Below are 55,485 nucleotides of genomic sequence, written 5' to 3'. Positions count from 1 at the left end.
GCTTTTTTCATTGTATAAGAAAGATAAATTGTACGTTGATGCTGTCCAGCTGCGAAAGCTACATCCTACGGTCATTTCACTCCTTCCTTCAGAAGCAAAAAGCGCTTCTTTGTCAGGAGTTCCAATGCCCTATGGATGGCGAGGGTTACAGCGTTGCTCACAGGACGTGAGCAACGCTGTAACTTGACTTGCTTCACTTTTCTTATTAGCGTACAACAATTTCGCCGTCTTCAACGGTAACAGTAACTTTTTTCACTTCACCTTGATCTAAAATCAAATCGGTAATGCGATCTTCAAGCTGTTCTTGGATAACGCGGCGAAGCGGACGAGCACCGAATGCCGGATGATACCCAAGCTCGGCCAATTTTTCTTTCGCTTCTTGTGAAACTGTCATCGTGATGTTTTGTTCTGCTAATGTTTCTCGTAAATCATTTAGCATTAAGTCGACAATTTTCACAAGGTTTTCTTTCTCCAAGTGATTGAATTCGATGATCGCATCAAAGCGGTTTAAGAATTCCGGCTTGAAGTATGAAGATAGTGAATCAAGCACAGATGTTTGTTTTACGGCATCATTTGCTTTTTCGAATCCAACCGTGATTTTCTTCGCACCGACACCTGCGTTACTTGTCATAATGATGACGGTATCCTTAAAGCTTACAGTGCGTCCCTGGCTGTCTGTTAAGCGTCCGTCCTCTAAAATTTGCAAGAACATGTGCTGAACGTCAGGGTGCGCTTTTTCAATTTCGTCCAGTAAGATGATAGAATACGGGTTGCGTCGTACTTTTTCGGTTAATTGTCCTGCTTCATCATGACCGACATAACCAGGAGGAGAACCGATTAATTTAGATACAGAGTGTTTCTCCATATATTCACTCATATCGAGGCGAACCATCGCATCTTTTGAACCGAATAATTCTTCAGCCAATGTTTTTGTTAATTCCGTCTTACCGACACCTGTTGGTCCGACAAATAAGAATGAACCAATTGGGCGGTGTTTCGCTTTTAATCCGGCACGAGAACGACGAATCGCTTTTGCCACTTTTTCCACTGCTTCACCTTGACCAATGACTTTATTGGCTAGGTTTTCAGCTAAGTTTTTCATTTTAGTCGTTTCATTTGCTTGAAGTTTACCAACAGGAATACCTGTTTTCTTCTCGATAATAGCCTGGATGTTTTCCACATCGACTACGGCTTTTTTCTCCTCTTTGTTTTGCAGGCGTTTTTCTAATGAAGCTTCTTCATCACGAAGTTTGGCTGCGGCTTCGTAGTTTTCCGCTTTTAATGCTTTTTCTTTTTCAGCCGCAATTTCTTTTAATCGTTTTTCGATATCATCTGTGTTTGTTACACCGGCTTGTAAGTTCATTTTTGAGCCAGCTTCATCTAATAAGTCAATGGCCTTATCCGGTAAGAAGCGGTCTTGAATGTAGCGGTGTGATAATGTGACACACGCTTTAATGGCTTCTTCTGTGTAACTTACACTATGATAATCTTCATATTTACCTTGGATGCCTTTTAAAATCTCGATTGCTTGTTCAACGGTTGGTTCATGTACCATGACAGGCTGGAAGCGGCGCTCCAATGCAGCGTCTTTCTCGATGGCGCGGTACTCTTTTAATGTTGTGGCACCGACCACTTGCAATTCACCACGTGCTAACGCCGGTTTTAAAATATTGCCTGCATCCATTGAACCTTCTGCAGAACCTGCACCGACTAATAAGTGAATTTCATCGATAAATAAAATGATATTTTTGCGTTGCTGCAATTCAGCGATCAGTTGTTTCATGCGTTCCTCGAATTGACCGCGAATACCAGTATTCGCAACTAATGAAGCGACATCCAATAAATACACTTCTTTATTTAACAGCTTAGAAGGGACATCGCCTTCGGCAATTTTCAATGCCAATCCTTCTACAATTGCTGTTTTACCGACACCTGGCTCACCGATCAATACAGGATTGTTTTTATTGCGACGGTTTAAAATTTCAATGACACGTTCCACTTCTTCGTCGCGGCCGATTACCGGATCAATCAAACCGGCTTTCGCTGCTTGTGTTAAGTTGCGGCCAAATTGATCTAAAAAGCCACCGCCGCGGATTCCGCCGCCTTGTTTTGGTTGAATTGCTTGCGCACCTTGATGCTGCGCTGACATATGTTGACCAGCCAGCTGCTTGAATAAATCGTCAAATGACATATTCATAAATCCACCTCCAAATCCAGACGGAATTTTATTTTCAGCTTTTAATGTTTGATAGCATGTATGACATAAATGATATTGTTGTTTCTCGTTGTTTAATTGAAGATTTAAGTGAACAGTTGCTTGTCGTTCTTGACAGTTTTGACAAATCATAAATAACGACCCCCTTAACGTTTCAATATCTTTTTAGTGTTTGACTTTGACTTTCTTTGACCTTTGTGACTTTATTATACTTTGACCTTTTTTGACTTTCAAGTATTTTAGGTAGGTAATTTATGGTAATTCAAAATAATGATTGACAATCATCAATTAGGTAAGAATATTCTTCTATTTAGATATGTTAAAGAACAGTGATGATGTTTGGTTTATGTGGATTTATATAGAGGAATATTGATATGGAAAATCTACCATGTTCATTTCACTATAAAACATGGAAACTTCATTGACGGAAGGAGGGAGTACTATTATACTAAAAATATATTTATCACTTAACTGCATAAAAGCATAAAAGCTAAAAAGCGTTTAAGTGAAAAAGTGCGGGAAGAAAATTCATTAGATGAAAAAGCAACTTTCGTTTCAACAGTCTTTCACTATTGTTTTACTTATTCTTTCTAGTATGTTTAGTTTGGTTTTGTAACACAATCATCATTTATATTGGCAACAGGAAGGCAGGAGCAACATGGAAAAAAGTCATCAAGATTTAAAGAAGGGTTTATTACCGAGACACGTCCAGTTTATTGCTTTAGCGGGCATGATTGGAACGGGTATTTTTAAAGGAAGTGCAGATACGTTAAATATAGCGGGGCCAAGTGTTGCTTTGGCTTACTTATTAGGAGGTCTACTATTATTTATTGTGATGATGGCATTGGCTGAGATGGCCATTGTCTATCCAAACCACAATGTTCAGCATCTTGTATATAAAGCTTTTGGATTTCGTATATCCTTTATTGTAGGATGGCTTTATTGGATTAATTGGATTATTGTCACTATTGTCGAAATTTTAGCGGCAGGAAGCTTCTTGCAATATTGGTTTCCATCTGTACCGTTATGGCTTTTAAGCTTCCTTTGTGCCGTCTTGATAATCGGAATTAACTTGTTTCAAGTGAAGTACTATGGAGAGATTGAATTTTGGTTTGCAGGAATTAAAATTATCGCATTAACCGCTTTTATTATTTTAGGTATTTGTATTTTATTAGGAATCATTCCTAGTTCTATTGATGATCCTTTGTCTAATTACACTGCACATGGCGGGTTCTTTCCTCATGGAATTGGAGGAATGTTCAGTGCCTTTTTAGTCGTCATGTTTTCATATGGCGGGGCAGAGTTAATCGGTGTCGCTGTTACAGAAACAAAAGATGCCCAGAAGGTATTGCCCAAAGTCATTAAAGGAACTGTATGGAGAGTCATTATTTTTTATATCCTTCCTATTCTTATTATATGCGGTTTAATGCCATGGAATAAAGTTTCGGGGGAAGAAAGCCCATTTGTTCAAGTATTCGGCATCACAGGGCTGCCTGGAGCAGCTCATATCATGAATTTTGTTCTTTTAACAGCCGTTTTATCAGCGGCAAACTCTGGTATATATGCGACTTCCAGAACGTTATATTCAATGGCTCAAAGCGGTGAAGCTCCAAAACGGCTATTAAAGATTTCTAAACAAGGAATACCGATAAACGGCCTCATGATAACGGCCATTTGTATATTGGTTGGAGTATTTTTAGCTTATATGACTCCAGATCAAGTCATCAGCTATTTGATGACGATACCTGGTTTTACGATTCTATTAATATGGACGAGTATTTGTTTAGCTCAACTAAAGCTCCGTTCCCATTATAAGGAGAAACCCTTCTTCCAGGTAAAATGGTTCCCATACACAACTATATTAGCAATCGTATCTTTATTGATTATCTTCATCTCTTTTATCTTTAATAAAGAAAATATCATCGGTTCTACAGTTTGCCTTGTCATATTATTGTTACTCACTACGCTTTCTTTCGTGAATAGAAACCAAAGAGAAAAAAACGGCGAAATATAACAGGAAAGAACGTGTTGCAAATGAATCAGGATTAATGCGCAATGGATATTAACAAGCTGTTTAACCACTATCTTTCTATCAAGGGGACTTTTTAAGTAAATAACATTAAATGGGGATTTTTTAGAATTCTGTTAAAGAACAATGTAAACTGCAGCTAATTGAAAGAACCGTCCTTGAAATCTTTGTTTTATCAGATTTCATAGGACGGTTCTTTTCATCATTATGTTCTTTTTAATCAGGGAAGTTAGACCGATGTCCCAAAAAAGGGAAAGTATTAATATAGGGAACAGACTGTTTTTTCACATGGAGGAAAATTTTTAAAAGATAGGGCACAATGGAATCAACATAAAATATAAAAGCAAGATGTTTATTCATCATTGGGGGAACATAGAATGAAGAAGTTCAGCTTGGTCATTGCAGTAGTAGCCGTGGTGGTAGCCTTAGCTGCTTTTTTTGCAAAACCCGAGGATTTTATTAGAGAAAAGGTACATTTTCAATCCCCATATGCTCGTAATGTGGACATCCATAAAATTACATATATGAGCGATGGGCTAAAGATAAAGGGATTTTTGCTTAAACCAAAAGAGATAGATGGAAAACTTCCATTACTTGTGTATAGTCGCGGCGGAATGCATGATTACGGTGCTGTCAATCGTAACAAGCTGGTGTATCTATCGTCGTGGGCAAAAAAAGGATATGTAGTGGTGACAACCCAATATCGCGGAAACGGCGGAAGTGAAGGAGTCGAAACATATGGAGGAGATGATATTCATGATGTCATCAATTTGATTCGCCTGGCAGAAAAGCTTCCTTATGTTAATCCTAACCAAAAAGTGGCCATCGGGTATTCACGAGGCGGGATGATGACTTATTTGTTAATGAAGAACGGTATTCAGTTTGATGCGGTAGCAATTGTCTCTGGCATAACAGATATGTTTCAATTTTATGATCAGCGCCGTCCGAAAATACAGAAAGAACTGCGCAAGATGGTAGGGAGCCCAAAAGAAGAACAGGATAAATACAAAAGTCGTTCAGCCGTCTATTGGAGCGATAAGATTCATTCACCGTTACTCATTTTGCACGGAACAGGAGACAAAAAAGTTCACTACACACAGGCTGAAAAGTTAGTAAAACAATTAAAGCAACAGAAGAAAGAACATAAATATGTATTGTATGAAGGAGCGAACCACCCATTACAGGAATATTTTAATGAATACAATCAGGAAATCGATCGGTGGTTTGCTTCCCATTTACAAAAAGCTTTGTGAAAAATGATGCCGACTCAAAAGCCTCCAGAGGATAACAATCATCCATTTTTCTGTAATGAACTGTCACTAAAATCCTTGATCTTCCTGGATTTTTAATGATGGTTCATCGCAGGAGGGTGTCCCAAAAGTACGTTTTTTTGTACTTCGGGACACCCTCATTTTTATTCCATATCAATCGTCATGTGTTCCAGTCGGTTTTTCTCATGCTTCCATAGTTTGTATTTGTCTAAGTCTTTTTGAATTTGTTTCACGGCATATGCAATGACAGCCGCATCATCAACAAGGCCGATTCCAATCAGAAAATCCGGAATAAAATCAACAACGGACACGAAATAAAGAAGTGTCACAACGATCGTCACAAGAGAGCGGGTCGGTACATCTCGGTAGTCGCCCTTTAACCAATCGCGAAACATATCAAATGTTAGTTCCAGGTTCCGTACGGATTCTCCTATGATTCCATCATTTTTCTTTGCTTTATCGATGGCCTGCTGAAGCAGATGCTTCACTTTATCAGTATTTTGAAGCAGTTTTTCTGCCTGTGGTTTATATTTGATAAATACTTTTTCTAGATCTTGTTTTGTCCACATAACTTCTCCGTCCTTTGCTATGTTGTTTAAAAGTAGTATACCTAAAGAACGGAAAAGATTTCAATCAATGTGACAATTCAATGGTTTTAGCCATTGCAAGGAAATGAGCGACAGAATGGAGTTGATTTGTGGAACGAATCGTTAATTTCATCGGTACTTCATGGTGAGGCAGCAAGATGATTTGCACCCATTCCCTTTCATTGTCTGCATGAAGCATAACAGCTCCTTCCAGCATTGGGTCAGGCTGTCCCCAGATATGGCGATGAACCTTTTCATTTACAGATTTTAATTGTTGAATCGACGTCTTTTCAATCATTTTCCAATCCGCTTGAGTGTTCATGAGTTCAATTCTCATGTTGACACTTGGACTTTTTTGATGGTAGACAAGGTCTTTTCCAGGCTCTTCAGGATCTGCTTTGAAATCTTTCATCACATACATGGAGAAAGGTTGATTCGTACTGTTGTATAAAGAAGCGGGCTGTTTGTATTCTTTTCCATTTTCCATGAAAGATAAGGTAGTTTGGACAGGTCGTACAAATACAGGATGTTCATCAATGGTTTTGGCCATTTCAAGAAACGCTGATGAGTGATTGTTATGAAGGATATGGTGAGTGTGAACCATCAATTTCAGAGGCACATTGCCGGATTTAATGAGATAAACGGTGGTAGCCATATGCTTACGTTTTGTTTGATAAATGACTGCATCTTCTAAAAACGGAGAAGATGTTTTAGGCTTTATAAGTTTTACGCGCTGTCCGTAAGACTTCAGCTCTTTTTTCGCCGATTCCTCCACTTTCTTCCAGTCGGTTTTGGGAGATAGAGGTTCCATCTTCATCCAGTGGTTTTTATTTTCTTTATAAAAAATAGTGTCCGTTTTCCCTTTCTCACTGTTAAATACATAGTCGGGAAGTAGATAGAATGAATAGGGATGCTGTTGACTATAAGTAAGAAAAGCTGTTTTCTCTGCCTTTTTTCCATTGAACTGATACGTTAAATTTCGTTCAAAGAGACGGATAAGTTGATCGTTTGCGGTCACAGTAGATTGTTGGGCATGGACGGGTTCGAATGCAGCAGCAGGTGACAAAATCATAGCTGTTAAACAGGAAGCGGACAAAAAGCGAACCAATTTGTTCATACAAATTCCTCCAATAGTTAAAATGTCGTTTCCGTAATGTTAAACGCTGCCTTCGAAAAAAAGTTGCGCAAAATTCATTTTTTTAGGCTGGAAAGGGACAAAAGGGCTGACCCATGAGCTTGATGGTGGCAGCCGGAACCGCTTTTACTCAAACGGGAGAATATATAAAAGAAATAGGTCAAACACAAGATGTGACACGATGGAAACATATATGTTGTTTGTTTTTTCATGCAACCATCCCCAGTAGATACCGCCTGTGATGGCGGCCATGATAAGTAAAGGATTGAAGGAGTACAGGTGAACGCTTGTATATAGAGCCGTTGCCCGTAGAATTCGCTTTGTCATATCTCCCCCACCCAGTAGCCGTTTTTGGACAAAAAGACGCCAAAATAGCTCTTCTCCTGCAATGACGAGCAATAAAAGCCCATGCTGCCACCCTTCCCTAGGGCCGATGGATTCGTATAAGCCATGTACATAGCCTTCTATTGGGAAGGGAAGAAACAACAGCACCCAATGGCCAAAAGCAAAGATACCATATAGGATAAGTCCCGATAATGTCCCTGCTGCCAATTCTTTGGAGGAAAGTTTTCGCGGCATCCCCGCTTTCATCGCTATACTAATAAGTAGTAGATATAAAACGGGAAAGAAAAACCAAAACCATTTCTTTTCGGTAAAACTGATAAAAAAGCCAAGATGGATCATCAAAAACAATAAGTACACGTATTTTCTCGAAATCATTCACGGAAATCCTTTCAAGGATGGTTTAAGCATAATTATAATCGTGTGTGTCATCCTAGTAAAAGAATCATTTACTTGATATGAAAGGATGACCCATCTATGTCACAATCTAAGAGACAACAAGAGCGTCAATGGACGGTTCGAAAACAATCACAAAATCCCCCGCATGGGAAAGTAAAGTCTTTTGAGGAATTAGCGGAAGATATAACGCCTCAAACCAAAAAATAGAAAAGGCAGGACCTTTCCGTTCACTTGTCGATCCAGCAAACTGCATACGGAAAGGTCCTTTTGAGGTTCTACGTTCAGAAAGTTTAAATTGCGCGTTGAAAATTGTCCAGCTCCAATTCCCTATGGGGCTAAACGAGCTTGCTGCGCTTTTCTTATTGTCCAGTTCCGCAAGCTATGCCCTACGGTAACTTCACCACCTCCCACGAAGTCAAAAAGCGACTTCTCGTCGGCGGTTCCAGTTCCCTATGGGCATGGGCAGCTTGCTTCACTTTTCTTGATTAAGGATTAGTTGACCACAAGCCTGCAGATTTGATGAAGACGCGTGGATGAAGCTTTAACTGAGCGATCATGAATTCCGCTAAATCCTCCGGTTGCATCACTTTTTCCGGATTGCCGTCTGTCAAGTTTTGTTCGATGGCTAGATCGGTCGCCACTGTACTTGGTGTGAGCGCAGAGACGCGAATGTTATGTTTGCGTACTTCCAGGGCAAGTGATTCTGTTAAGCCAAGGACCCCGAATTTAGAGGCACTGTACGCACTTGTCACTGGAGCTCCTTTTTGACCGGCCGTTGAGGAAATATTGATAATATCCCCGCTGTTACGCTCGATCATTTGCGGCAGTACTGCGCGTGTCACATAGTAAACACCCATTAAGTTGACGTCAATCATTTGTTTCCACTCTTGAGGGTCAAGCTCTAAAAACTTACCGAATTTAGCGATTCCGGCATTGTTGATTAAAATATCAGTTGAACCAAGCTCTCCTTTGAGCGATTCCACTGCTTGGTTGACCTCTTCCATCGAAGAAACATCCGCTGTAGCATAAGCCGCTTTCACACCGAGTGCTTCCACTTCTTCTTTTACTTTTTGCAGGTCATTTTCAGACCGGGCGATTAACCCGACGTTTACTGCTTCTTTCGCTAAAGCAATGGCAACAGCGCGGCCGATTCCTTTACCGGCACCTGTTACTAAAGCGACTTTTCCTTTTAATGATTGTGCCATATGTATACCTCTCCTTTCTTCATCTAAAGAACGAATACTATCCTACAAAATCATTTCCATTCATGTCAAAAACTATGCCTAGAGGGATGTTTAAAGTCAAAACGTATGTTAGTGGATGCATTTCCCAATAGCCGGGGAGTGATTATAAACAATGTTTCTGATTTTTTCCGCTTCTACCAGTCTTAGTTAAGTTTTTAAAACAAAAAGTGGAAACACAAGGGACATAAGGGAATCATTGAACACGAACCAAAAAGACAGATGAAATTCTTGTTATAAGAGAAAAGGAAATCCTTTTTCATTGTCGAATTGTAAGGGGCAAACGACAAAGGAAGAAGGAAAAGAACATGGAGAAATTTATTCTTGTATTATTTGTGTTTCTCGCAGGGGGCGCAATGAGTATCCAGGCCTCTGTCAATGGAACGTTGGGGAAAAAAATAGGCTCAATAGAAGGAGCATTTGTTTCTTTTTTTATTGGAACGTTGGCATTGTGCATTATCATGTTGTTTTTTGGAAAAGGTAACATTGTTTCGATGTTTCGGGTTCCGAAATGGAACTTGCTTGGCGGTTTGCTCGGAGCGCTTTATGTCGGCATGTCAGTTCTATCCGTTCCAAAGCTTGGGGTCGGTACGACAATTGTAACGGCTATTGTGGGACAAATAGCAATCAGTATGGTATTGGACCATTTCGGGTTATTCGGCAACCCGCGTATTTCGCTGGGCGGTTCACGACTATTAGGCCTCTTTCTTTTATTTATTGCTCTTTATTTGATTTTTAAGGGCGGATCGAAAGCGATTTGAGTTTCATTTGAACAGCCGGAAGAGGGAAGGGGGACCACCATTTTATTCTCTTCAATATTTTGCTGAAAGTATGTGAGAAATTTACTCTACACTAAGTAATGGAAATTTACATTATTTTTAACTTACCATTTACTAGAAGCGAAGATTTTGAAGACAGAAGATAAAGTCCCGCTTATACGGGACTTTATCTTTGCAAGGAATGCGAAAAATGTCGAAATGAAGGTCTGGAAGTTGTTATCATTTTTTCGGACTATCGAAGCTTGAGTCTAATTATTTTTTTCTATCTATGGGTAAAAATACCTTATTTATTTTTCGTTTAAACCTAATTATTGTAGTGAAAAAGAATTGTTTTCCCTATTTTTAGAATATTTTTATAAAAATGGGTTTTGAACCTTTTTTATCAAGGTAAAAAACAAGTGATTTTAAAAATTAAAATATTAAGAAAAAAGGAACTAAATTCCTGGTTTGTTGTAATATTACTGAATATTCAGATTTATATTTCGAGGGTCAAGAAGTGTCATTAAGCTTTATCTATAAATGGAATTACCTTTATTTAACAGAAATTTGAGAGGAGAAGTGTAAAGATGTTGTCCTATTCCAGAACTAGAACTATTGACCCAAACCCAAACTCAGAAGTTACAAAATAATGAAAAAGGCGGATAAAGTACGGGGTGAATGAATCGGAGCCGCATTGATTTTGTTTATAGGAATATAGTAATTTTTTACATATATGAATCCACATAAAGAATTTGACATGAGCCAAAAACGCCCATGTCAAATTCTTTACGCATAAGCGGTCGGCAATCTCCCTTGCGGGTTCTTGTCAGCCGCTTATACGAGAACCTTTGTAAGCTCGTTCAAGATGAAAAAACAGAAAGGCGCAAATAGAAGAAGGACCCGTGACAGGGGTTAAAAAATTAAATGGGATTTATATAATAAAATTGACATAATTGTGAACAAATGTTCAAAGAGAGGTATTCATTCATGCTAGAGTCGAAGCGTAAAGCCATCATTTTTCTATCTTTATCCTTTTTATTGGCCATCACGGCAGGAGTGTTGTTTTTAGGAAAAATAAAAGATTTAAACTCAGATCTTGGGGGCCGTACAAAAGTGTATGTAGCAGCAACCGATGTGGCATCACGAACTCCCATTGAACCTAATCAAGTGACGACCATTGAGCTGCCGAACCGTTTCGTGACAGACTCTCATGTAACGGATGTCCGTGACTTGGTGAACAAAGTGTTTGTCGTGCCGATGTCCAAGGGTGATTTAATTACGAAAAACGTATTAAAGCCGGTTTCCAATGTCCAGAACGAACATAACCGATTGGTGGCGATCTTTGAAAATGAAAAAGTTCATTTTGATCAGGAAGTCGACGCGTTGGACCGTATAGACATCATCGTTTCCCATAAAGTCGGTGATCAGCCGAAAACAGAAGTATTCATGAAAGATGTTCTTGTTTCAGCTGTGCCGCCAGGCAAAAAGTTTACGGGTGTGGCAGTCGAAGTGAGCGAGGAAGATGCGCCGAAGTTAATACATATGCAAAACTATGCCGAAAGCATGAGGATTTTAAAGGCAAATGTCGGTAAGGAAGACAACAAAGTAAAAGAACAGGAAAAGCCGAAAGAAGAGGCAGCGCCGGCTTCTGCCCCTAAACCATCTCAACCGGTGAATCCTCAGCAACCGGCAGCACCGCCAGCTCCAACACAAGGAGCCCCTGCACAACCTGCCCAGCCTGCAAAGACAAACTAAGACGTTGGAGGAGCGATTATGAGCCAAAATCATAAATTACTCATTGTCAGCGATCAGTCTTCTATTACTGATCAATTACGTTTAATCGTTGAAGGCCCTGAAGTTGCCGTTCATGTGCTAGAGCCGGGTGATGTTACCATGGAATTAGACCGATTAGCGCCGGAAGTGGTCGTTCTCGTTCAGCCCGAAGATGACTCATCCATTGAACTAATCCACTATATCAAATCATTAAATCCTCTTACTCTTATCATTTTTGTGGCACGCTATCAAGATTTTAATCTATTAAGAAGTGCGACGAGAGCCGGAGCGGTTGATTTCTTCGTATTTCCGGATGAACTGACGTTATTTGAGGGGCGTTTCCCGAGCTTGCTTCATATCGTCAATGAACAAAAGAAGCAGGAATCAGAGGCGGCGACGACAGTTACATATAAACGCGGCCGCGGACAAATTTATTCTTTTTACAGTGGGAAGGGAGGAGTGGGAAGAACGCTTCTTGCTTCTTCATTTGCCCAAACATTGAAACTGGAATCTACCGCCCAGGTGATTTTACTTGATTTGAACCTTCAATACGGCGGGATTGAAACCGTGTTAACGATTGAATCGAACCGTTCACTGGCCGACTTGCTGCCGGTAGCCGAAGAGATGAATGAAGGTCACATTCGTAACGTTTCACAAAAAGAAAAACATTCGCAGCTGGAGATTTTATTAAGTCCGGCAGATGCGGAAGTAGCGGAAACCATTGTAGAAGAGTTTATTGCCAAACTCCTTCGTACATGCCGCCGCAGCTATGATTTCGTGATTGTGGATCTTCCGTCCCATATGAACGGCGTGACATACACGGCATTGGAAGAGTCCGATAAAATCTACTATGTGTTGAATTTCAATACGCTTTCATTAAAAGTGCTGCAGCAAGTGGAGCAATTATTCATCAGACTTGGAATCAACACGGAAAACCGAATGGAAGTGGTCTTAAATGAAGTCGGCCGAGACAACGAATTGCAGCCGAATGATTTAAAACAATTCGTCACATATCCGGTAGCTGCAAAAATTCGCCGCGATTTAAAGGGTGTGCAGGCGGCTTTGAATAAAGGAGAACCAATCCGCAAGCAGCCGAATGAAAAGAAAATCATTCCATTTGCCAAGGATGTTCAAAAATGGGTTCTTTCCATGTTGAAGTAACATTATCCAAAGGTAAGAAAGTATAACTTTTTCGATGAGTACTGGTGTCTAGCTCCAGCGCCTAGCTCGCTGTGGAAAAGATGATTGCCCTCATAAGGCAAAAAGCGCCTTATGGGTCAATCCCTATTTCCTTCACGAGCTGACCAAGGCGCTTGCGCTTTTCTTAGATTTCAGCGAGGAAAGGAGGAAGGCAGCCAAAATGGCTTCATTATTTGAAAAGAGAAAAGAAAAAGTCTTAAAAGAAACAAAAGCGATGACCCTTACCACGTATGACCAGCCTTATTTAGACGAACTGGCTGAACATTATAAAGCAAGACTGTTACGGGATGCGAACTTAGAGATACTCACAAGGCTGTCCCAGGGGGAAATGAGACTGCGCATTGAACAGCTTGTCAGCCAGTTTATGACGGAAGAAAAGGTCGTTATTTCCAGGACAGATAAAGAATTGCTGCTAACGAGGATTTTAGATGAAGCAGTCGGTTTCGGACCGCTTGAACCGCTGATTCATGATGATTCGATTACCGAAATTTTAATCAACGGACATAAACAGATATATGTCGAACGAAAAGGTAAATTAGAACTAACAAATGTTTCCTTTCGGGATGACTCGCACGTACGTCATGTGATTGACCGCATCGTAGCACCTCTCGGACGTCGTATTGATGAAAGTTCGCCAATGGTTGATGCGCGATTGCCGGATGGAAGCCGTGTGAACGCCGTCATTCCGCCCATCAGTTTAAATGGAACGCTCGTATCGATTCGTAAATTCCGAAAAGATCCGTTCCGGCTGGAAGATTTACTCGGCCTGAATTCTTTGAGCCAAGACATGGGGCAATTTTTGCAAGCCATCGTTAAGGCGAAGATGAACGTTCTGATTTCGGGAGGAACGGGCAGCGGCAAAACGACATTGCTGAACGTCGTTGCTAGTGCCATTCCGTTTGGAGAACGGGTGATCACCATTGAGGACTCGGCTGAGCTTCGATTAGACCGTCCAAATGTGGTAGGGATGGAGGCTCGCCCTGCCAACGTGGAGGGACGCGGGGAAGTGACGATTCGCCAGCTCGTTCGAAACGCACTTCGGATGCGGCCAGACCGAATCATTGTCGGAGAGGTCCGCGGTGCGGAAGCATTTGATATGCTTCAAGCGATGAATACAGGTCATGAAGGTTCTCTAACAACCGTGCATGCTAACTCACCAGCTGATGCAATGCGGCGTGTTGAAGCGATGGTCATCATGGCAGGAATGGATTTGCCAAGCCAGGTCATCCGCGAATACGTCGTCGGGGCCCTTGATTTTATCGTGCAGGCTACGCGTTTAACAGACGGTACGCGGAAAATCATTTCCATTTCAGAAATTGCAACCGAGGGGAATGGTTCTACCCGTATTCAGGAAATCTTTACGTTCAAGCGTACAGGGATGTCTCAAAACGGGGATGTAGAAGGGTATTTCACGCCGACGGGGATTGTGCCTGCATGCCTGCACCGCTTGCAAACATACGGAGTCGATATGGATGAATCCCTTTTTAAACAGATGGAGGTGAGCGTATGACGGCTGCTGTCTTCTATGGTTTAGCTGTTTTATTCGGATTATGGGGAGTATACAGCTACCTCGGTTATCGGGCGGAAAAACGTCAATGGAAGCAGCGTGTAACAGGATGGTATGGCGAGCGCCAGAAACGAAAAAGCTTTTTCGTTGTGCTCGGCGACCGCTTCGATCAAACGAAATATGCCGAGCCTTTGAGAGGAAAATTACAGCAGGCAAACCTTCCGCTTACACCATCCGAGTTTCTCGGGATGCTGCTGCTTGCATTTATGGCCATTACCGTTCTTTCCAACAGTATGTTTGGTCTCACCTATGCTCTTGGAGCAATCATCGGTATCATTGCCGTCATTGCTACTTACTATATCCTTTTTTGGCTTCGTAAAAACAAATACGAAGAACGCTTAAACAATCAGCTTGGAGAAGTGTGCCGCTTGCTCGGTAACTCGGTCCGGGCGGGGATGACGATTTATCAGGGAGCCGATTTAGTGGCTCGGGAAGTCTCATCACCTGCAAAGGAAGAGTTTCAGCGATTATCACAGGAGCTCAAGCTGGGAGTGGACTTTGAAAAAGCATTAAAAGATATGCAAAAGCGCCATAAGTCGAGGGAGTTTCAGTTATTTATTGCTACGCTTCTCATTCAAAAGCGAGCGGGAGGCAATCTTTATGCCGTGCTTGATGAAATGTCCCAAACATTAGAAGAACGTAAGCTTCTCTTGCAATCCATTAAAACGATGACAGCCGAACAACGTTATATTTCGTACTTATTACCCATTTTACCTGTTTTCCTTGTCCTAATGATGAATCAAATCATTGATGGCTTTTTAAAGCCGCTCATGACCGTTCCGGGAGCGATCTTAGGATTGTTCTTCTTAGGAGCAACGGTTCTAGCTTTTATTCTCGTTCGAAAGGTATCCAACATAAAGGTGTAAAACATGGATGCATTACTTATTATTTCGGTCATTTTATTCTGGTTGTTTATCGGTATCGGATTGCGCCATCTCTATGTGTATCAGCAAGAAAAAAAAGAGCTGGTCGTGCATGTGCAAGAAACCATGCACTTAGAGAATCAACATCAATTTCGCAAAAAAGCAGCATTTGCAGAACGTACGATTAAGCGGCTGACAAAGTTTGCGGATGACTTTTCGTCAATGGGACAGCGCCTTAACTTTTTCAGTGAGCCCCATGATGTGGAGGACTGGCTGCGGAAATCAGGGTATCCGTTTGATTTAACGGTCGAGCGGTTTCAAGGAATCAAAATTTTCTTTGCAATTGCTGGACTTACAATCGCGGCTATGGCCTTTGTCATTGGTATTCCGCTTGCTCATTTCGGCTTGCTCTTCATGCCGTTAATCGGTTACTTTCTCCCGATTCTGTATGTGAAAAATAAGGGGAAAGAGCGTCAGGAAAGACTCCGCTATGACCTTCCCGACTTTTTGGATACTGTCAGTGTCAGCTTGCAGGCGGGTGTCCATCTAGAGGAGGCATTAAAACAAATCGTCCGCTTCTTTGAAGGCCCGCTTCAGGAAGAGTTCTCCCGCTTTTTGCAGGAAACTGAACTGGGGGTTCCGAGGGAAGAGGCATATCGTGAGCTTTTAAGACGAAACGATAATCCTGAGTTTCAGACCTTGATTAAATCGCTCATTCAGGGGAATCGCCTTGGTGTCCCGATTGCCCAAACGTTTAAAATGCAGGCAGAGGACATGCGCGTGATGCGTAAAGAACAGGCGAAGGAAAAAGCAGCGAAGGCATCACCGAAAATTACGCTTATTACTACTTTCGTCATTACGCCTGCGGCCATCATGATGATTGCAGGATTGATGATATTAAATATGTTCCTTGGTGATAACAGCGTGTTAAAAATGTTTGAATAAGCTATTACCCGCTTACCATTTTAGGAGGTGATTCCTCGCAAAACGGTGTTTGAATGTAATGGGTTATTAGATTAAAAATTTGAATGGATAATAGGAGGAAAAAGCAATGAAAAAATTCATGACAAAAGCTTGTATAAAGGTACAATCATATTTGAATAACGAAAGAGGTTCCCAGTCTCTTGAATGGATCGGCATTGCAGCAATCATTGTGATCTTAACAGGTGTAATTTCGACTGCAATGAGCGGTGCAGGATTAGGAGATACATTTGTAGACAAGTTCAGTGGGTTCTTAGAAAAAATCGGCGGTGAATAATGAATCAACCTCACGAAATCGACCGTTATGTGAAATCCTATAACATTAAAGATTTCAATGACGGTCGATTTCGTTTAAAAACATAAAACTAATGTTTTTAGCTATTATAGGTCAATTCCCTTCTACAAATCTATTCCCTTGAAAAAGGAGATCAAAAAACATGCGAAACAGATGGACCAAGAAAAGCGCTCTTATGTTTTCTATTTTAAGCGTCGCTCTAGCGGTTGGCTGCGGGAAAGAAGAATCGGCAACAGAATCCACGAACGCAAAAGAAAACAATGAAGCGGTAGAGACAGTGAAAAGCCAGGATGAAACAAATAAGATGGATTCTTTTTATAATGCCCCGGCGGCGCCCAAAACATATGAGGAAGTATTAGCTTATCCTATTGGAGAAATGGCGGGTAAGCAATTTAAAGCAAGTGAAGAAGAGTTTAAGAGTAAGCTGGATGAATTTCCTGCTTTACCGGAAAAAGCAAATAAAGAGCAAGTAGAAGCTGCATATAACAAACTTGTGCAACTTTATAAGCAGGATTATCCAACCCCTCCTCAGTATGTTGAACAAGGAAGTACTGAAGGTTCTTCATCTCAACAAACACAGCAAAAGCAAACTCAACTAAGCTATAACGTCGAAATTATTCTTGATGCAAGCGGCAGTATGGCCGGGAAAGTAAGCGGCAAGACCAAGATGGAACTGGCAAAGGAAGCTATACGTGATTTTGCAAGCTCGCTTCCACAAGGAACAAAAGTAGGGCTGCGCGTTTACGGCCATAAAGGAAGCAACGAAGATAAAGATAAAGCTCTTTCATGTCAAAGCAGTGAGCTTGTCTATTCAGTGAGCACATATAATGAACAACAGCTTCAAAGCGCTTTAGCAAGTTTTCAGCCGACAGGATGGACGCCTGTTGCAAAATCGTTAGAAGAAGCCGGGAAAGATTTGGGCGAATTTCAAGGAGAGCAAAACAAAAACATTATCTATTTAGTAAGTGATGGAATTGAAACATGCGGCGGCAATCCAGTGGAAGCAGCAAAGCAGTTAAGAGAATCAGGAATTGCACCGGTAGTGAATGTTATAGGTTTTGATGTGGATGACGAGGGGCAAAAACAATTGCAGAAAGTTGCATCTGCATCAGGTGGAACGTATGCCTCCGTTGCCAATCAGGACGAATTGACGAAGGAATTTGAAAAGGCAAAAGAGGATGCCTCGGATTGGTATGAGTGGGCAAGAAAAGAGCGCGATAAAGCATTTAATGTCAAAATGACAAACTATGATTCTATTAATGAATACCGACTTACCTCTAAGGATTTAGCATATGAGGAAAGAATGAATTATAACCAATCATTAGATTATTTGTTTGAAATGAAAAAAATTACTTGGGATCAGAAAGTAGCCCTTTTAGATTTTTATGAACCTTATTTTAATGTAATTGAAGAAACAACTTACGATATTTACTCAGGTCTTATTCATAAAAACAGTGATGAATATTTTGAACAGACAGATGGGATTTCCGATAAGGTTAAGAAAAACACCAATCAGTAATTTCTTTAATTCGACAGGAAGTTTATTATAAACACAACAATGCATATAAACATTTCGTCCTTATAAATAGGTCTTTATACAATATAACTTGCTAAAAACAAAGAATGGTAAAGGGGAACAGGCTGTGGGGAAAATGAAAAAGCGGCGCGTCAGGTCGGGAATAGCACTGTTTTTTGTGATGTTTATTTTGTTGTTGCAATTTGCCCCTATTCTAACATTTGCCCAAGTGCAGCCATGGCAGGGAGAGTCGTGGGGAAACAAAATCCCGCCATGGAAGCTTGATGAATGGAAGGGACAAGGGAGCAAGAACATTCAGCAATGGCAGGCTGAGAAGTGGCAGATGCAGCAGTGGTATTTGCAAACAGTCCCGAATGCATCCACATGGGAAGCGGAAAAGTGGGCGAATGACCAATGGCAGATGCAGCAATGGTACATGCAGGCACATCCAGGCTCCGATCCTTGGGAAGCAAAGCAATGGGCATTTCAGCAATGGCAATTCAACCAATGGCAAATGCAAGGCCAAACTGACCAGAAGAACTGGGAAGGCAACGAAACCCAGGGAAACAGCCACAGCGGTGACGGACACCAAGGTGACGGAACAACTGGGAACAGCCACAGCGGAAACGGACATCAGGGTGAAGGGACAAAAGGGGATACTCATAGTGGTGATGGCACAAAGGGCGACGAACATCAAGGTAACTCCTCCGGTTTAGCCTATGATCCCGGTGCTGATGGTTTTACTAAGTACGATGGATTCAAGTATGCAGTGAATGATGTATTAGTCAAGCAGGTAGCTCTTGGTACAGATATGGTAAAAGGTGAATATTTTCAGGTTTTAAGCGGACAAAATGCGGATTCATTAGCCAGTTTAAAAGGATCGGGGAGCTGGAAGGAATTTTTGATCTCTTCATTGAAAGTGTCATCTTCTAATGTTCCGGGGCTGAAAGATGCGGTAGAAGCTGGAGAAGCAGTTTACAAAGGGTACGATGCATATAACAATTTTGCTGATTACCAGTTCTTAAAAACCCTTACGCGGGCGCCTCAAACAAGAATTGATGCACTTGCAGGCTTAAATGCTGCAGATCAAGCATATTTCTCGGGTGCCGCTCGTGTCATCCCAAAAGTGGGCATTGGAATGGGAGCGGTCGGTTTAGCGTTCTCGGGTTATGAAACATGGAAAAACGTTAATGCAGCTATTGATGCTAAAGACGGCTATGACCGAGCAGAAAGTATCGGGAAAACCATCAGCAGTGTTGGTGAAATGGTTGGCAGTATAGGAACAATGGGAATGATGACTCCAGCAGGTGTAGGATTAATGGCTGTTGGGGGAGGTTTATTTGTTGCGGGTTATGCTGTACAAGGAGTAACAAAACTCATTAAAAACCGCCAAAAAATTAAAGATGGTATCTCTAATGTGTGGAATGGAGCAAAGAGTCTTTTCGGTTTTGGAAAAGGCTAAAAGGTTCTAATTCATTCCAGCTGCCAGTCTATTGGGCGAGGATGATAGAATAATAAGACACAATCTCTCTATATAGATCGATTTAGAAAATTCGACCTGACCAAAGAACGGCCATGCCAAATTTTCTAGACCTAAGCGGCTGGCACCCCCCTTGCGGGGTTGGCGCCAACCGCATAGGTGAACCCTTGAGGGCGAATTCAAGTTGTCTGGATCACCGATTGTGATGCCTCTTGATTGAATGAAGATGTGTCGAGTTATTAAGTGGAATATATATAGTAAAGGAGTTTATTTGGTTTGTTACAAGTTGTAGAGACAGAAAAAATAAGAAGCCTAATGAAAAAATACAAAAAATGGTTTGAGTACGCCCATTTGAACACATATTTTTATAAGCACGAGGGAGACCTTTACCATCTTGTCCGTTATCTCCGTTCAAACAAAACAGTTGGGTATTTAGTGTTGGATAAGGGCGGGGATGTTGTCCCGCGGTCTATCGCCGAGGTCGTATTTCGTTCAATGGAAACATATAATTCCGTTGCTTTTGGTACACAAACGGACATTAGAAAGAAGTTGTCTGAACCTATCCATTTAATTGAAGACATGCAAAGAAAAATGTTTGATATTGAGAAGCAGCTGCCGGACGAAGTCAAGGAGATACAGTCATCCTGGAACCGCGTAAAAGAGATGATTGAAAAGCAGCTGGAAGGCCGTCAATATATTCATTCGTTATTCGATGAGTTAAAAGCAATAGACGACCATATATATGAGGAGGCAGGTTATTTAACAGCCAAAGATGTTGAAAAAGCGGTACGCTGCTTAGAGGAATATAATAAGACGGTGTATGAAGAAGGAAAAATCCAATTTGAAACATTTGATGACGTTGATATCGTACGATCTTTCCTTCAAAAGGCAGAAAGCCGGGGAACAGGGGCGGCAGCAATAAACAGCAGGGAATTATATAACATGCTGACAGAGAAAACGAAACCATCTGTCCGCCAAGTACTTGATCAATCCATGCTAACCTTTGAAAAAGATGAGCATGGCAAAGTCATCACTGAAAAGCGCGGTGAACTGTCAATGGATGTTTTTATCGAATTAGGAAAGAGAAGAAATGATTATCACTATAAAGTGGACGGTTTTCCGCGGTTAAGGAATTAAGAAGAAGGGGGATAAACATTGAAAACCTTTAAAGAGAGTTTTAAGCTTTATACACGAAATGTTGAACACATATTCCTTCTCTCCCTTACGGTTTTACTTCCTTTTTTTCTTTTTCAAACTTTAATTGTTAACCAGGTTTATATAGCAGCTTCTAACACACCATTTCTTTTTGTGGGGGATATTACCAATAGTGTTTATATGTTATTATTCAGCATTGTTACTCAACTCCCGTTCATTCAATTTGCTTTAAGTGATTTGGAGGGGGAGGAGGGAAGACTGAAAAAATCCTACGGCATCTTTTTGAAATACGGATTTTCTATGTTTTTATTTGGTCTTTGCTATGTGTCGGTCGTTTTAACAGGAATGCTGTTATTTATTATTCCTGGAATCATCGCTGCCGTATTATTATTTTTAACTCCATATATGACTGTTATGTCAGGGAAACCGGCTCGTCAAACATGGAAAGTTACCTTCCGCTTAGGAAAGAGAAAGTTTTTCCCCATTTTCCTTATTGTTTTACTTACAGCCCTTGTCGAATTTATGATTGGGTTTGTTTTAATGAATATGGTTGCTACTGTGACAACGAGCTATTTGGCTATTATATTAAGTCAAGCAGTTGTGAATATGATTATCTTTCCTTTCGTTGTGATCTTCACTACTTTAAATGTGAGAGAATGGCACGATGAATTGGTGTTTCAAGCAAAATAAGCAGGTGATAGTGGAAGTGAAGGCTATGAGACTATGGAAAAAAAGATTAACCAATGAAAAAGGGTCAGCATCCATTGAGTTTTTAGGTATGGTTCCGCTGCTGCTTCTTCTGTTTGTGATGCTGTGGCAGTTCCTTGTTGTCGGTTATGCCCTTATCGTGACCCACTCAGCGGTTAATGAAGGGGCGAAAGTGTTTGCGGTAACGGAAGATCCGGGGCAAGCTTCCGCAAAAGCGTCAGATGTGATCAGTAAGGTCGGCAGCAGCATCCGAACAGGCTCGTTCACAGTAAATAACTCCGGGGATCCAGATTTTACAGCTGTCATGCAGACAGAGGTGGAGCTTGTTTTTCTGCCTGCCGATATGAGAAAAGGCCTTCCCGCGATTCCCATCAAACAAGAAGCAACAAGCAGGGTGATCCAATGAAAAAGTATTTCCAGAATGAACGCGGGAACATCATGCTTTTGAGTGTTTGTCTTATGGGTGTGCTTGTCGTTATGTTTCTGATGCTAACAAGCTTTGTGAAAGCTTTTTATATTAAGGATAAGGCTTCATCTGCCGCGGAGCAGGCAAGCCTTGCAGCCACTGCCTATGTTTATGAGAAAGTAGATGGAGCAATTGGCAACATAGATGGCGAATTGTCAAAACCCGAAGAGGCTGAGGTGGAAGCGGGCATAACAGAACCGGAAGCGGCTGCTGAGGCAGTAGAACCGGCTGAAGCAGTCTCTGTCGAAGTAGATATAATACCTGGAAAGAAAAGTTTGAGGGAACAAATTGACGAGCGGACAAAGGAGATTCTAGATGAGTCTTCTAAGTACACACCGAATGAAGCCCGGATTGAAGCAGTTGATGAAGTATTAAGCGATGAACTGACAGCTAACAACGGGATACGCAAAAGAACCGTTGAAGCTGAATTAGAGAATGCGCTGACAAGTGAGGAGACGGTCAACGGGCTGCTGCAAACCGTCTCGGATGTTATTGAAGAAAACGGCGGGAAGCCCGATTCCTCAGCAATACGATATTTTAATGAAGAAAACCGAATTGAAATCAAAACCGCCAGTACCTATAAGCCAGCCATTTTTGAAAATTTATTTCCTGAAGACGGAATGGAAGTAAAGCAAAAAGGCGAGGGGCCGAAAGTGAAGTTTATTAAATATTTAAGTGGCTTTTCTTCTCGTGAATATTGAATAAAGATGAAAAGATAATCGGCGCATGGTTATCTTTTCTTTTGACTAACAATAACCATATTTTGTAATTTTTTCTTTCATGTCAAAGAAAGAAAAAATATCAACCATTTTTTTGGAAACTTATCGATATGGAAACACAAAATTCTAGAGAAGAATTTTTATGATAAAGGGGTTTAAAAAAGTGATCAAACAAGCGTGGAAAGGCATGGCCGTCTCGTTAAGCTGTTTAGCCATATTAACTGGCTGCGGCGGACAGCAGGAAGCGGCACAGCCTGTGAAAGAGGAGAAAAAAGAAGAATTTAAGCCTGCCGAAAAAGCGGAAGACATGGCCAAGGAGGGTCCGGGGAAATATGCCGGTCCTTATAAAGAAGGAGAAGGAATGGGAAAAGAAGTAGAGGAAGCCGTTTCAAATTGGCCGGATAACTTAACGCCCGAAAAAGCATCGAAGGTTAGTGAACAGCTGGAACAAAAAAATGAGGAGATGAATAAGCAAATCAACGATATATATGATGCCAATCAAATCCAATAGTACAAAGAAGGCGGCCATGCCGAATTCATTACGTGGATTTATATATGTGTAGTCTTTCTAAAAAAATTATGATATAGTATGAAAGTGTTGCATGGGGAATTAACCCTGTTGTACAGCGGTTTTATGCAAAATTGAGGATTTATGGGATTTTTCTGTGATAAATCCATATAAATGAAGAGAAATGAACAGACATACTTGTTATAGATGAATAATTGAAGAAGAAAATCCGTGCATCGTGCACGGGAGAGGTTCGCGAACTCCCTCTATAAAAAACTAAGACAGTCGGCTGAAAGGCTCATCCTGCCCTGCAGGGGAGCCTTTCAGCCGACCAGCAAACGAAACGGGCACAATACGCCGTTTTGTTTGCTGGTGGGGACGCTTGGCTATAGATTAACCAGGTCATAAGCCCTTACGTTTCACAATGTCTTATGGAGCATGTTTCACTTTTTGGTTCGCACCAGGCAGTGAAAGGTGCTTTTTGTTTTTTATAAGCATGGCAAAGAGCGGGCAAGTGTAAGGCTTGTCTGTTATTTGTCGTGTATTTGAAGGGAGATTGCGTGATGAAGGGCGCAGTCTCTTTTTTGCATCATAGAGAATGGTTCAAGGACATTCTTTCTTCTTTTATGACAATTTTCATGAAAGAAAAGGAGATGGACATTATGATGAAACAAGAAAAAGCGGTTGTTGTATTCAGTGGAGGACAAGATAGTACGACATGCCTGTTTTGGGCTCTCAAAAACTTTAAAGAAGTCGAGGCTGTGACATTCAATTACGGGCAGCGCCACAGCAAAGAAATCGAGGTGGCCAAGGCGATTGCCGACGATCTTGGTGTAAAGCACACGGTTTTGGATATGTCACTTTTAAATCAATTAGCACCTAACGCTTTAACACGCGCTGATATTAACATTGAACAAAAAGAAGGCGAGTTGCCAACGACATTTGTGGACGGAAGAAACTTATTGTTCCTCTCATTTGCAGCAGTGCTGGCAAAACAAGCAGGAGCGCGTCATATTGTGACAGGCGTATGTGAAACAGACTTTTCAGGATACCCGGATTGCCGTGACGTATTTGTGAAATCATTAAACGTCACCTTAAACTTAGCGATGGATTATCAGTTTGTCATTCATACTCCGCTCATGTGGATCAATAAGGCAGAGACATGGGAGCTTGCTGACGAGTTAGGGGCACTTGATTATGTAAGGGAAAATACCTTAACGTGCTATAACGGCGTCATGTCAGACGGCTGCGGTGAGTGCCCGGCATGTAAACTTCGCAAGCGAGGACTGGATGACTACCTTACAAAAAAGAACGGGGGGGATGAGTAATGCTGCAACAAATGTATCCTCAGGTATTTCACGATTATTCCTATGAATTGAATAAAGACATGCAGTTTGCAGCAGCTCACTTCGTTCCGCACGAAGAAGCCGGAAGATGCCGCAATATCCATGGACATACGTATTTCGTGAATATTACTATTGCAGGGGACGAGTTGGACGATTCCGGATTTTTAGTTAATTTTCAAGCCTTGAAAAAAATCGTGTCAGGTCAGTTCGACCATACGCTGCTTAATGATCATACAAATGTGTTCAACGATCAAAATCCAAACGACTTCCCTACTACTGAAGTGGTAGCACGTAAAATTTACGAGATGGTTCAAGCACACCTTGATACATTATTGAACAAGCCGAAATGCCTGCAGGTGTTCGTGCGTGAAACCCCAACAAGCTATGTCGTGTATCGTCCGAAGAAGGTGAAGCGCCATGGCTAAAAAAATTCCGGTATTAGAGATTTTTGGGCCGACCATTCAAGGAGAAGGCATGGTTGTGGGGCGGAAAACGATGTTTGTTCGTACAGCAGGCTGTGATTATTCATGCAGCTGGTGCGACTCGGCCTTCACGTGGGACGGATCGGCGAAAGACGATATCCGTCAGATGACAGCGGAAGAGATATGGACCGAACTAAAGGACCTGGGCGGTGATTGTTTTGATCATGTGACGATTTCAGGAGGAAACCCGGCTTTAATTGCAGCTCTTTCTGAACTGATCGATTTGCTGAGACAAAACGATATCCGTACAGCGCTTGAAACACAGGGAAGCCGCTGGCAGGATTGGTTTTTACACATTGACGATTTGACGATTTCACCGAAACCGCCAAGTTCAGGAATGGAGACGAACTTCGACATTTTAGATGACGTCATGAACAAATTGCATCAAAATAATCGTCATCATGCTGTCAGCTTAAAAGTGGTCATATTTGATGATGATGACTTTCAATATGCTGTAAACGTTCATAAACGGTATCCATCCGTCCCGTTTTTCGTTCAAGTCGGGAATGAAGATGCAGGTACGACAAATGACGATCAATTAATTAAGGAGCTTTTAGCAAAATTTGAGTGGCTCATCAACAAAATTGTGACATCACCTTCTATGAACAACGTAAGAGCATTACCGCAGCTTCATACGCTCGTCTGGGGAAATAAACGGGGCGTGTAAGCATTTTTCAAAAACTTTACAAAAAAATAATGAAAAGACGTATTCACAAAAATTCAAATCGCTGATAGAATGACAAGCGAGGAAAGAGAGGAAACTAACATGACAGGAAGAAAAGACGAAGAATTACAAGGTGTTACCTTATTGGGCAACCAAGGAACAAAGTATTTGTTCGAGTACACACCGGAGATTCTTGAAGTATTTGATAATAAACATCAGAATCGTGATTATTTCGTGAAATTCAACTGTCCGGAGTTTACAAGCTTGTGTCAATAAGGGCACACTTCAGTGGCGACACTGTCGCTTAAACCTCGTGAATTCAGGGAAGGGATATTTTTACAAATTAGCGTGTTTGTTCTATAATATAAGTATATCAAGAACGTTTGTTCGGAGGTGTGCTTATGTTAACAGACACCCCATGGAGAAACAGAATTTGGTTTTTAAACGAATTTATCTACTCTGGTAAAAGTATTAATGAACTTGCCAAAGAACTAGATATGGATTGGTCCAGTTTAGAAAGACTGATTAATCTTCTCCGTAAATATAATCCTAATCCTGAGCCAAGCCTTAATAATAAGGAAGGTGCAGAGACTATCGAAATCACTCACATGTGAAGCGACTTCATGTAATGTGTGGGGAAGAGAGTAGAGTACATCGTAGGTTTTTGTTTTGTAACTAACGATGGAAGCGCGAGGGTTCTTATTTAATATCGCAGTTAAATAAGAATATGATATAGTCCACCTGCTTAGTAAAGCAGTTTGCCAAAAACCGGCCAGCCTGACTTTGCAACCATCTACATCAGCTACATCCCTGACCAAAAGATGGTGGAAAGCAAGTCATTAAAATTATATTTATTTAGTTTCCGAAATCATGGAGATTTCCATGAAGACTGCATGAATATTATCATGAACGATTTAATTGAAGCGATGGATCCCCGTTATATTGAAGTATGGGGTAAATTCACACCGCGCGGCGGTATTTCCATTGATCCGTATGTAAATTACGGCCGTCCTGGCACAAAGTACGAAAAAATGGCAGAATATCGACTAATGAATCATGATTTATATCCTGAAAAGATCGATAATCGATAATAAGAGAAATGGAATGAACTTGTTCAAGCGGACAAGATGTTGGAACTTTGGACGTCATAGGAGAGAGTGAAACAGCTGGGGGGCTTAGCCCGCGGAACTAGGCATCATTCATTCAGATAAGAAAAATGGGTCGCAGAATATAACCTGTTTTCAGGTTTGACAACTTAGTTAAGAGGGTGAAAAACATGTCGCAAAAATCGGCAGTTTTGCTTGGTGCAACTGGTCTTGTCGGTCGAGAGCTGCTCAGCTTGCTGCTTCAAAGCAACGTGTACAGCCAAGTCACGATTTTGGTCCGCAACAAGCTGTTGATTCAGCACGAAAAGCTGAGGCAAGTTGAAATTAATTTTGATGAGCTCCATAAATACGAAGATGAATTTAATGTAGATGATGTATTTTGCTGTCTTGGAACGACGATGAAGAAAGCAAAAACAAAAGCAAACTTTTTAAAAGTGGACTATGAGTATCCGCTGGCAGCTGCCAAGCTTGCCGAAAAGAAAAGGGCCCGCAACTTTTTAACGATTACCGCAATCGGTGCGGATCTTCGTTCGCCGATCTTCTACAATAAGGTAAAAGGTCAAACGGAAGAAGATATTTGTAACTTGTACATTCGTTCCACTCACTTCTTTCGCCCGTCCTTACTACTTGGGCAGCGCAGTGAGTTTCGTCTAGGTGAGAAAATCGGTGAATATGTATTAAAAAGCATATCCCTTTGTCTTATCGGGAAATGGCGTAAATTCAAGCCAATCAAAGCAGAGAACGTAGCAAAAGCAATGCTGGAAGCAGCGCTTGAAGAACGTTCAGGTGTTCATGTTCACGAAAGTGATGTCATTTATTACGGAAACTGTCAAGGTGCCGTCACAAACTAATAAAAAAGGGTTCGTTTCCGCTGAAACGAACCCTTTTTCACTAGATAAGAAAGTATAGATTCCACTTCTACGTTTAGAAACTTATAAATACTTAAAGCGATGGCTTAATCGCCGCCGCCACCGCTGTCACCGCCGCCGCTGTCAGAATTGCTCCAGCTTGAGAACGAGGAATCATTATCATTATCTTTTTCGTATGTAAAGGGAGTAAAAGAACTCGAAGAATTGTAAGAGCGGTGATTTCGCTTTTTACCGCCTGCAAAGGCTGTTGCTAAAAAGATGAAAAAAAATAAAACAAGAAACACCAATTCCACCGAAACCGCTCCTTTCTTTTAAAAATATATTCGGCATAGGACCGAGATGCTCCCATGCTTGTTTTTATTGTCTCATTAATCGATATATTGTTCAATGGTCGATTATTAGACATATTAGAGCGGATTTTATTTCCTTGAAGAAACATTTTTGAATAGAGTAAATATAATAAAGTAAAAAGACAAGGGGGTATTTCGAATGAAATGGCTTTCTTCTCAACAAAAAGTACAACAATATGCCTTTTTGTTTTATAAAATAGGTATTATTACCCAACAGCAAAAAGATCAGATTATCAAAAAATGAAGATATAATCAAAATTATGTAGGAAATTGTTTCTTAATATTTGTAAAATTCAATAAAATACTGACAGCCTTCAACATAATTTCGGACTGGTTTACATTATACTTATGTTCATAGTGTTAATGTCACAGGAACATCGTTGTAGGGATTTGTGTAATCATCATCTCATCTTCTTCAGTAAGGGCATACTTATTGAAAAATAAGGACGCAAAGTCACGGGTCTAAAGTTGGAGGATCCCAATCATGACGGCTGGGCTGCCTGAGATACAAAATGTATTTTAGGAGGAAACCATGGTTACAAAGGAAAATAGAATACACGTGCTATTGGATGAAGAATGGATTGATTTAGTTTTAGAAGCATTGGACAGCGGCATATCAGAAGAGGATATTAAAGCATTTCTCACCAGCCACAGCCGGTAGGAGTAGTCGGAAAATTTTTGTTTTTGCATGGATGTTATTAACGATGGCATATTTGGTATGTTATGATAAGGGAGGTAAGAGAAAGAGAGGGTGTAAATATGATCGGTCAACGTATTAAACAATTACGTTTGCAAAAACAGTTATCACTATCCGAACTAGCAGAAAAAGCAGGTGTCGCAAAGTCATATTTAAGCTCGATTGAACGCAATCTTCAATCAAATCCTTCTGTCCAGTTTTTAGAAAAAATTTCAGCGGTGTTGGATATTTCTGTCCAGTCATTAATTAACGAAGAAGAATCCTCGTCCGTCTACGAACAACTTGATTCTGAATGGGCGAACCTAGTGCGCGAAGCGATGGAATCAGGCGTATCCAAAGAAGAGTTTCGTCAATTTTTGGAGTTTAACAAGTGGAAATTGAAACAGGATAAAGGGAAGTAGCGTTTATGGGGGCATAAACGCTTTTGCTTTTTTATAGGATAAAACATACTAAAATAAGTAGAAACGCCCATGTTCTGTACAAACATCATGGGTGTTTTTGAATACAAAGAATAAAAACGATTTCTTTTGTTTACCTTCTGTAATTTTTTTAAAATGCAGCCCGATTGCTGTTTTTCCCTGTATACAAACGAAAGGATAAGCGTTATGATAGAAGTTGTGAGTAAATGAAAGAAGAGGAGTTGATATCGGTTGAGTAGCCAAAATTCCAGTGATCCTGGGCCAAGTATGAACATAGAGGGAGTCAGGATGTCACTTTTATCAGATTGTATGATTACCGATAACTGTATCAGCTTCTTTGATAGAGAGGTATGCTGACTTTCTCTTTGAAAAGGAGGAGGTTTGACACATGCTGAACATTTACTTAACGGATTTAAATGGAAGGCTCCATGAGCAGGAGGAAATCACGAAAGGCTCCTGGGTGAGCATGATCTCACCAACGGAAGAAGAAATTCGACGTGTTACCAATCATTTGAATTTGCCGCTGGACTTTATTAAAGACCCGCTCGATGATGATGAGCGTTCAAGGATCGAAGAGGAAGACGGCAATGTGTTGATTATCGTTGACTATCCGTCTATTTCATATGACAGCAACCAGTCCTCTGTTTATGAAACCATTCCATTTGGTATCATTATTACACCGGATTGTTTCGTGACGGTTTGCCTGGAAGATAATCCGATTTTACACCATTTTTTAAACCGAAAAGTCCGGGGGTTTTTCACCTATAAAAAGACACGTTTTGCCCTGCAAATTTTAAATGTCATTTCGATGTATTATTTGCGCTATTTAAAGCAAATTAACCGAAAAACAAACGAAATCGAAAAAGAATTGCATCAATCGATGAAAAACAAAGAACTTTATGCATTTTTAGCGATTGAAAAGAGTTTAGTTTACTTTACGACCTCTTTAAAGTCAAACAAGGTGGTCCTTGATAAAATATTACGTCAAAAATACTTGCGAATGTACGAAGACGACGAGCATTTGTTGGAAGACACAATCATTGAAATTACACAGGCCATTGAGATGGCCGACACATACAGCCATATCCTGACAGGAATGATGGACACGTTTGCGTCGATCATTTCCAATAACCTGAATATTGTGATGAAATTTTTGACATCTATTACGATTGTGCTTTCATTTCCGACAATCGTTGCAAGTTTTTTTGGTATGAACGTGGCGCTTCCGCTTGAGCATACACCGCATGCCTTTATTATTGTATTATGCATTGCCTTCTGCTTATCGGGCGCAACTGCTTTTATCTTTTGGAAGAAAAGGTATTTCTAAATAAGCCGAAACCACCTCTTGCAAAAGAGGTGGTTTCAATCTTCCCAAAGAAAGAGACAAGTATTTTTTGGCCATAAAGATAATAAAAATAGATGAAGAATATTCAACTGAAAGGGATTGAGCAAAAGGAAAATGGGTGAATTTATCAACAGTATATTAATGTGGCTGACGGATTTAGGTTACTTTGGAATTGCCCTAGGATTAATGATTGAAATTATTCCTAGTGAAATAGTACTGGCTTACGGAGGGTATATGGTATCCCAGGGATCGATCACGTTTGTGGGGGCAGTGATAGCCGGAACCATCGGCGGGGTAATTGCACAGTTGTTTTTATATTGGGCCGGTTATTACGGTGGTCGTCCATTTCTAGAGAAATACGGAAAATATGTGCTCATTCGCAAAAAACATATCGACATGGCGGAGCAATGGTTTGATAAATACGGAACAGGCGTCATTTTTACGGCCCGCTTCATTCCTGTTGTACGTCATGCCATATCGATACCTGCCGGAATTGCCAAAATGTCGGCTGTCCGCTTTACAATGTTGACGACGCTAGCGATCATTCCGTGGTCCATTTTCTTTCTTATGTTAGGTGAACAACTCGGTTCTCGCTGGCATGACATTGAAACCGTTGCTGCTACATATACACGTCCTGTTGGGTTTGCGGCTGTAGCCATTATTTTAGTTTATTTAGCTTTTAAATTGTTGAAACGAAAATAATGAAGAGGGGGTCCTAAAAGTACAAAAACGTACTTTCGGGACACCCTCCTGCGATGACCTGTCATTAAAAATCCAAGAAAATCACGGATTTCAGTGACGGGTCATCGCAGAAAAAATAGATTATGATCATCCTCTGAAAACTGCTGAGTCAGCCCCTTTTTAGAAGCAAGAAATGTTAAAGCGTTTTCGTTTGAAGGGAGCGGATAGGGTCATTTACTCCGAATTGAGGATTTCCTTCATGATTTGATTAGGCGCGGTCAGCAATAATTTTATAGTTTTTATGATTGACAACTGTCCGTTGATTTAAGTCAAGTTCATGGTAATTTTCCATATACGTTAAATCCACGATAACAGAGTTTTCATTTACCTTTTCGACAATCCCCTGTAAACCATCCTTAAATTCAATTAAATTTCCAACTTCAGCAATCTGCTGCATCTTACTCTCTCCTTTACCCACGAATCAGAAACCTCTTTATATACTTTATACGTGAAAAACGGACAAAGGTTGCATAAAATATTGTATTGTAATAAAAATGAAAAACTATTACTTTTAAAAAAGTCAAGTTTTTCTAATTACATTTCCGAGACTTCTTGTAAACAGTTTGCACGAATTTTGCAAAATCGTAAAGAGATTTTTAACAATTTTTTGTATTTCTTTTATGTAGTAAATGATGGGTAATGAAATATTGACAGTAATCAGAGTGAATTGCATGACAATTAGGGAACGATTCGTTATCATTTTAATAGATGTTACTAGAAATAGAAGGTGTAAATGATGAAGCAAACTGGTCTTGTGTTAGAAGGCGGAGGCATGCGCGGCGTATATACAGCGGGCGTGCTTGAGTTTTTTATGGAGCAGGATTTATTTTTCCCCTATATAATTGGCGTATCAGCAGGAGCGTGTCAGGCAGCATCCTATTTATCTCGTCAAAAGGGGCGAAATCGGCAAGTAAATATCGGATTTATCAAGGATCCGCGTTATATATCATGGCGCAACTATTGGAAACGCCGTGAATTTTTCGGGATGGATTTTGTGTTTGAGGAAATTCCGACAAAGCATGTACCGTTTGACTTTGATACATTTTTAAATAGAAAAGAACGTTTTGTAATTGGAACAACAGACTGCTTAACGGGAGAACCGGTTTACTATGATGATTACGAACGGGATGTGTTGAAAGTAATTCGAGCTTCCAGTTCGCTGCCATTTCTTGCACCGATTGTAGACTACAAGGGCAGAAAATTGCTTGATGGAGGAATCAGTGATCCCATTCCGGTTAAGAAAGCACAAAAAGATGGGATGAGCAAAAATGTTGTTGTATTAACGAGAAACGTGGGCTATCAAAAGAAAAAGTCGAATATGCTTTGGGTGGCAAGACGTTCTTACCGTGATTATTCAGGGCTTGTACAGGCGCTTGAAAACCGCTACCGTGTTTATAATGAAACGATCTCTTACTTAGAAGAGCAAGAACAAAAAGGAACTCTTTTTATCATTCGACCACAGCAACCACTTGATGTGGGAAGAATGGAGCGAAATCCTGTTAAACTAGAAGCTCTATATCAACAAGGATATGAAGAAGCAAAAATGCAATACGGCAGACTGACAAAATGGCTGTCTTGAAATAGAATGCTTTCATTGCCTTCAATCAGGCCATGAAAGCATTTTTTATTTTGTTAACTTTATCCGACTGTTCGAAAGATAAGCGTTTTGTTGTGTTTGTTCAAGAAAAGCATCATACTTAATGAAACCTCTCTGTTTGATGATACGTATAAACAAGCAAGATTATGTAAGGAGTGTCGCTCATGACAATAGAGTCAAGGGAAACGTTGCAGGCTGCATTGGCAGAAATCGAGGTGTGGGAACAAGATCAGAAAAATCTTTGGTTTTGGGAGCGGATCGGCCGGCTGCCGTTTAAGCTGTTAGATAAAATTACGCCCGCGTTTATTCAAAATAAAATCGGAGTACTGCTGGATGAACTCGGAAGCTTCATCCAAACGGGAGGCCAATATTTAACCCAGGAACGCATCATCTTGAAGAGATTTGAACAGATGGAGGGGAGAGAAGAGTTAACGATTTCCGATATCTCCTCCATGCCCCTTGAAAAAATGGATCGCGTGAGTAAAGAGTTAAAAAAAAGCCGGGCTAAAATCGCGACGGTTCAGGGAGCGACCACAGGGTTTGGGGGGATTTTTACATTAGCCGTCGATATACCGATGATTCTTGGTCTTTCTCTTAAAACATTACAGGAAATTGCCATCGCCTACGGCTATGATCCAAGACAAAAAGAAGAGCGTGTATTTATCGTGAAATGCTTGCAGTTTGTGTCTGCTGATATAGTCGGGAAAAGAGCGATTTTAGAAGACTTAACGAGGCAATATGGAAACGAAAATCGTGCGCAAATGATCTCCCGGCTGCAAGGGTGGCGTGAAGTGGTTGTTACTTATACGGATTCATTTGGATGGAAGAAATTATTTCAAATGATTCCGATTGCAGGAATGTTTATCGGAGCTTTTATGAATAAGTCCATGATGCAAGACGTAGCGGAAGCTGGTATAATGCTTTATCGAAAGCGCCGAATTCTGGAGCGCTTAGAGAAAAGTGACGAACACGAATCTCTTACATTGTAGTGGAGGGATCAGTAATGGAGGAACAAAAAGCGATTGAACTGTTACAGCAATTACGTAACAGAGAAGTAAAAGAAGTTCGGGTTACAAAAGAAGAATTCTTACCTTTTCGTCAGGTATTGGTGAAGCAAGAAGACTTTAAACATTTCCGGGGCATTGCCCAACGCGGCGGCGGAGTGTTATATCAATATTTGGAAGTGCCGAGAAGCTGAGCGTGATGCTCGGCTTCTTCGCTTCTTCCTGCGGAGCCAAAAAGCGGCTCCTTCTCAGAAGCTCCAACATCCTATCGGTTTAAGCGGGCTTTCTCCGCTTTTCATATTGTCTAGCTGCGAAAGCCAAACCGTATGGCTGTTTCGCTTCTTCCTGCGGAGCCAAAAAGCGGCTCCTTCTCAGAAGCTCCAACATCCTATCGGTTTAAGCGGGCTTTCTCCGCTTTTCATATGGGCCAAACAGTTCTTTTTGAAAGAGAGGCATCATATGCTAAACTATTCCTTAGTCTCATACCCAAACAACCGATGTTTCATGATTAATAGATGCGAAGCGAAGAAAAACATGATAGATTTAAGATAGAGCATACAACAGGGGGATGACAAACTCATGTGCCTGAATTGGGAGGGATTATAGTTGGAAAATCGCACACCTTTTTATTTTGCGGATTATATTTGGAAAAATGAAAAGGGTCATACGACATACGGGATGCTTCTTGTTAAACGCCCGGATATGGATAATGAATATGACCTCCATATTTTATTAAAAGAAGCGTATACACAAAATAAAAAGATCGCTATTACAATGGTGTACGATAATCGTGAACAATCCCTGGATGGATATGTTGTTCATATTTCAAAGGAAGAAGATGTGTTTACGTTTATGGATACAAATGGAGTCAAACTTGTGATTGATTTCTATGATGTAGTTGAAATAGATTTTCAAGACTGATTCAACAGAACACCCCCGGTCAAGTCTGACCGGGGGTGTTCTATTGAAAGGTTTGCGCAAAGGTAGCAGAAACCTCATTAAAAGCATCAATATGTAACCATCCGAAACATTTTAGTCTATATCATTATTTTTTCTTGGATGGAAAAGGGAGAAATACTAAAGGGTATTATATTTAGAATATTTCATTAGTTTTTAAAATAACAAAAATTCTATGAAAGGTTGATATTTTTTTTATTTTGATGTTTAATAACATTATAGACTGTGGTGTGATGTTACAAATGGTTATTTACATGGCATAATCTTGTATTATTTTTTTATGATGATTAGTAAGCGTTTTCAGTAAGTGTTTGCATTTTTGAACCTCATTGTCAGTACGATGGTTCCCTTTGTGATCTTGGGGAGGATGACAAAGGAAAACGGTTTTGTTTATTAGGGGAGAACGTTTTATAAAAGGGGAATTTGAACGGCCAAATAAAGGGATTACGATAAAGAATAACCATATATCGTAACATCGCACATTGCTTGTTGATTCAAAAAAACGATGGGGAAGGGGACCCCATCGTTTTTTATTTGTTTTATTAACCATTATTTTACATCAAGTTGATGAACCTTTTCTTTCGCCTGTTCAACCGACTCACTTATCTGTTTAGGTGTTTGTGTTTTGGCGGGGTTTCTTTGCTTATTTCGTCGATCTACCATATACCCTATTGCCAAGAGAAGGGCGATACCAACCAAAATCCAAATCCAGGCACCCAATGTCTCATTCACTCCTTTCTTGTAAATCATTATTTTTTGTTAAGTTTCCCTTTCCCTCAAAGGAAGCAGGTAAACATGTTTTTTAGTCAATCGCACAGAAATTTTCATAAAAGAGGACAGGTGCCTACTCCATGATTCCGCATTTAACATATGTTGCAGTGTAAGAGTTTTACCAATGATCAACGGGAGGCAGGCTATATGAAACAGCCATTAGGACAATCAGGTGGTATTCGTCGTCCTATTCTCAGATTTGGCCCTGGAAGATTGGGCCCTGGAAGATTTGGTCCTGGAAGATTTGGGCGTCCATTCTACGGAGGATTCGGACGTCCGTTCTTTGGCGGACCGTTTTTCGGGGGAGTGCTTGGCGGGGTATTAGGAAGCGCGTTAATTGCTCGTCCGTATTATTATTATCCGCCATACTACGGCTATCCGCCATACTATTATCCACCATGTTATTACCCGTATTATTATTAAAAAAGAAAAGCGATGTGCATAGGGTGCATCGCCTTTCTTTTTCGGAGCAGTTTCTCATGGAGAATCCTGATTGCTTCAACTTATCTTATTAAGGGAAAGAAGAAAATCTCTGCAGATGTAAATGTCATTTTATGGTATAATTTTTAAAAAATAGGAGGAGCAAATGTGAAACAATGGCTGGTTGCTTTTTATTTGCTGCTGATTCTTGGCGGATCTGTTTGGAATGTATATCTATCTTGGAAACATGATTATTTTGGTCAGTTTGTGTTTTTCTCCTTTTTTTCACTCGTTTCTTTTGTTCTTTTTGCTGCAAGCCTTCTCTATGTTTTTGCTTCAAGACAAGTATATGACCAATCGCCTTCTGCCTGAGAATGTCTAACTTTGTCAAACGATGGCTGTAAAAATAAAAAGGAATTTGTAAGAAATCAAAGAATAAAGAAGTGTGAACATTCAAAAAGCGGAAAGATGGGATTGGAGGGTTTTTATGAATAACAAGTTTAGGGGGAGAAAGAATTGAAGGTCCTTATTTCGTTATCAAACAAATTAATGCAAAGGTATTTACCAGATCCATTCTTATTTGTAATTATTCTTACTTTTTTTGTGTTCGGCTTAGCTTTGGTGCTAACAGATAGCACTCCTATTCAAATTGTGGAATATTGGGGCGGTGGATTCTGGAGTTTGTTGGCGTTTACCATGCAAATGGTTTTGGTACTTGTAACAGGCCATGTATTAGCAAGCAGCCCGATTTTTAAGAAAGCTTTAGGAAATTTAGCCTCTGTACCAAAGTCACCAGGTCAAGCCATTGTTCTTGTTTCCGTTGTTTCACTTCTGGCAAGCTGGATTAACTGGGGATTTGGTCTTGTAATCGGGGCCTTATTTGCTAGAGAGCTCGCCAAAAAAGTGGAAGGGGTCGATTACCGCCTTTTAATTGCAAGCGCGTACAGCGGTTTTGTGGTCTGGCACGGAGGATTGTCAGGGTCCGTTCCGCTTACCATTGCGACACCAGGACATTTTACCGAGAAAATTATTGGTATCGTTCCGACAAGCGAGACGCTATTTTCAACATATAATCTCGTTATTGTAGCGGCACTTTTCGTCATCATACCTATTTTAAATCGCCTGATGATGCCTTCCAAAGATGAAACGGTGATCATTGAGCGCACTTTGCTGGAAGAAACGGATTCATTGCAGGCACCGACAGTAGAACATTTTGAAATGACACCTGCAGACCGACTTGAAAACAGCCGGATTTTATCTCTTTTAACAGGTCTTCTCGGGCTTTCATTTTTAGCTTTTTACGTTGTAAAAAACGGTCTTAAAATTAATCTTGATATTGTCAATTTCCTGTTTCTATTCCTTGGAATCTTGTTCCATGGGACACCGAAGCGATTTTTAGACGCGGTGATGAACGCAGTAAAAGGAGCAAGCGGTATTATTATTCAATTTCCGTTTTATGCTGGTTTAATGGGTATCATGGTATCTTCGGGATTGGCAAATGTTTTATCTGAAGCGTTTGTTTCGATTTCGAATGAACGAACATTCCACATGTTCACTTTTTGGAGTGCGGGACTTGTGAACTTTTTCGTTCCTTCCGGCGGGGGACAATGGGCAGTGCAAGCGCCAATTATGCTGGAAGCCGCTCAAAACCTGGGGGTTTCCATGTCTAAAACAGCAATGGCTGTGGCATGGGGAGATGCTTGGACCAACATGATTCAACCATTTTGGGCGTTGCCGGCTTTAGCGATTGCCGGGTTAAAAGCGAAAGACATTATGGGCTTTTGTTTAATCACTCTTTTTGTAAGCGGTGCTATTATTTCTCTTGGCTTTTTCTTTTTTTAACATTTCGTTACATAGCGCTTCCTTTTCTAAAGGGGGTGCTTTTCTTTTTTTATAGCTATATAAAAGAACCATGTTGATTCTAATTTTTAGGGATCATTTGTGTGAAAGGTCTATTTCATACGCTTTCTGCGAAGACTGAAAGGAATTAAACCGCTAAAAATGAAGTGAAAAAGTGCAGAAATGCTTATATTTATTACTTGAAACCTTTCCTGTTTCTGCTATAATATCAGCGGTGACTCATCATCTGAGGTTCATCGGGCGGGAGAGGGATAAAGAAAAAGAAGGAATAAGATGTTTAAAACGTTCTTAGACAAACGGTTCAAAATGAATGAACACAACACAACCATCGCAAAGGAAAGTATGGCTGGTGTCGTTGCCTTTTTATCGGTTGTATATATTATTGCCATTAATGCGTCCATTTTAGCAGATGCAGGCATTCCGCTTGAGGCCGGTATTTTTGCGACAGTCATTACATCCTTGCTTGGTTGTTTACTAATGGCGTTTTGGGCAAATGCACCGATTGTGTTAGTTCCGGGTATGGGGATTAATGCCTTGTTTACGTATACGATGGTCCAATCCATGGAATTATCGTGGCAAGAGGCACTCGGCGTGGTATTTATCTCCGGGTTTGCATTTGCTGTGCTGGCCTTTTCCCGTTTATCGGTGATGCTTATGAAGGCGATTCCGCAATCGTTAAAAGAAGCGATAACGGCAGGAGTAGGACTTTTCCTTACCTTTATTGGATTGCAAAAGGGCGGTATTGTCCAATCAAGTGAGACGACCTTTGTGGCGCTTGGAGATTTAAGCAGCCCTTATGTAATCGGTACACTGATTACGTTATTTATCACGATTGTGCTGTTCATTCGAAATGTTCGCGGAAACTTCTTGTTAAGTATGGCAGCAGGAACATTGGTTGCTTTTGCTTTAGGACAAGTGAAGCCAATGGAGACAGCTGCATCAACAACTGAATGGCATGTGTTTTTTGGTGCAACGGGGGCCTTATCGTTTTCTTCCATTACGTCTATGACATTTTGGGCTGCAGTGTTTTCCTTAACGATGGTGATTGTTTTTGAAAACATTGGCTTAATCCATGGCCATTTGGGCATGACGGGGCATGATGAAAAATTTCAGCGTGCGTTTCAAGCAAATGCCATTTCTGTCATAACGAGCGGATTTTTCGGCACAAGCCCAACCGTGTCGTCTGTTGAAAGTGCAGCAGGCATTGCTTCAGGCGGGCGTACGGGTATGACATCGCTTGTTGCAGGAGTGCTGTTTCTAACGTCACTGTTTTTCATCCCAGTCATTAAAATGGTTCCCGCCAGTGCAATTGCGCCGATTTTGATTGTCATTGGCGGTTTAATGATTCAAAACATTCAGCACATTAACTTGCAAGATTTGTCAGAAGGATTCCCGGCATTTTTGATCATTGCGCTTATTCCGCTCACATACAGCATCGCTGATGGAATCGCATTCGGCTTTATCGCGTATCCGATTTTAAAAGCAGCGTTAGGTAAAATGCGTGAAGTGTCAGTGCTTATGTATGTTGTAGCGTTTTTGTTCTTTTTAAATTTTGTATTGCATTATATAAGCTGATACTAACCTCCTGTCAAATGGCAGGAGGTTCTTTGAATATACATGTCATTTTAATCGTGTATTGAAACTTTTTATGTGAACAATATTCCTCTGCATCTGGAACTCGTCGCTGTGAATGTTAATCGAACGACAGGATCCATTCTAGGAAATGGACTGAAAATAAGTGCAGTGATTCTAATGGTGATTTATTGTCCAAACATATAGAATTTATCGCATCCGTTAATAATCCAATTAGACATTTATAATAAAAAATATGGAAGATTCTTCCGATGCAAGATTTATATAGTTATAATTTTATCGAGGTAATAACAAAAAGCAGACCTTTGTACCTGAATTAGTTGTGTATTTACATTTTTCATAAAGAGATACACCTTTCAATCATTGATTTAGATGCAATAAAAAACCCAACTCGTTAAAAATTGGGCAGGGGTTAAATTATTTATTCTCATCTTTATTCTTATTATCATTATATTCTTTCGGGCTTCTTACATCAGGTCTGACAGGAGTTAACTCTTCTGAAGCTTCTGTATTAAGTCGAGTATTACGTTGTCTTTGATTCTGATTAGGTATCTCTGTTCTTCCAGCATTTCTAGGTACAATGCGATGATAAAAAATTTCAAAAACTGTGATACCAAGCGCAGAGATTAAAGATCCAGCAAATAAATCATTCACATAAGCCAAATTTCTACTCATTGACCAAATGACCAAAAATGCTAAACCAAAATCAGCAAGGGAAGCAACGGAGTTATTAGTCCTACGTAAAATAAATAAGTCACCTATGATATAACCAACTGCACTTAAAACAATAGAAATAGTAAGCACATCTACAATTGATAAGTTGTTAAATAAACCAAGTACAACACCAAGAACAACGAGTGTTGCCATAAATTTAATTGAAAAGGCTAATACATGTCTCATTAGTTCATCTCCTTTTTTAACTTATTTTGTCTAAACATATTTGTAGTATTCATAAACAATAAAAACAGATAAGGGACAAAACATATGATTTATCATTTTCCGAAAGAATACTCCCGCTTCAAGGAATGTGCAGGGCGTAGCCCAATGAGTAAGTGGGACTTGTGGCACGAAAACCAAGTGTCAAAAAACCAAAAACAAGACGGAAAGACCATACGAATTTCGTATCAATCGTAGGGACTACGAGGGTAGCCTGCTAAGAAACTGGTGGATACACTGGTGTTCGCAGGAATCTCTCACCTCAAGCGTTAGCTAAGTGGGAGTAGTTCAAGACATTTACCTACAAAACAAGCTATTGCGCTACCTTATTAACCTACTATATAATGACCATAGCCTAAATTACGTGAATCGTAGGATATGGATATAAAAAACAAACATGTGGTGGACGTGTGGATTGTTATCAAATCCACGCCCAATAACGAATAAAGGAGCAATAGCGATTTATGATTACAGTTAATAATGTTAGTTTACGATATGGTGACCGCAAGTTGTTTGAGGATGTAAACATTAAATTCACACCGGGCAACTGCTATGGATTGATTGGAGCGAACGGTGCAGGTAAATCGACTTTTTTAAAGATTTTATCAGGCGAGATCGAGGCGCAGACGGGTGACGTATTCATGGCACCTGGAGAGCGTATGGCCGTATTAAAACAAAACCACTTTGAATATGAAGAGCATGAAGTGTTAAAAGTCGTCATTATGGGACATGCGCGTCTTTATGAAGTCATGCAGGAAAAAGATGCGATTTATATGAAGGAAGACTTTTCAGATGAAGACGGAATGCGCGCTGCCGAACTGGAAGGCGAATTCGCAGAGTTGAACGGTTGGGAAGCGGAGTCTGAAGCAGCGATTCTTTTAAAAGGTCTGGGCATCGAAGAAGAACTTCATACGAAAAAAATGGCTGATTTAACGGGTGCTGAGAAGGTCAAAGTCTTATTGGCACAAGCGTTATTCGGCAAACCGGATGTTTTATTATTGGATGAGCCGACGAACCACTTGGACATTAAAGCCATTCAATGGTTAGAAGAATTCTTGATCAATTTTGAAAATACAGTTATCGTCGTATCCCATGATCGTCACTTCTTAAACAAAGTGTGTACGCATATTGCCGATCTTGATTTCGGTCGTATCCAAATTTACGTAGGAAACTATGATTTCTGGTATGAATCAAGTCAATTGGCTCAAAAAATGGCACAGGATGCAAACAAAAAGAAAGAAGAAAAAATTAAAGAGCTGCAAAACTTCATTGCGCGTTTTAGTGCGAACGCTTCTAAATCCCGTCAAGCGACATCACGGAAAAAGATGTTAGACAAAATTACGCTGGACGACATTAAGCCATCTTCCCGCCGTTATCCGTTTGTTCATTTTGCACCAGACCGTGAAATTGGTAATGATTTACTGCGTGTGGAAGGCCTGACAAAAACGATTGATGGCGAAAAAGTGTTAGATAACGTAAGTTTTATCATGAACAAAGATGATAAAATCGCGTTTGTAGGCACTAATGAGGTGGCATACACGACGTTATTTAAAATTTTAACGGGAGAAATGGAAGCGGACAGCGGAACGTTTAAATGGGGTGTTACTACATCTCAAGCATATTTCCCGAAAGATAACTCCGAGTACTTTGAAGGCTGTAATCTAAGCCTAGTTGATTGGTTACGCCAATATTCTCCTAAGGATGACAGCGAAAGCTTTTTGCGCGGCTTCCTGGGCAGAATGTTATTCTCTGGAGAAGAAGTGAAGAAAAAAGCAAGTGTTCTATCCGGAGGAGAAAAAGTTCGTTGTATGTTATCTAAGATGATGTTAAGCGGAGCGAATGTGCTTCTATTAGATGAACCTACAAATCACTTGGATCTTGAATCGATCACGTCTTTAAACAATGGCTTGACGAATTTCAAAGGTTCATTATTGTTCACTTCCCATGACCATCAATTTATCCAAACAATTGCGAACCGCATTATTGAGATTAAACCGGATGGTACAATGTTCGATAAGCAAGTAACATATGATGAATATTTAGAACTGGCAAATCAATAAAAATCATAGAGGGGGTTGTCCTGAAAGTGCGTTTTTTCGTACTTTCGGGGCAACTTTTTTTATGGTCATTTTTCGTGGGAAAAGTATGAAGTTTTGATTCTAACACACTTAGAAGAGAAGTATGTATGTAGTAAGGCCTGTGAAGAAAGGAGGGGGACGATGGGAATTCGTCTTATTAAAATCTCCGCTGTCTACTTTGCGATTGGGACATTGCTTGGCTTTTATATGTCCATTGCTCATACCTATACGCTAACGCCTGTTCATGTGCATATTAATCTGCTCGGCTGGACTTCTCTTACTTTAGCTGGAATTATTTATCATATTTTTCCTGAATCGGCCGATACCAAAGCAGCTAAAACACATTTTTGGCTTCATAATATCGGGCTTCCTGTTATGATGATCGCTCTCGCTTTTGTTGTATTAGGCTATGAGCAGTTTATGGCATTCACTGCAATTGGAGGCACCATCACTTTTCTTGCTGTGTTGATTTTTGTGTACAATGTATTAAGAAATGTAAAATGAGGATATGGGTGTCCCAAAACTACTTTTTTGTGGTTTTGGGACACCCAACAAAGGAATCATCATGGAAAATTTATGAAACAATTTTCCTTGTCATTCGTCCTATATAATAGGGGGAATGAACAATGTATAAGAAAATAGCCTTATGTCTACTTGTGTTGCTTGGCGGAGGATGTACATTCCTTTTAAAAGATAAGTGGGAAGCGGCGCCCGTTTTTACATATAAAGCTCTTGACGCCGAGCAATCGCTGCAAACGTATTATGGAGTGGGAAAAGAACATGACATCATGGGGATTGGATCGCTTGCTTACCATGAAAATGGACAAACCACCTGGCTGTTTTGGGGCAAATATAAAGATCTTATCGGACAGGATATTAAAATATATGCGAAAAAGCAAGGGGTAAAAAAGAAAGTAAATGCCATAAAAGAAAAATATCTAACACTTGAAAAAGGGATATTAGGAGCAGATGCCCATGCGGTTGGAACCATTGAACTCCCTGAGAACGGTTTATGGAAACTTACCTTCATGATGGGAAAGAAAAAGCTCGGTGATATTGTTGTAAAGATTGAATTTTCATAAACAGGAAAACAGGGAGAGGTTCACGAATATTAATATAAACAAGACATTTTATGTCATTTGATATTAGTAAAGGAGCGAACAAAATCTGCATGACGCCGGTGTATCGAAAGCGGCCTTACGGATGGAAGTTCACTTTCTATTCGAATGATAAAAGGGGGATGGAGAAAATGAGTGAACATGAACAGTTAAGACGTATTCGCGAACTAGCGGAAGGGGTTATTCAAAGTTGTTTACAAGATGGAACACGATATGATGAACCGCAGTTACGGAATGTAATTGAACTATTGGCGCGTTCTGTTGTGGATACAGCCAATTTAAACCTTGGTGACGACATCGATCCTCCAACCTCTCTAAAGGCAACAGTATGCAAAATGAAAATGGCCCATAATGCCATGCAGCAAATCAATAAAAAGAATTCCGGTCTTGCGTCAGGGCATTGAAATTCAACGTTTATGTAAAAGCTAAAATGGTCATGAAGCCGCTTTTGTATCCATATATTGATTAAAAAGCGAAAAGTGGTGGCGCTTCATGAGTACTTCATTTGAAACGATTATTTTATTTGGAGTTTCAGGTGTTTTCTTCTTTTTGTTGCTTGTGATTTTATTAGCACTCATTTCGGTTTTTATAAAGAGGAAAGCTCAAAATAGAGAACAAGAGAAAGAAACAGAGGACGATGAATTTTAATGGAAAAGCATGGGGATGAATGTCGGCCCCATGCTTTTTAGGTTCAGAAAGTTCAAGTGTCGACGTTCCTTTAAACGAAGCAAAAGTGCTTCTGGTGAAGAATCTTCCCGGGCGTTTCGTCCCTGAACGAGTCTCCTCCGCTTTTATTTAAGTATGTACATACTGGCTGTTATTTTTTCTTTGCTTTTTTTGATGTCTCTGCGGCAGCCGTTTCCGAGCCGAACTCTGTATCAGCAACGTTTGGATTTGCAACTTCCTTGCTAACTTTGTTTTGACGCCCTTTTTTTGCCATCTCGCAATCCTCCTTTCCTCTTGAAGCAAAGATAGTTTGGGCAGCAAAAAGATTTTTTATTCATTATGCTTCTTCATTTATTACGTTCTAATATTGTTTGTTTTTTCGTATAAACTAACAAAAAACAGGAGGGATAGTAGAGTGGAACTAAGTGCGAATGACCACGCCATTATTGAACAAGCATTGAAAGCGGCAGCCGCCAACAGTGCTGATTATCAAGAAATTTATCAATATGAGGATGTATTAAAAAAAATGAAACAACGAACAGAGACAAGTTATACAGCTCAGACAGACGGGTTTCGTTATGACTATGATGATTCCGCGCAGTAAAACCCAAGAGACGAAGAATAGGATAAAAGAAAACCGTATGCCATCTAAAGGCATACGGTTTTCTTTTATGAATGGATGATGTTTTGTTCTTGGGCATTCTTTTCAAGAATCTTCTCTACTGCTTCGCTGACAGTTTCTACAACATATGAGGCTTCTTTTTTTACATCTTCATGTGCATGGGCTATCGCAAAACTGTTTGGTGTTAGCTGAAACATCGGAATGTCATTGAAGGAATCACCTACACAAGCAATTTCTTCTGGCTTTAGCTGTAAATGGTCCAGCAAGACTAATACGGCATTTCCTTTACTGATATTCTTTGGCATGATATCAAGACAGCCCTGTTCAGAGATGAAGGTGTCAACATCGTCATGGAACATTTCATTGACAGCTTGTTGCAGCTTAAGTATTTCTTCGTGGTAGCCCAATATAGTGATTTTAGAAGGGTTAAGAGAAAGGCCAATTTCATCGAGCATTTTCTTTTGTTCTTCAATTGGAAAGAAAAAGCGCAATTCGATTTGCTTTAAAATTTCATTTTTTTCTTCCACAAAATTGGTGTTGTCCGAGCAAACAATTGTAATTTTGTCATCTGAACGTGTAGATTCATACAATTTTTTGGCTAGCTCGTGCTGGAATGTTTGCGAATGAAGGGCTTTTTCGTCATTCGTAATAACAAAGGCCCCGTTTTGACTTACACGGTGGAATTGATCACCGACGGATTTCGCCACTTCCATAATTTCATTGTCCATTCGACCGGAGGCAAGACAGATGTCTATACCATGTTCGCGAAGTTTTTTTAATGCTTCTACATCGTGGGAAGCTACCTGATTTTCTTTATTAATTAAAGTTCCATCCAAATCACTGACTAACAATTTAATCATCTTTTAAACTCCCTTCGTTGTTAACAATTCAATCTCATATTGCTGAAACACACTTTTCAATTCTTCGTCTGGAAAGCGATCCGTTACAATGATATCAATATCCTCTAATGTGCACACATTATAAAACATTTGCTTTCCAAACTTGGATTGATCTGCCAGGACAATCACTTGATCGGCTCGCTGGATCATCTCTTTCACCAACAAACCTTCTTCTTCATAAGGGCTTGACAATCCACTTTGTGTAATTCCACAAGCTCCAAGGAAAAGCTTATCAACGTGGTAATTGCGAAGCATCTCAATTGCTGCTGCACCGTAAATGTACTGCTGGGGTCGATGAAGCTGTCCCCCTAGTAAATGAATGGTAACCGTTTCATTTTTGGTTAGTGTACTCGCAATCTGAATTGAATTGGTCACAATTGTGTTTTGCTTAGTGTTCAAGTATTCAGCCACGAATTCAACAGTAGTTGATGCGTCCAAAATGATGTAATCGTAATCTTTAATAAGCGACACCGCCCGTTTGGCAATCTCTTTTTTAGCTTCCGGTACCAGCTGAAGACGCTGCTCGTAACTGGAGATGTCTTTTGAAAGATTAGACAAAATGGCTCCTCCACGAGTTCGAACAATTGTCCCTTTCTCGTCAAGCTTGACAAGGTCTCGCCGAGCTGTATCGCGGGAAACCGCAAATTGCTCGCAAATATCATCAATGCTGATTCGTTTATGTTTTGTTAAGTGATTTAAAATGGCAATTAATCGTTCTTCTTGATACATGGCAGCACCTCTATTCCATCTATATTATAAGTAATTATAAGTGAATGTGCAATTTTATATTGATTTTAACACCGGAAAATTTACAAAATCATTATAAACACTTAAAATGGAAAGAAATAGATGAAAAGGAGAGAAGTTGAATGAAGACATTACAAGTCGGCCTTGTGGGATATGGTTTATCCGGACAAGTGTTTCATGCCCCATTTGTACATACTCATCCACATATGAATTTAAAGAAAGTGGTAGAAAGAAGGAGTGGAAAATCAAAAGAACGGTATCCATATGTAGAAGTCGTGACATCCTATGATGAGCTTTTGGGAGATGATGAGCTTGATTTGATTATTATTACCACTCCAAATGAACTTCATTATCCAATGGTAAAGAGTGCTGTATTGGCAAAGAAACATGTGATCATCGAAAAGCCATTTACGGTGACATATGAAGAAGCTAAGGAGTTAACGCACCTTGCCCGTGAGCAAGGGGTAAAACTTTGTGTGTATCATAACCGCCGTTGGGATGGGGATTTCAAAACGATAAAGAAAATAGCAGAACAACGGCTGCTTGGGGACATCGTTGAATTTGAGTCTCATTTTGATCGTTTTCGCAATTATTTCAAAGAAAACGCGTGGCGGGAAGAAGACCGGCCAGGTTCAGGCATCTTGTATGATTTAGGGTCACATTTGATTGATCAGGCCCTTGTCTTGTTTGGAGAGCCGGATGCTGTAATGGCTGATACGCGAATTCAACGAAAAGCTGGAAAAGCAATCGACGCATTTGATGTTCGTCTTCACTATCCTGCTGTTAGTGTGATATTAAAAGCAGGTATGCTTGTAAGGGAAATAGGTCCGCGTTTCATTGTACATGGTACGGAAGGGTCATTCATAAAGCATAAGCTCGATCCGCAGGAAAATGCTCTTCGCCAAGGTGCCATGCCTATTGATGAAGGATATGGGATAGAACAAGAGGACAGCTGGGGCATATTAAACACGACAGTAAACGGGTTGCACTATCGAGGAAAAATAGAAACATTGCCTGGAAGCTATCAAGATTTTTATCAAAATGTGTATGAGGCCATTGTGGAAGGAAAAGAGTTGGAAGTAAAACCTGAACAGGCAGCAATGGTCATCCGAATCATTGAACTGGCAGAGCAAAGTGCGCGTGAACAGAGGGCGATTGCAGTAAACTAAAATAATCTTTCCATTAGTGGAGGGCTTACATCCATTAGAATGAGATCAACGCAAAAAGAGGAGAGCGGGGGCTCTCCTCTTTTTGCGAATCACATTATTTAAGCAGCCACTTTTGTCTCTAGTTTTTGTTGGTGGCGGCGAATTTGCTGGATGTACCAAGCGGTTACGATTAATGTGATGACTGTTCCAATCATCATGGAAGTTTGGTAGCTTAGTTTAAAGCCTTCAGGTGCGTAGAAAATGTAAGTACTTACAACACCTGTCATAAATAGAGCTGGGATTCCGCAAACCCAATGGAATTTACCGTGGCGTAAACAATAGACAGTCGCTGCCCAAAGTGTAACAGCTGCAACAAGCTGGTTTGACCAGCCTACATAACGCCATAAGAATGAATAATCAATCGTTGATAAATAAAAAGCTGGAATGGTGACCGGAATTGAATAGAGCAATGCCTGCTTCAAGTTTGCGTTCTCGTTTTTTGCCCCGACTAATTCTTCCAAAATCATGCGTGATGAACGAAGTGCTGTATCACCTGTTGTAATAGGTAAGATGATAACCCCTAAGATGGCTAATATACCGCCTAATTGACCAAGAAGAGAAGTTGAAATCTCATTTACCACTCCTCCCGGACCGCCAGCTGCGATGGCTTCTTGCAATCCTGCTGTACCACCGAAAAATGTCATACCGGCAGCTGCCCAGATCAATGCGATAACCCCTTCACCAATCATAGCGCCGTAAAACACCTTGCGGCCGTCACGTTCATTTTTAAGCGTTCTGGCAATGATCGGGCTTTGTGTACAATGGAAACCCGAAATCGCTCCACACGAGACGGTAACCATTAACAACGGCCAAATTGGCAGTTCGCCTGGATGAAGATTTTCCAAAGTGACGTTTGGAATTGGCTTGCCTGAGAATAAAAGAGCTCCCGCGATAGCTACCGCCATGAAAATTAAAATGGCACCGAACAGCGGATAAATTCTACCGATTACTTGATTGACGGGTAAAACAGTTGCTAACAAGAAATAAACAAAAATGATAACGAGTGCTGCGCTGAACGATATTGGAGTCAATTGCGCAATCAATTGTGCCGGTCCTGCCGTAAACGCAGCGGCTACTAGAATCATTAAAACGAGTGATACAACGTTAGTAATAATTTTTACGTTCTTTCCTAAATAACGCCCTACAAGAGCGGGATATTGCGCGCCGCCGTGACGAAGTGACATCATACCTGAAAAATAATCATGAACGGCTCCGGCGAAGATACAGCCTACCACAATCCAAATGAAAGCGACCGGTCCATACAAAGCTCCCATCAAGGCACCGTAGATCGGACCTAATCCGGCAATATTCAATAACTGAATGAGCCATCCTTTCCACCATGGCATCGGCATATAATCAAGGCCGTCTGCTTTCGTATAGGCGGGTGTTTCGTTATTGGAATCTATACCAAAAATTCGGTCAACCACCCGTCCGTAAAACATATAGCCTAAGATTAAAAGTGCGATTGACGCGAGAAAAGTAAGCATGTTTGCAACCTCCTTATGTAACCATTAATTTAAATTTTCTGAAAACATATCCATATCCTAACAAATGACGACAAAATCTGCAATGTGTTTTCTGAAAAAAATAAAATTTCTAATAATTTAAAAGCGCTTACATTTTTCGAAGAGATAAATCCCCGACAAATCAGTAGTTTTTATCAAGAAGATAAATCCATTGTTAGATTTCGGGGTTATTTAGAAATATTGGTATTCACACAAGCAATAGCAATATGCGTCAAAAAAAGAGCCTTTCTGTTAAATCTTGTAAAATCAAGAAATAACGCGAAAGGTCTCTTTAAGGGTTCATAAAGTTTTCTTTAATCCCATTATTTATGTGAATTTTATAGGGCGTTAAAATAGCGTGCTTCTGGATGGGCAAACACAAGGGCGGTGACAGATGCTTCGGGCTCCATCATAAAGCCGTCCGTTAACTCAATTCCGATATCCTCCGGTCGGATTAACTTAAATAGCTTCTCTTGGTCTTCAAGGTCCGGGCATGCTGGATAGCCAAATGAATAGCGCTGGCCCTGGTATTTGGCCGTTAGGCGCTGTTCCATTGTAAAATCAGGAGAATCCGGGAATCCCCATTGGTCACGGATTTGTTGATGGACACGCTCTGCCAAGCCTTCCGCTGTTTCAAGAGCAAGTGCCTGGAGAGCATGACTTTTCAGGAAATCACCCTGTTCTTTAAACGTTTTTGCCAATTCACGAATCCCTCTTCCGGCTGTGACCGCCATGAAACAGACATAATCCATTTCACCTGAATCAACAGATTTTAGGTAATCGGCCAAACATAAGTAAGGCTCCTTTGTTTGACGAGGGAAATCGAATGTTTCCAAAACTTTGTTTGGTTGTTCGGGATCATAAACGATCACTTTATTTCCATCCGATTGAGCAGGGAAAAATTGATACATGGCAGAAGGTTGAATCAGATTTTCTTTCTTTGCAAACGAGATGAGCTCATCTACGATTTCTTTAATTTTTAACGTTCTTTCATCTTTTTCCTGCAATAGGCGTGAAATTTTGCCTTTTATGCCCAAATGGTGGCCTAATAGCATCTGTAAGTTAATGTACGGCTCAACTTGGGCAACATCATACTGGCGGATAATATGCCGTTTTGTATCAGCCGGTACGAAAACAGGTGCTGTTGTAGAGACTGCCGAGCGGGTGAGGGTCGCCACTGCTGTTTGCCGCACTGCCGTTTCAGTAAGACTGGCAGCGGCTTCTTGTTTTTCTCTCAACTCAGCTAATAACTGTTCACTTGCTTCTTTGTTTTGCAATTGGTTAGCCAGTGATAGGCCGTCCATGGCATCTTTTGCGTAAAGAACAGGACCTTGATATTCGGGTGCAATTTTATTGTCTGCAAACTTGCGGGACAAGGCGGCACCGCCGACTAAAATCGGAACGGAAATCTCGGCTTGCTTTAAATCCTGTGCCGTTAAGACCATTTGCTGGGCTGATTTGACGAGCAATCCTGATAAACCGACGATATCCGGCTTTTCTTTTTTGACGGCAGAAATGAGTTCTTGCGGTGTCACTTTAATTCCCAAGTCAACGACTTTAAATCCATTATTGCTTAAAATAATATCGACCAGGTTTTTCCCGATATCATGTACATCACCTTTAACGGTTGCAAGTAATACTTTTCCTTTTCCGCTGTCATCTTTCTTTTCCATGTGAGGTTCTAAAAAGGCAACAGATGCTTTCATTACTTCCGCACTTTGCAATACTTCGGCAACGATCAGCTGGTTGTCGTTAAACAAGCGTCCAACTTCGGCCATTCCCTCCATGAGCGGTCCGTTAATAATATCGAGCGGGTTCGGGTATTTCGAAAGTGCCTCTTCCAAATCAGGGAGAAGCCCTTCTTTTGTTCCTTCAACGATGTAGTTTGCCAATCGTTCTTCCAATGTTAAATTGCTTGCTTGCACTTTGACGGTTTTCTTTTTGTCACGGTAAAAGTCTGTAAATTTAGCCAATGTCTGGTCATCTGTATGGAAAAGAAGATCATCGGCAAGCTTGATTTCTTCTTCCGGAATCGAAGCATAGCGCTCCAGTTTTTCCGTATTGACAATCGCATAATCCAATCCTGCTTGCGTACAGTGGTATAAATAGACAGCATTTAATACTTCACGCCCGACAGGAGGGAGACCGAACGAGACGTTACTCACTCCAAGAATCGTTAAACAGTCAGGCAGCGCTTCTTTAATGAGAGCAATTCCTTTTATCGTTTCTTCAGCCGATCCGATATATTGTTCATCACCTGTGCCGACAGGAAAGACAAGCGGATCAAAAATGATATCTTTCGGATTGATTCCGTATTTATGCACAAGAAGGTCATGCGAACGTTTCGCGATTTCAAGCTTGCGTTCTGCCGTTACCGCCATTCCTGTTTCGTCGATTGTACCGACAACCACAGCCGCACCAAACTTTTTCACAAGCGGCAGAACGGCCTCAAATCTTTCTTCGCCGTCTTCAAGGTTAATGGAGTTGATGATGGCTTTTCCCTGCGAATAGGTAAGAGCGCGTTCGATGACCGCTTCATCCGTTGAGTCGATTACTAACGGAACTTTAATTTTCTTTACAACTTCTTTAATGAAGTTTTCCATATCTTCGATTTCTTCGCGGTCCGGATCAGCCAAACAAATATCGATGACGTGCGCGCCGTTTTTCACTTGGGCACGAGCGATTTCTGCTGCCTCTTCAATCTTTCCTTCCGCAATGAGACGCTTAAATTTACGTGACCCGATTACGTTCGTACGCTCACCGACAAACAGAGGGCGCATGGAATCGTCATAAATGAGCGGCTCGATGCCTGAAACGGCGTGAGGATGAGATGATGTAGGAATGTCTCTCGGCTTCACGTCTTTTACTGCTTCCGCTAATGCGGCAATATGGTCAGGTGTTGTGCCGCAGCATCCCCCGACAATGTTCAGCCATCCTTTTTCGGCAAAGCCGCGGATTTTCTTGGCTAAAAGCTCTGGGGATTCATGGTAATGTCCTTCTTCATCGGGTAACCCGGCGTTCGGATAACAGCTCACGGCTGTTGTTGATAAGGCAGAAAGTGAACGGATATGGTCGGTCATGAATTCAGGACCTGTTGCACAGTTTAGCCCGACTGAAAGAGGCTCCATGTGCTCAAGCGAAAGGTAAAATGCTTCAATATCTTGACCGGCAAGAGTCGTTCCCATCGGTTCAATCGTTCCGGAAATCATAATCGGAAGCTTTTTGTTCGTTTTTTCAAACGCTTGCGAAATGCCTAAAAACGCTGCTTTTACATTCAGCATATCTTGGCATGTTTCCACTAATAAGAGATCGGCGCCGCCATCAATCAAACCTCTTGTTTGCTCTTCGTAAGACTCCACAAGTTCTCTGAAGCTGATCCCTCCAGTGACGGATAATGTTTTCGTGGTTGGTCCCATTGAGCCGGCAACATAACGAGGTCTTTCGGGAGTAGAATATTTCTCGCATGCTTCTTTGGCAAGCTTAGCCGATGCCACGTTCAATTCATAGGCAAGGTGGCTTAAATCATATTCATCCAATACAACGGATGTTGCCCCGAATGTATTTGTTTCGATAATGTCTGCTCCTGCTTTTAAATATTCTTCATGAATGGAGCGTATGACATTAGGAGTTGTGAGGGATAAGTATTCGTTACAGCCTTCATAAAGTTCACCGCCAAAGTCGGCAGCCGTTAAGTTAGCCGCTTGAATCATCGTTCCCATTGCACCATCAAGGACGAGAATTCTTTCTTTTAATTGATTATGAATGGAGGGTTGAGACATGATGATCTTCCTTTCTGATACGTTCTTTATCGTGAATGTATTTCGTCAGCTCTACAGTCATTTCATAGCGCATAAACGGTGTAATTAAATAAATGCCGTTAAACAAATCATAGGCAGCATCAATGAGGTGTTTGGCAATCGCAATGCCTTCCTGCTGGCCTTTTTGGGCATCATTTTCTGTTGCATCCATACGTGCCAGAATGTCTTCGGACAATTTAATTCCAGGCACTTCATGATGAAGAAAACGTGCGTTTCGTGCACTAGTCAACGGCATAATCCCAATATAAATCGGGGCCGATAAGTGTTTCGTCGCTTCATAAATCGCTTCGATTTGCGATATCGAATAAACCGGTTGAGAAATAAAGTAATGGGCTCCGCAGGCGATTTTTTTCTCTAACCGAAGAACTGCTTTATCGAGATGTCTTACATTTGGATTGAATGCTCCGGCAATCGAAAAGTTTGTTTTTTGTCCGAGCGGTTTGCCTGAATAAGAAAGTCCTTCATTAAATTGTGCAATAAGGCTAATGAGATCGAACGAAGACAAATCGTATACAGAAGTAGCTCCCGGGAAATCTCCAATCTTGGAAGGGTCGCCTGTAACCGCCAGTATTTGGTTAATTCCCAATGTATGAAGTCCCATTAAATGCGACTGTAAACCAATTAAGTTACGATCACGGCATGTAATATGGACAAGCGGACGCACATCTGTTTTATGCCGCAAAAGAGATGCCATCGCCAAGTTGCTGATTCTCGGTGAAGCGAGTGAATTATCGGCAAGGGTAACAGCATCGACACCAATATCATGCAACGCTTTTGCTCCTGTCATGAATTTTTCAATCCCGAATTGTTTAGGGGGATCAAGTTCTACAATGACGGAGCGGCGCTCTTTGACGATATTATGAATATGCGAGTGCTGGTCATCGGCTGTTTCTTGAATCTCGACAACTTGGCGTTCTTTTGTCCGCTTGAATGTAATCGGTTCTTTATCCTTTAGCGCAGAAGAGATCGCTTCGATATGGGCTGGGGTTGTACCGCAGCATCCACCGATTAACCGAACTCCTTGATTGCGAAATGCAAGCGCTGTTTCATAGAAATATTGACTATCTGTTTCATATACAAGCCGGCCGTCTACGTAATCTGGTAAACTTGCGTTTGGATAGGCAGATAAAAAGGCACGTTTCGGAAGCGGCACTTCTTCCAATGACTCAATCATATGATAAGGGCCAAGGCGGCAGTTAATGCCGACCACATCCGCACCGAGCTCTTCAAGCTGTGACAATGCATCGCCCAAATGTGTACCGTCTTGAAGAACTCCTTTTTCATGAAGGGAGACATGAGCGATAATTGGTTTGTTTGTTTCCTTACGGGCAATGGACAAAACCGTTTTCAGTTCTTCCAAGTCATAGTATGTTTCTAATAAAATACCATCAACCTCTTCATGGAGAAGCCAAAATAGCTGCTCACGAAAGTTTCGCCTAATTTCTTCTATTGTAATCGTCGATTTCGTTAAAGCTCGAACTCCACCGACTGTTCCAACTACATATGCGTTGCCTTTTGCTGCTTCCTTCGCAATTTGCGCCGCTGCAATATTAAAGGTCTTTACTTCATCCTCCAGACCATGGCGTGCCAGCTTATGATAGTTGGCTCCATAGGTGTTTGTTTGAATAACATTCGATCCTGCTTTTAGATAAGCTTCGTGAACACGAAAGATTTCATCACGATTTGTCACATTCAACTGCTCAAAACAGCTGTCAACACCGTGAGCATACAACAGCGTACCCATGGCTCCGTCCCCGATTAAAATGCGCGACTGCAAATCTTTTAATAATCCCATTCTTATTCCCCCTTATAATCATTCTTTTTTGAAGAGGAATGATGACCATCATAAAAGGCCTTCCTGCTAAGAAGAAGACCTTTTTAATCAAAAACCCTCTTCTTATCTATCAAGCATTACTAACTGCTTCGCTGGATTTAGCACCTTGTCACCTGCGACTGGTTGCTGAGGTTTCAAAGGGCCAGTCCCTCCACCTCTCTTGATAAGAATGATGTATGTAATTTTTTATAATAACTAACTTATCTGATTTTTGATAATTATACAACATATTTTTTTGTCTGGACAGCCCCTCAATGGAGACTATCAAGGTGAGCGTTGTGAACGAAACGTTGAAAAAACTGGGGATGGGCAGTATATAAAACAAAAAATATGTCTCTTAAAAAAATAGATAGAAAGAAAAAAGAATAAAATCCCATAAAGTTTATGATTGCATAAAGGAGATTAAGCAAGCATGTATAAATGTTAACAAAGGAAGAAAGCAAAGGGGATGAGATGATGGCCGATCTTCGTGATCAAATCTTTATTGAAAAACCGCTTGAGGAAGTATTTGCGTTTGCGGTCGATTTGCATAACACACCGAAAGTGATGGTTTATGTATTATCCAGTGAAAAAATAACGGAAGGGCCTATTGGTGTAGGCACTCAATTTAGAGAAAGAAGAAAAA

59 protein-coding genes, 1 pseudogene and 3 riboswitches (1 of these 63 running past the window's edge) are annotated in these 55,485 nt (G+C 40.7%); of the genes and pseudogenes, 45 read left to right on the top strand and 15 right to left on the bottom strand.

What is annotated here, in order from left to right; all coding sequences use genetic code 11:
• Positions 1-187, top strand: a 187-nt coding sequence (locus ACFOU2_RS13040) for a hypothetical protein (protein WP_377915792.1), incomplete at its 5' end; no start/stop codon positions are given.
• Between the two features lie 18 nt (positions 188-205).
• Here ACFOU2_RS13040 and ACFOU2_RS13035 read toward each other — a convergent pair.
• A complete protein-coding gene (locus ACFOU2_RS13035) occupies positions 206-2,347 on the bottom strand; it encodes an ATP-dependent Clp protease ATP-binding subunit (RefSeq protein ID WP_377915790.1) in 2,142 nt (713 codons plus the stop codon).
• 526 nt (positions 2,348-2,873) lie between these two features.
• Here ACFOU2_RS13035 and ACFOU2_RS13030 point away from each other — a divergent pair.
• Positions 2,874-4,229 (top strand): amino acid permease, encoded by a 1,356-nt coding sequence (locus tag ACFOU2_RS13030; protein WP_377915788.1) that lies wholly within the window; start codon positions 2,874-2,876, stop codon positions 4,227-4,229.
• 392 nt (positions 4,230-4,621) lie between these two features.
• Positions 4,622-5,497 carry an alpha/beta hydrolase family protein gene (locus ACFOU2_RS13025; RefSeq protein ID WP_377915786.1) on the top strand — a complete coding sequence of 292 codons (876 nt, stop codon included), beginning with the start codon at positions 4,622-4,624 and terminating at the stop codon, positions 5,495-5,497.
• Between the two features lie 161 nt (positions 5,498-5,658).
• Here the strand turns inward: ACFOU2_RS13025 and ACFOU2_RS13020 are convergent, their stop codons facing one another.
• From ACFOU2_RS13020 to ACFOU2_RS13010, 3 genes are all read right to left on the bottom strand, one after another.
• Positions 5,659-6,084 carry a YkvA family protein gene (locus ACFOU2_RS13020; RefSeq protein ID WP_377915784.1) on the bottom strand — a complete coding sequence of 142 codons (426 nt, stop codon included), beginning with the start codon at positions 6,082-6,084 and terminating at the stop codon, positions 5,659-5,661.
• A 64-nt stretch (positions 6,085-6,148) separates the two neighbouring features.
• The gene (locus tag ACFOU2_RS13015) at positions 6,149-7,219 is read right to left on the bottom strand and encodes a hypothetical protein (protein WP_377915782.1); all 1,071 of its coding nucleotides are present in this window, start codon (positions 7,217-7,219) and stop codon (positions 6,149-6,151) included.
• A gap of 144 nt (positions 7,220-7,363) precedes the next feature.
• The gene (locus ACFOU2_RS13010; RefSeq protein WP_377915780.1) at positions 7,364-7,957 is read right to left on the bottom strand and encodes a CPBP family intramembrane glutamic endopeptidase; all 594 of its coding nucleotides are present in this window, start codon (positions 7,955-7,957) and stop codon (positions 7,364-7,366) included.
• Positions 7,958-8,056: 99 nt separating this feature from the next.
• Between ACFOU2_RS13010 and ACFOU2_RS13005 the strand changes: the two genes are divergently transcribed.
• The gene (locus tag ACFOU2_RS13005; protein ID WP_377915778.1) at positions 8,057-8,185 is read left to right on the top strand and encodes a DUF6254 family protein; all 129 of its coding nucleotides are present in this window, start codon (positions 8,057-8,059) and stop codon (positions 8,183-8,185) included.
• Positions 8,186-8,463: 278 nt separating this feature from the next.
• Here the strand turns inward: ACFOU2_RS13005 and ACFOU2_RS13000 are convergent, their stop codons facing one another.
• Positions 8,464-9,183, bottom strand: a complete 720-nt coding sequence (locus ACFOU2_RS13000; protein WP_377915776.1) for a 3-ketoacyl-ACP reductase — start codon at positions 9,181-9,183, stop codon at positions 8,464-8,466.
• A gap of 344 nt (positions 9,184-9,527) precedes the next feature.
• On the opposite strand from ACFOU2_RS13000, the gene ACFOU2_RS12995 reads away from it, so the two are divergent.
• From ACFOU2_RS12995 to ACFOU2_RS12895, 21 genes and pseudogenes are all read left to right on the top strand, one after another.
• Positions 9,528-9,980 carry a DMT family transporter gene (locus ACFOU2_RS12995; RefSeq protein WP_377915774.1) on the top strand — a complete coding sequence of 151 codons (453 nt, stop codon included), beginning with the start codon at positions 9,528-9,530 and terminating at the stop codon, positions 9,978-9,980.
• Between the two features lie 984 nt (positions 9,981-10,964).
• A complete protein-coding gene (cpaB, locus tag ACFOU2_RS12990; RefSeq protein ID WP_377915772.1) occupies positions 10,965-11,732 on the top strand; it encodes a Flp pilus assembly protein CpaB in 768 nt (255 codons plus the stop codon).
• Between the two features lie 18 nt (positions 11,733-11,750).
• Entirely contained in the window at positions 11,751-12,911 is a 1,161-nt protein-coding gene (locus ACFOU2_RS12985; RefSeq protein WP_377915770.1) for an AAA family ATPase, read from the top strand.
• A gap of 199 nt (positions 12,912-13,110) precedes the next feature.
• The gene (locus ACFOU2_RS12980; RefSeq protein ID WP_377915769.1) at positions 13,111-14,460 is read left to right on the top strand and encodes a CpaF family protein; all 1,350 of its coding nucleotides are present in this window, start codon (positions 13,111-13,113) and stop codon (positions 14,458-14,460) included.
• On the top strand, positions 14,457-15,383 hold the full coding sequence (locus ACFOU2_RS12975; protein ID WP_377915767.1) for a type II secretion system F family protein: 927 nt from the start codon (positions 14,457-14,459) through the stop codon (positions 15,381-15,383). Before ACFOU2_RS12980 ends, ACFOU2_RS12975 begins: the two co-directional genes overlap by 4 nt.
• A 3-nt stretch (positions 15,384-15,386) precedes the next feature.
• Complete coding sequence (locus ACFOU2_RS12970; RefSeq protein ID WP_377915765.1) at positions 15,387-16,325, top strand: type II secretion system F family protein; 939 nt, start codon at positions 15,387-15,389, stop codon at positions 16,323-16,325.
• 106 nt (positions 16,326-16,431) lie between these two features.
• Complete coding sequence (locus ACFOU2_RS12965) at positions 16,432-16,638, top strand: hypothetical protein (protein ID WP_377915763.1); 207 nt, start codon at positions 16,432-16,434, stop codon at positions 16,636-16,638.
• 160 nt (positions 16,639-16,798) lie between these two features.
• A complete protein-coding gene (locus tag ACFOU2_RS12960; protein ID WP_377915761.1) occupies positions 16,799-18,175 on the top strand; it encodes a VWA domain-containing protein in 1,377 nt (458 codons plus the stop codon).
• Positions 18,176-18,299: 124 nt separating this feature from the next.
• Positions 18,300-19,634 carry a hypothetical protein gene (locus ACFOU2_RS12955; RefSeq protein ID WP_377915760.1) on the top strand — a complete coding sequence of 445 codons (1,335 nt, stop codon included), beginning with the start codon at positions 18,300-18,302 and terminating at the stop codon, positions 19,632-19,634.
• Between the two features lie 294 nt (positions 19,635-19,928).
• Entirely contained in the window at positions 19,929-20,789 is an 861-nt protein-coding gene (locus ACFOU2_RS12950) for a hypothetical protein (protein ID WP_377915758.1), read from the top strand.
• Positions 20,790-20,807: 18 nt separating this feature from the next.
• A complete protein-coding gene (locus tag ACFOU2_RS12945; RefSeq protein WP_377915756.1) occupies positions 20,808-21,497 on the top strand; it encodes a hypothetical protein in 690 nt (229 codons plus the stop codon).
• Positions 21,472-21,921: a TadE/TadG family type IV pilus assembly protein gene (locus tag ACFOU2_RS12940; protein WP_377915754.1), complete on the top strand. Its 450-nt coding sequence runs from the start codon at positions 21,472-21,474 to the stop codon at positions 21,919-21,921. The genes ACFOU2_RS12945 and ACFOU2_RS12940 overlap by 26 nt, the downstream gene beginning before the upstream one ends.
• Positions 21,918-22,682, top strand: a complete 765-nt coding sequence (locus ACFOU2_RS12935) for a TadE/TadG family type IV pilus assembly protein (protein ID WP_377915752.1) — start codon at positions 21,918-21,920, stop codon at positions 22,680-22,682. The genes ACFOU2_RS12940 and ACFOU2_RS12935 overlap by 4 nt, the downstream gene beginning before the upstream one ends.
• Before the next feature lie 181 nt (positions 22,683-22,863).
• Entirely contained in the window at positions 22,864-23,211 is a 348-nt protein-coding gene (locus tag ACFOU2_RS12930) for a hypothetical protein (protein ID WP_377915750.1), read from the top strand.
• Positions 23,212-23,450: 239 nt separating this feature from the next.
• Positions 23,451-23,494: riboswitch (PreQ1 riboswitch) on the top strand.
• Between the two features lie 379 nt (positions 23,495-23,873).
• A complete protein-coding gene (gene queC, locus ACFOU2_RS12925) occupies positions 23,874-24,536 on the top strand; it encodes a 7-cyano-7-deazaguanine synthase QueC (protein WP_377916388.1) in 663 nt (220 codons plus the stop codon).
• Entirely contained in the window at positions 24,536-24,979 is a 444-nt protein-coding gene (gene queD / locus ACFOU2_RS12920) for a 6-carboxytetrahydropterin synthase QueD (RefSeq protein WP_377915748.1), read from the top strand. Before queC ends, queD begins: the two co-directional genes overlap by 1 nt.
• Positions 24,972-25,703, top strand: coding sequence for a 7-carboxy-7-deazaguanine synthase QueE (gene queE / locus ACFOU2_RS12915; RefSeq protein WP_377915746.1), 732 nt, complete (start codon positions 24,972-24,974; stop codon positions 25,701-25,703). The genes queD and queE overlap by 8 nt, the downstream gene beginning before the upstream one ends.
• A 99-nt stretch (positions 25,704-25,802) precedes the next feature.
• Positions 25,803-25,976: a hypothetical protein gene (locus tag ACFOU2_RS12910; RefSeq protein ID WP_377915744.1), complete on the top strand. Its 174-nt coding sequence runs from the start codon at positions 25,803-25,805 to the stop codon at positions 25,974-25,976.
• A 125-nt stretch (positions 25,977-26,101) separates the two neighbouring features.
• The gene (locus ACFOU2_RS12905) at positions 26,102-26,314 is read left to right on the top strand and encodes a hypothetical protein (RefSeq protein WP_377915742.1); all 213 of its coding nucleotides are present in this window, start codon (positions 26,102-26,104) and stop codon (positions 26,312-26,314) included.
• Between the two features lie 138 nt (positions 26,315-26,452).
• A pseudogene (gene queF, locus ACFOU2_RS12900) lies at positions 26,453-26,791 on the top strand (preQ(1) synthase); the annotation flags it as partial.
• Between the two features lie 185 nt (positions 26,792-26,976).
• A complete protein-coding gene (locus ACFOU2_RS12895; RefSeq protein ID WP_377915740.1) occupies positions 26,977-27,657 on the top strand; it encodes an oxidoreductase in 681 nt (226 codons plus the stop codon).
• A gap of 104 nt (positions 27,658-27,761) precedes the next feature.
• Here the strand turns inward: ACFOU2_RS12895 and ACFOU2_RS12890 are convergent, their stop codons facing one another.
• Positions 27,762-27,968 (bottom strand): hypothetical protein, encoded by a 207-nt coding sequence (locus ACFOU2_RS12890; RefSeq protein ID WP_377915738.1) that lies wholly within the window; start codon positions 27,966-27,968, stop codon positions 27,762-27,764.
• A gap of 470 nt (positions 27,969-28,438) precedes the next feature.
• A riboswitch (cyclic di-GMP riboswitch) is annotated at positions 28,439-28,529 on the top strand.
• A 28-nt stretch (positions 28,530-28,557) separates the two neighbouring features.
• Between ACFOU2_RS12890 and ACFOU2_RS12885 the strand changes: the two genes are divergently transcribed.
• The 4 genes from ACFOU2_RS12885 (at position 28,558) to ACFOU2_RS12870 (ending at position 31,188) form a co-directional block, all read left to right on the top strand.
• The gene (locus ACFOU2_RS12885; RefSeq protein WP_377915736.1) at positions 28,558-28,686 is read left to right on the top strand and encodes an anti-repressor SinI family protein; all 129 of its coding nucleotides are present in this window, start codon (positions 28,558-28,560) and stop codon (positions 28,684-28,686) included.
• A 98-nt stretch (positions 28,687-28,784) separates the two neighbouring features.
• Positions 28,785-29,123: a helix-turn-helix domain-containing protein gene (locus tag ACFOU2_RS12880; RefSeq protein WP_377915734.1), complete on the top strand. Its 339-nt coding sequence runs from the start codon at positions 28,785-28,787 to the stop codon at positions 29,121-29,123.
• Positions 29,124-29,529: 406 nt separating this feature from the next.
• Positions 29,530-30,468 carry a magnesium transporter CorA family protein gene (locus ACFOU2_RS12875; RefSeq protein ID WP_377915732.1) on the top strand — a complete coding sequence of 313 codons (939 nt, stop codon included), beginning with the start codon at positions 29,530-29,532 and terminating at the stop codon, positions 30,466-30,468.
• 132 nt (positions 30,469-30,600) lie between these two features.
• Positions 30,601-31,188, top strand: a complete 588-nt coding sequence (locus ACFOU2_RS12870) for a DedA family protein (protein WP_377915730.1) — start codon at positions 30,601-30,603, stop codon at positions 31,186-31,188.
• Positions 31,189-31,435: 247 nt separating this feature from the next.
• Here ACFOU2_RS12870 and ACFOU2_RS12865 read toward each other — a convergent pair whose 3' ends face one another.
• Positions 31,436-31,624 carry a YkvS family protein gene (locus ACFOU2_RS12865; protein WP_377915728.1) on the bottom strand — a complete coding sequence of 63 codons (189 nt, stop codon included), beginning with the start codon at positions 31,622-31,624 and terminating at the stop codon, positions 31,436-31,438.
• A 336-nt stretch (positions 31,625-31,960) separates the two neighbouring features.
• On the opposite strand from ACFOU2_RS12865, the gene ACFOU2_RS12860 reads away from it, so the two are divergent.
• The 4 genes from ACFOU2_RS12860 to ACFOU2_RS12845 all read left to right on the top strand — a co-directional run bounded on the left by ACFOU2_RS12860 (position 31,961) and on the right by ACFOU2_RS12845 (position 34,749).
• Positions 31,961-32,806: a patatin-like phospholipase family protein gene (locus ACFOU2_RS12860; RefSeq protein ID WP_377915726.1), complete on the top strand. Its 846-nt coding sequence runs from the start codon at positions 31,961-31,963 to the stop codon at positions 32,804-32,806.
• 182 nt (positions 32,807-32,988) lie between these two features.
• Positions 32,989-33,813: an EcsC family protein gene (locus ACFOU2_RS12855; protein ID WP_377915724.1), complete on the top strand. Its 825-nt coding sequence runs from the start codon at positions 32,989-32,991 to the stop codon at positions 33,811-33,813.
• Positions 33,814-33,827: 14 nt separating this feature from the next.
• Entirely contained in the window at positions 33,828-34,022 is a 195-nt protein-coding gene (locus ACFOU2_RS12850) for a hypothetical protein (protein ID WP_377915722.1), read from the top strand.
• A 412-nt stretch (positions 34,023-34,434) separates the two neighbouring features.
• Positions 34,435-34,749, top strand: coding sequence for a hypothetical protein (locus ACFOU2_RS12845; protein ID WP_377915720.1), 315 nt, complete (start codon positions 34,435-34,437; stop codon positions 34,747-34,749).
• Positions 34,750-35,334: 585 nt separating this feature from the next.
• Here the strand turns inward: ACFOU2_RS12845 and ACFOU2_RS12840 are convergent.
• On the bottom strand, positions 35,335-35,505 hold the full coding sequence (locus tag ACFOU2_RS12840; RefSeq protein WP_377915718.1) for a hypothetical protein: 171 nt from the start codon (positions 35,503-35,505) through the stop codon (positions 35,335-35,337).
• Between the two features lie 198 nt (positions 35,506-35,703).
• Between ACFOU2_RS12840 and ACFOU2_RS12835 the strand changes: the two genes are divergently transcribed.
• The 4 genes from ACFOU2_RS12835 to ACFOU2_RS12820 all read left to right on the top strand — a co-directional run bounded on the left by ACFOU2_RS12835 (position 35,704) and on the right by ACFOU2_RS12820 (position 39,411).
• On the top strand, positions 35,704-35,979 hold the full coding sequence (locus tag ACFOU2_RS12835) for a hypothetical protein (protein ID WP_377915716.1): 276 nt from the start codon (positions 35,704-35,706) through the stop codon (positions 35,977-35,979).
• A gap of 165 nt (positions 35,980-36,144) precedes the next feature.
• Positions 36,145-36,348 (top strand): hypothetical protein, encoded by a 204-nt coding sequence (locus tag ACFOU2_RS12830; protein ID WP_377915714.1) that lies wholly within the window; start codon positions 36,145-36,147, stop codon positions 36,346-36,348.
• A 144-nt stretch (positions 36,349-36,492) separates the two neighbouring features.
• Positions 36,493-37,818 carry a short-chain fatty acid transporter gene (locus ACFOU2_RS12825; protein ID WP_377915712.1) on the top strand — a complete coding sequence of 442 codons (1,326 nt, stop codon included), beginning with the start codon at positions 36,493-36,495 and terminating at the stop codon, positions 37,816-37,818.
• A gap of 291 nt (positions 37,819-38,109) precedes the next feature.
• Positions 38,110-39,411, top strand: coding sequence for an NCS2 family permease (locus ACFOU2_RS12820; protein ID WP_377915710.1), 1,302 nt, complete (start codon positions 38,110-38,112; stop codon positions 39,409-39,411).
• A gap of 435 nt (positions 39,412-39,846) precedes the next feature.
• Here ACFOU2_RS12820 and ACFOU2_RS12815 read toward each other — a convergent pair whose 3' ends face one another.
• Entirely contained in the window at positions 39,847-40,329 is a 483-nt protein-coding gene (locus tag ACFOU2_RS12815; RefSeq protein ID WP_377915708.1) for a YndM family protein, read from the bottom strand.
• Between the two features lie 500 nt (positions 40,330-40,829).
• Here ACFOU2_RS12815 and ACFOU2_RS12810 point away from each other — a divergent pair, with 500 nt between their 5' ends.
• From ACFOU2_RS12810 to ACFOU2_RS12790, 5 genes are all read left to right on the top strand, one after another.
• Positions 40,830-42,425, top strand: a complete 1,596-nt coding sequence (locus ACFOU2_RS12810) for an ABC-F family ATP-binding cassette domain-containing protein (protein ID WP_377915706.1) — start codon at positions 40,830-40,832, stop codon at positions 42,423-42,425.
• A 159-nt stretch (positions 42,426-42,584) separates the two neighbouring features.
• Entirely contained in the window at positions 42,585-42,947 is a 363-nt protein-coding gene (locus ACFOU2_RS12805; RefSeq protein ID WP_377915704.1) for a cytochrome-c oxidase, read from the top strand.
• A 122-nt stretch (positions 42,948-43,069) separates the two neighbouring features.
• Positions 43,070-43,525 carry a hypothetical protein gene (locus tag ACFOU2_RS12800; RefSeq protein ID WP_377915702.1) on the top strand — a complete coding sequence of 152 codons (456 nt, stop codon included), beginning with the start codon at positions 43,070-43,072 and terminating at the stop codon, positions 43,523-43,525.
• 167 nt (positions 43,526-43,692) lie between these two features.
• Entirely contained in the window at positions 43,693-43,965 is a 273-nt protein-coding gene (locus tag ACFOU2_RS12795; RefSeq protein WP_377915700.1) for a hypothetical protein, read from the top strand.
• A gap of 88 nt (positions 43,966-44,053) precedes the next feature.
• On the top strand, positions 44,054-44,209 hold the full coding sequence (locus ACFOU2_RS12790) for a hypothetical protein (protein WP_377915698.1): 156 nt from the start codon (positions 44,054-44,056) through the stop codon (positions 44,207-44,209).
• Between the two features lie 169 nt (positions 44,210-44,378).
• Here the strand turns inward: ACFOU2_RS12790 and ACFOU2_RS12785 are convergent, their stop codons facing one another.
• Complete coding sequence (locus tag ACFOU2_RS12785) at positions 44,379-44,501, bottom strand: hypothetical protein (RefSeq protein ID WP_377915696.1); 123 nt, start codon at positions 44,499-44,501, stop codon at positions 44,379-44,381.
• Positions 44,502-44,642: 141 nt separating this feature from the next.
• On the opposite strand from ACFOU2_RS12785, the gene ACFOU2_RS12780 reads away from it, so the two are divergent.
• Complete coding sequence (locus tag ACFOU2_RS12780; protein ID WP_377915694.1) at positions 44,643-44,831, top strand: hypothetical protein; 189 nt, start codon at positions 44,643-44,645, stop codon at positions 44,829-44,831.
• A 65-nt stretch (positions 44,832-44,896) separates the two neighbouring features.
• On the opposite strand, the gene ACFOU2_RS12775 is transcribed toward ACFOU2_RS12780, so the two are convergent.
• A complete protein-coding gene (locus ACFOU2_RS12775) occupies positions 44,897-45,709 on the bottom strand; it encodes an HAD family hydrolase (protein WP_377915692.1) in 813 nt (270 codons plus the stop codon).
• 3 nt (positions 45,710-45,712) lie between these two features.
• On the bottom strand, positions 45,713-46,477 hold the full coding sequence (locus tag ACFOU2_RS12770) for a DeoR/GlpR family DNA-binding transcription regulator (protein ID WP_377915690.1): 765 nt from the start codon (positions 46,475-46,477) through the stop codon (positions 45,713-45,715).
• A gap of 140 nt (positions 46,478-46,617) precedes the next feature.
• On the opposite strand from ACFOU2_RS12770, the gene ACFOU2_RS12765 reads away from it, so the two are divergent.
• A complete protein-coding gene (locus ACFOU2_RS12765) occupies positions 46,618-47,664 on the top strand; it encodes an oxidoreductase (RefSeq protein WP_377915688.1) in 1,047 nt (348 codons plus the stop codon).
• A gap of 98 nt (positions 47,665-47,762) precedes the next feature.
• Here ACFOU2_RS12765 and ACFOU2_RS12760 read toward each other — a convergent pair whose 3' ends face one another.
• The 3 genes from ACFOU2_RS12760 to ACFOU2_RS12750 all read right to left on the bottom strand — a co-directional run bounded on the left by ACFOU2_RS12760 (position 47,763) and on the right by ACFOU2_RS12750 (position 54,821).
• Positions 47,763-49,190 (bottom strand): carbon starvation CstA family protein, encoded by a 1,428-nt coding sequence (locus tag ACFOU2_RS12760; protein ID WP_377915686.1) that lies wholly within the window; start codon positions 49,188-49,190, stop codon positions 47,763-47,765.
• Between the two features lie 356 nt (positions 49,191-49,546).
• A complete protein-coding gene (metH, locus tag ACFOU2_RS12755; protein WP_377915684.1) occupies positions 49,547-52,987 on the bottom strand; it encodes a methionine synthase in 3,441 nt (1,146 codons plus the stop codon).
• Positions 52,965-54,821 carry a bifunctional homocysteine S-methyltransferase/methylenetetrahydrofolate reductase gene (locus ACFOU2_RS12750; RefSeq protein WP_377915682.1) on the bottom strand — a complete coding sequence of 619 codons (1,857 nt, stop codon included), beginning with the start codon at positions 54,819-54,821 and terminating at the stop codon, positions 52,965-52,967. The genes metH and ACFOU2_RS12750 overlap by 23 nt, the downstream gene beginning before the upstream one ends.
• 99 nt (positions 54,822-54,920) lie before the next feature.
• A riboswitch (SAM riboswitch) is annotated at positions 54,921-55,030 on the bottom strand.
• A gap of 286 nt (positions 55,031-55,316) precedes the next feature.
• Between ACFOU2_RS12750 and ACFOU2_RS12745 the strand changes: the two genes are divergently transcribed.
• A protein-coding gene (locus ACFOU2_RS12745) for an SRPBCC family protein (RefSeq protein ID WP_377915680.1) crosses the window boundary here: on the top strand, positions 55,317-55,485 show its 5' portion. It continues 284 nt past the right edge of the window; 169 of the gene's 453 nt are visible here — the first part of the coding sequence; the start codon lies at positions 55,317-55,319; its stop codon lies beyond the right edge, outside the window.

This window comes from Bacillus songklensis (assembly GCF_042649685.1).
Classification (GTDB): Bacteria; Bacillota; Bacilli; order Bacillales; family Bacillaceae_H; genus Bacillus_BA; species Bacillus_BA songklensis.
The sequence above is the reverse complement of the archived record's forward strand: the minus strand, read 5'-3'. Positions and strand labels throughout refer to the sequence as shown.

Coding starts and splice junctions, on each gene's coding strand:
- ACFOU2_RS12770 (WP_377915690.1), bottom strand. CDS start 46,477: ATGTATCAAGAAGAACGATTAATTGCCATTTTAAATCACTTAACAAAA.
- metH (WP_377915684.1), bottom strand. CDS start 52,987: ATGTCTCAACCCTCCATTCATAATCAATTAAAAGAAAGAATTCTCGTC.
- ACFOU2_RS12855 (WP_377915724.1), top strand. CDS start 32,989: ATGACAATAGAGTCAAGGGAAACGTTGCAGGCTGCATTGGCAGAAATC.
- ACFOU2_RS13010 (WP_377915780.1), bottom strand. CDS start 7,957: ATGATTTCGAGAAAATACGTGTACTTATTGTTTTTGATGATCCATCTT.
- ACFOU2_RS12775 (WP_377915692.1), bottom strand. CDS start 45,709: ATGATTAAATTGTTAGTCAGTGATTTGGATGGAACTTTAATTAATAAA.
- ACFOU2_RS12905 (WP_377915742.1), top strand. CDS start 26,102: ATGTTAACAGACACCCCATGGAGAAACAGAATTTGGTTTTTAAACGAA.
- ACFOU2_RS12860 (WP_377915726.1), top strand. CDS start 31,961: ATGATGAAGCAAACTGGTCTTGTGTTAGAAGGCGGAGGCATGCGCGGC.
- ACFOU2_RS12865 (WP_377915728.1), bottom strand. CDS start 31,624: ATGCAGCAGATTGCTGAAGTTGGAAATTTAATTGAATTTAAGGATGGT.
- ACFOU2_RS12935 (WP_377915752.1), top strand. CDS start 21,918: ATGAAAAAGTATTTCCAGAATGAACGCGGGAACATCATGCTTTTGAGT.
- ACFOU2_RS13030 (WP_377915788.1), top strand. CDS start 2,874: ATGGAAAAAAGTCATCAAGATTTAAAGAAGGGTTTATTACCGAGACAC.
- ACFOU2_RS12820 (WP_377915710.1), top strand. CDS start 38,110: ATGTTTAAAACGTTCTTAGACAAACGGTTCAAAATGAATGAACACAAC.
- ACFOU2_RS12805 (WP_377915704.1), top strand. CDS start 42,585: ATGGGAATTCGTCTTATTAAAATCTCCGCTGTCTACTTTGCGATTGGG.
- ACFOU2_RS12910 (WP_377915744.1), top strand. CDS start 25,803: ATGACAGGAAGAAAAGACGAAGAATTACAAGGTGTTACCTTATTGGGC.
- queC (WP_377916388.1), top strand. CDS start 23,874: ATGAAACAAGAAAAAGCGGTTGTTGTATTCAGTGGAGGACAAGATAGT.
- ACFOU2_RS12795 (WP_377915700.1), top strand. CDS start 43,693: ATGAGTGAACATGAACAGTTAAGACGTATTCGCGAACTAGCGGAAGGG.
- ACFOU2_RS12970 (WP_377915765.1), top strand. CDS start 15,387: ATGGATGCATTACTTATTATTTCGGTCATTTTATTCTGGTTGTTTATC.
- ACFOU2_RS12810 (WP_377915706.1), top strand. CDS start 40,830: ATGATTACAGTTAATAATGTTAGTTTACGATATGGTGACCGCAAGTTG.
- queD (WP_377915748.1), top strand. CDS start 24,536: ATGCTGCAACAAATGTATCCTCAGGTATTTCACGATTATTCCTATGAA.
- ACFOU2_RS12940 (WP_377915754.1), top strand. CDS start 21,472: ATGAATTGGTGTTTCAAGCAAAATAAGCAGGTGATAGTGGAAGTGAAG.
- ACFOU2_RS12815 (WP_377915708.1), bottom strand. CDS start 40,329: ATGAGACATGTATTAGCCTTTTCAATTAAATTTATGGCAACACTCGTT.
- ACFOU2_RS12895 (WP_377915740.1), top strand. CDS start 26,977: ATGTCGCAAAAATCGGCAGTTTTGCTTGGTGCAACTGGTCTTGTCGGT.
- ACFOU2_RS12800 (WP_377915702.1), top strand. CDS start 43,070: ATGTATAAGAAAATAGCCTTATGTCTACTTGTGTTGCTTGGCGGAGGA.
- ACFOU2_RS12760 (WP_377915686.1), bottom strand. CDS start 49,190: ATGCTTACTTTTCTCGCGTCAATCGCACTTTTAATCTTAGGCTATATG.
- ACFOU2_RS13000 (WP_377915776.1), bottom strand. CDS start 9,183: ATGGCACAATCATTAAAAGGAAAAGTCGCTTTAGTAACAGGTGCCGGT.
- ACFOU2_RS12750 (WP_377915682.1), bottom strand. CDS start 54,821: ATGGGATTATTAAAAGATTTGCAGTCGCGCATTTTAATCGGGGACGGA.
- ACFOU2_RS12870 (WP_377915730.1), top strand. CDS start 30,601: ATGGGTGAATTTATCAACAGTATATTAATGTGGCTGACGGATTTAGGT.
- ACFOU2_RS12995 (WP_377915774.1), top strand. CDS start 9,528: ATGGAGAAATTTATTCTTGTATTATTTGTGTTTCTCGCAGGGGGCGCA.
- ACFOU2_RS12835 (WP_377915716.1), top strand. CDS start 35,704: ATGAAACAGCCATTAGGACAATCAGGTGGTATTCGTCGTCCTATTCTC.
- ACFOU2_RS12885 (WP_377915736.1), top strand. CDS start 28,558: ATGGTTACAAAGGAAAATAGAATACACGTGCTATTGGATGAAGAATGG.
- ACFOU2_RS13005 (WP_377915778.1), top strand. CDS start 8,057: ATGTCACAATCTAAGAGACAACAAGAGCGTCAATGGACGGTTCGAAAA.
- ACFOU2_RS12875 (WP_377915732.1), top strand. CDS start 29,530: ATGCTGAACATTTACTTAACGGATTTAAATGGAAGGCTCCATGAGCAG.
- ACFOU2_RS13015 (WP_377915782.1), bottom strand. CDS start 7,219: ATGAACAAATTGGTTCGCTTTTTGTCCGCTTCCTGTTTAACAGCTATG.
- ACFOU2_RS12960 (WP_377915761.1), top strand. CDS start 16,799: ATGCGAAACAGATGGACCAAGAAAAGCGCTCTTATGTTTTCTATTTTA.
- ACFOU2_RS13035 (WP_377915790.1), bottom strand. CDS start 2,347: ATGATTTGTCAAAACTGTCAAGAACGACAAGCAACTGTTCACTTAAAT.
- ACFOU2_RS13025 (WP_377915786.1), top strand. CDS start 4,622: ATGAAGAAGTTCAGCTTGGTCATTGCAGTAGTAGCCGTGGTGGTAGCC.
- cpaB (WP_377915772.1), top strand. CDS start 10,965: ATGCTAGAGTCGAAGCGTAAAGCCATCATTTTTCTATCTTTATCCTTT.
- ACFOU2_RS12785 (WP_377915696.1), bottom strand. CDS start 44,501: ATGGCAAAAAAAGGGCGTCAAAACAAAGTTAGCAAGGAAGTTGCAAAT.
- ACFOU2_RS12850 (WP_377915722.1), top strand. CDS start 33,828: ATGGAGGAACAAAAAGCGATTGAACTGTTACAGCAATTACGTAACAGA.
- ACFOU2_RS12965 (WP_377915763.1), top strand. CDS start 16,432: ATGAAAAAATTCATGACAAAAGCTTGTATAAAGGTACAATCATATTTG.
- ACFOU2_RS12790 (WP_377915698.1), top strand. CDS start 44,054: ATGAGTACTTCATTTGAAACGATTATTTTATTTGGAGTTTCAGGTGTT.
- ACFOU2_RS12985 (WP_377915770.1), top strand. CDS start 11,751: ATGAGCCAAAATCATAAATTACTCATTGTCAGCGATCAGTCTTCTATT.
- ACFOU2_RS12975 (WP_377915767.1), top strand. CDS start 14,457: ATGACGGCTGCTGTCTTCTATGGTTTAGCTGTTTTATTCGGATTATGG.
- queE (WP_377915746.1), top strand. CDS start 24,972: ATGGCTAAAAAAATTCCGGTATTAGAGATTTTTGGGCCGACCATTCAA.
- ACFOU2_RS13020 (WP_377915784.1), bottom strand. CDS start 6,084: ATGTGGACAAAACAAGATCTAGAAAAAGTATTTATCAAATATAAACCA.
- ACFOU2_RS12980 (WP_377915769.1), top strand. CDS start 13,111: ATGGCTTCATTATTTGAAAAGAGAAAAGAAAAAGTCTTAAAAGAAACA.
- ACFOU2_RS12765 (WP_377915688.1), top strand. CDS start 46,618: ATGAAGACATTACAAGTCGGCCTTGTGGGATATGGTTTATCCGGACAA.
- ACFOU2_RS12880 (WP_377915734.1), top strand. CDS start 28,785: ATGATCGGTCAACGTATTAAACAATTACGTTTGCAAAAACAGTTATCA.